We start from the raw sequence: 57503 nt of genomic DNA, 5'->3' as shown, positions 1-57503 counted from the left end.
CCCTTCGCCTTCGGCGTTGACCCATTTGAATGTATGGCTGCCAAAGCCGTGCATATGCCGGTAAGTGGCGGGAATGCCGCGGTCGGACATCAGGATTGTGACCTGGTGCAGGGATTCAGGGGATAATGACCAGAAATCCCAAACGGCGTCCGGGTTTTTCAAGTGTGTGACCGGATGGCGTTTTTGTGTATGAATGAAGTCAGGGAATTTGATCGCATCGCGGATAAAGAACACCGGTGTGTTGTTTCCGACAAGATCGTAGTTCCCCTCCTCTGTATAAAATTTAACAGCGAATCCGCGCGGATCGCGGACGGAATCCGCTGAACCATTTTCACCTGCGACAGTTGAAAAACGAACGAATAATGGTGTGCGCTTTCCTACGTCTGATAAAAATTTGGCTTTTGTATATGCTGAAACATCATTTGTCACTTCAAAATAACCGTGTGCACCGGCGCCTTTTGCATGAACAACCCGTTCAGGCACGCGCTCTCTGTTGAAGTGTGCGAGCTTTTCAAGCAGGTGGACGTCCTGTATTAGAGTCGGTCCCCGGGAACCAGCCGTCATTGAGTTTTGGTTGTCGCCAACCGGAGCTCCCCAGCTGGTTGTCAGGTTGTTTTGGTTTGTCGTCATTAAAGGATCACCTCGCGTTAAATTTCATTACAAAATAATGATAACACTTCTCAAGAAAAAAACAATATTTATTTATAATAATTATAAATAAAAATTTATTATCGATGATTACATAGTGTCATGATTCCGAATAACTTTCCCGAATTGGGATAAATTAAGGACGATTCCAAATAAAGGAGTGTATAAGATGGAGCACAGCTCAAATCAGCAAAAGTCCGATATGGAAACAGACGACACATTGACAAACCGCCAGGGGCATCCTGTAACAAACAATCAACATATCAGGACCGTCGGCAATAGAGGCCCTTCGACATTGGAGAACTATGATTTCTTAGAAAAGATCAGCCATTTTGACAGAGAAAGGGTTCCGGAGCGGGTCGTCCATGCGCGGGGAGCCGGTGCGCACGGATATTTTGAGGCTTACGGGACGGCAGGCGACGAACCGGTTTCAAAGTATACGAGAGCGAAGCTGTTTCAGGAAAAAGGCAAAAGAACTCCTGTATTTGTCCGTTTTTCCACGGTTACGCACGGGATGTCTTCACCGGAAACGCTGCGTGACCCGCGCGGATTTGCGGTCAAGTTTTACACTGAGGATGGCAACTGGGATCTTGTCGGCAACAACCTAAAGATCTTTTTTATCCGCGACGCCATCAAATTCCCTGACTTGATCCATGCGTTTAAGCCTGATCCTGTTACAAACCTTCAGGATGGCGAAAGAATCTTCGATTTTATCTCAAATACTCCGGAAGCGATGCATATGATCACCTTCTTGTTTTCACCATGGGGTATTCCTGCAAACTACCGGCAAATGCAGGGGTCCGGCGTGAACACATACAAGTGGGTGAACAAAGAAGGGGAAGCCGTCCTTGTGAAATACCACTGGGAGCCGAAACAAGGCATTAAAAATTTGACGCAAAATGAAGCGGAAGAGATTCAGGCGAAGAATTTCAATCATGCCACACAAGATTTGTATGAAGCGATTGAGCGCGGAGATTATCCGGAGTGGGAGCTGTTCGTGCAAATCATGAGCGATGATGATCATCCGGAGCTCGATTTTGATCCGCTGGATGACACCAAACTCTGGCCAGAGGATCAATTTCCATGGCTTCCTGTCGGCAAAATGGTGCTCAATCGAAACCCTGAAGATTATTTTACAGAAGTGGAGCAGGCTGCATTCGGGACGGGCGTGCTTGTGGACGGGCTCGATTTTTCCGATGATAAAATGCTGCAAGGGAGAACCTTTTCCTACTCAGACACGCAGCGCTACAGAGTCGGGCCCAACTATCTCCAGCTGCCGATCAATGCTCCGAAAAAAAGGGTGGCGACCAATCAGCGGGGAGGGCAGATGCAATACAAGGTCGATTTAGGCAAAAATCAAAGTCCGCACATCAACTATGAACCTTCAACCATCAACGGGCTGAAAGAAGCGAAACAGGACGGCAAGGAATACACCCCGCATGTTGAAGGAAATCTGGTCCGCGAATCGATCGACAGGCAGAATAATTTTAAACAGGCGGGAGAGACCTACAGGCAATTCGATGATCGGGAAAAAGACGAATTGATCACAAACCTGGTCAATACACTCGCTCCATGTGACAACAGAATTCAAACGAAAATGATCGATCTGTTCAAGCAATGTGATTCGGAATATGGAAGCAGGATCGAGGAAGGCTTGAAAAACGCCTCAAGTCAAAATACATCCAGCAGGGAACCGATCGGAGCGGAAGGTGCGGAAGACGCGCCGAAGCAGGCGGAGGAAAAAGGGCATAGTGAAGATCCTTATTAAAAAAGTGACCGTATGCACCCGCATACAAAGAGCAGGCATCATCACCGCCTGCTTTTTGTACGGGTAATAAACTGCCTGGAAACCAGCATCACTCCTGCCCCCCCTAATGACAAAGCGCCTGCAAACCAAAAGACCTCGCGCAGGCCGAACTGTTCGGCCACTTTGCCGGCCGCAATCGGGCCGAGAAAAAAACCGAGCGCATAAAAGGATTGATAAAAGCCCATGACAGACATCTTCAGCTTCGGGGTGCCGATCTGCACGACCTGGCTAACCAGAAGCGGAAAAATAAATCCTAATGTCAGTCCGGTCACAGCGTGTATCAGGCATACGGTGAAAAGCGTTTTTGCAAACGGCAGAAGGCCAAAAAAAACAGCCGTTATCACATAAGACACGAAGATAAGGCCATCCGCGCGCTTCGTATTGTAGAAGATGCACCATATAGATGCTCCCGCCTGAGGAATAAAAAACGCGCACATGATCCAGATCAGCTGTTCTTCATTGATTCCGATCGTCTCTGCATAGATGGGCGTGAATCCGAACACCGTCATAAACAAAACGGCGTGGGCTAAAAACGACAGAATTGCAATCGCTTTCAATCGCGGCAGTCTCCAAGTCTGTTTCACATAGTCTGACAGCCTCATCCCCTTAACCGGCTCCCGCGCCCCCTGATCTTTAATAAAAAACGAGAGAACCAGACCGATAAATGAAACGATGACCCCGATCCAAAACGGAAACATCCAGCCGAATAAATGGACGAGATATCCGCTGACAGCCATGCTGACAAACTGCGGCAAAACCGTCAAAAACTGCAGAATCCCCATCGCTTTCGCAGAACGGTCTTTTGTAAAATACTGCGCGTATAAAACGGTTGCCATCACCCACATGGCTGCGGTAATCCCTGCCATAAGCCGGGCGGTGATCACCATCAAAAACGAATCGAAAAACAAAAAGATCAAACTGCTCAAAAGGGACATGGCAAAGCCTGTGATAAACAGCTGTTTTCTCAGCGGGGCAAGGACATCCGACAGAATCCCGAACGGGAACCTTAACAAAATCTGTGTGATGCCGTAGCTTCCCAAAATAATCCCGATCGCTGAATAGGAGAAACCGATGTTCCCTAAATACAATCCAAAAACAGGGACATAAATATATGTAGCAAACCAGAAGCAAAAGACGGCTCCCCCAAAAATCACATGGTCTTTCTTTAAAATTTGACTTTCTTCATAAACAACTTTTTCCCGTAGTTCCATTCCCTTTATCTCACACCCCTTTAATCTCAAGTACACCATAAATAACGGGCCGAGAACAAGATCATTTTTTATCTTTTTACGATAGAATTGAACGGTTTGCTGGCGGAGATCGTCTTAGATACAGATACAGAAAAGGGGGTTTGGCATTTTAGTGGATCAAGCAGATGAAAAAGAACTGATTAAACAAGCAAAAAATGGGGAGGATGCCGCTTTTACAAAACTGTTTCAGCTCAATTACCCCTTTTTATATCAATATGTGCTGAAATTAACGCTTCATCCTGAGCTGACAGAGGATTTGGTTCAAGAAACAATGTTGAAAGCGTATCTCGGCCTTCAGCAATTTCAGGGAAACGCAAAATTTTCAACATGGCTGATTTCAATTGCTTCCCGGCTGTTTATCGACCATCAGCGCCGAAGAAAGAGCGAGAAGCGGAAAACGCGGGCTGCGGAAGAGGCAGCTTTGCGAAAAATGAAATGGGAATCTTCTTTGCACGGCCACGAATGGAGCGAATACTTGGAGCTGTTCGCTGCACTTGAGCCTGAGTTCAGAATGCCAATCCTATTAAGACATTACTACGGGTTTTCATACCCTGAAGTGGCAAAAATGCTGAAAATAAAAGAGGGTACTGTCAAATCCCGCGTGCATCATGGGTTAAAGAAAATTCGAAAGGAGTGGGAACGGTGAATGAGCAAGAGGAAAAAGAAATGGTAACACATTTGAAGAGGGAATTGAAAATGATTGACGATACCTTTGATCCTTCGGTTCCTCATCAATTTGAGCTGGATCAGCGTTTGGCCCAATTTAAAAAAGAGCGCAAACGGGCGCTCCAAAAGGAATTGCTTTGTTTTATCGGCGCAGCGTTGGTGATTTTATCGGTTTATTTGACGATCTTCATTCAAGTTCCAGCTGTTTTTATGATGTCGCAGGTAGTGGCGCTTGTATTGCTTCCGGCGCTCGCCGTGTTAGAAAAAAGGCGGCGGACGGCTGATGGGGAGGCTGAGTAGATGAACCTTGAAATGAATCAAGAAAAACTGCTGGTGCTCCTTTTGATCTCACCGCTGTTATTCGCACAGAGCATTTTTCTTTTTCTTGATGCGAAGAAAAAAGGCAGCAACGCGTGGTTTTGGGGAATATGGGGCCTGATTCAAACTCCGATGCCTTTATTATTCTATTATTTATTTGTTGTACGGCCGTTTCATAAGAAAAGGAGGACCCCTTAATGGCTGGAGCAGATATACCTTGGGCGTTGATCGCCCCTTTCATTGTGCTGTATTTGATTTTAATATTGTCCGCATTGGTCAGTTGCTTAAAGGAGGAAACAAATGGTCCGAAGTGGCTGTGGGTTTTGATCATCGCAGGGATCAGTTTTATCGGTCCTGTCTCTTACTTTGTCATCGGTAAAAAAACACACGGCAGGAGGCGTATTTGATGTTGTCCGTCAATCATTTAACGAAAATATATAAACAGCACAAAGCCGTCCAAAATATCAGCTTTGACCTCCGGCATCAGCAATGCACCGCACTGCTCGGACCTAACGGGGCGGGTAAAACAACGACATTGCAAATGCTGTCTGGTCTGTTGACGCCAACATCCGGGCGTATACAGTTTTTAGGCCGGGAATCGATAAACCGGTCGGAAATCGGATACCTGCCTCAGCATCCCGCTTTTTTCTCCTGGATGACGGCTCTGGAATATATGCTGTTTGCTGCAAGGCTTTCAGGGCTGAAACGACGTGAGGCATTGAAAAAGAGTCGAAACGCTTTGCGCTATGCCGGTCTGGAAAGGGATGAAGGCCGGAAAATCGGCGGTTTTTCGGGAGGAATGAAGCAAAGGCTCGGACTGGCACAAGCTCTAGTACACGAGCCAAAGCTATTGATCCTGGATGAACCTGTTGCAGCACTGGATCCGGCAGGACGGCGCGAAGTGCTCGACATGATGAAAGAGTTAAAAAAGAAGATGACGATTCTATTCTCAACTCATGTACTCCATGATGCAGAAGAGGTTTGCGATCAAATTATCATGCTGAAAGAAGGGGCTGTCAAATGGTCAGGCCCGCTTCACCAATTAAAGTATCAGCATCACACACCGTCCTGCATTTTGGCCGCTGAAGAAAGCCTTGAAGGATGGCTGGAACATTTGCCTTACGTCAGCAAGGTTGCATATGAAAAGCCTTCAAAGGCTGAAATTTTTTTAACCGAGCAATCCGATCACCGTCGCTTACTGGCAGAATGCTTGAATCGACATGTATCCATTCTTCGTTTTGAACAAAAAACACAGTCTTTGGAAGATATTTATATGAAGGTGATGGGGCTATGAATTCATTTTATATTTTATTCCAAAAAGAATGGAAGGAAAGTTGGAAGGGCGGAAAGATGCTTTGGATGCCTGCCGTTCTGATCCTTCTTGGCTTGATTCAGCCGATCAGCCTGTATTATATGCCCGAGATCATCGACATGGCCGGGAATCTTCCGAAGGGGGCTGTCATCGACATACCAAGGCCGAGTGGGGGGGAGGTTATGGCAAGCACCTTGTCCCAGTTTGGAACGGTTGGTACTGCGATTTTCGTTTTCAGTGTGATGGGCAGCATTGTCAATGAACGGAACGAGGGCTCCCTTTCATTAGTGATGACGAGGCCTGTCAGTCCGTTGTATTATATTGGCAGCAAATGGCTTCAACAGGGGTTGCTCGCATTGGCTTCATTTGCTGTGAGCTACGGTCTAGCCTTTTATTATACAAATCTTCTATTCAGTAAAGTTGAGATTGAACGTTTTCTATTCAGTTTATTCGTATACAGTATATGGATTCTATTTGTGATGACGATGACAATGTTTTTCAGCGCTTTGTTCCGTCGTGTCGGAGGGATTGCCGGTGCGAGCATCAGTGTGACGGCGGCACTTTCATTGGCGGGTTCGCTGTTTCCCCGCTTTACTAAATGGACGCCGGATAAAGCGCAAAACCAAGCCAGTTATTTTATCCTCCACGGTTCATGGGATGATGCTTTTTACTGGATGGTCTTTTCATCGTCAGCTATTGTGCTTCTTTTGTTTATGTCAACCGTATTTGTTTTTAAAAGATATGAAGCTTACTAATCTGCCGGGCTAGCCCGGTTTTTTTTATTGTCAGGATCATGAAAGTAGGTATACAATACACTGAAAGATCAGTTTTCCGCCTTCAATATGAAAGGAGTGATCCAATGAGTATACCAAACAGCCAGGCAGATATTGCACCTCGGGTGAAAGCGCAGCCGAACAGAGTGTGGATTGCTGTCATATTGGGCATTTTATCCGGAATCGGACCGGTTGTGATCGACTTGTATTTGCCGGGGCTTCCGCAGATGGCGGCTGATTTACATACGAATGCTTCCGTCGTTCAGCTGAGTTTAACATCGTGTTTATTGGGATTGGCGCTCGGGCAAATTGTCATCGGCCCTTTTAGTGATGTATTGGGCAGAAGAATACCGCTTATTGTTTCATTAGCCGTTTTTGCCGCGGCGTCATTTTTATGCGCCTTGACATCATCTGTGTGGGTGTTGATCGCCATGCGGTTTATTCAAGGTGCGGCGGGAGCGGGCGGCATCGTGATATCCCGAGCGATAGCCCGGGACTTATATTCGGGCACAGAATTGACGAAGTTTTTCTCGTTACTGATGTTGGTTAACGGGATTGCGCCTATCATTTCTCCGGTTGCGGGTGGACAGCTGATGAAATTTGCAACTTGGAACGGCGTCTTTTTGATCATCGGTCTCTTTGGCATGATCATGATTCTGTCCGTTATATTTGGAATTCGAGAGTCTCTTTCCCCGGAAAATCGGACGAAGGGCGGTTTCAAGGAGACGTTCGCATCATTTGGAAAACTGTTTGGTCAGCGTTCCTTTATGGGGTATGCTTTGGCGCAGGGGTTGATCGTTGCCGGGATGTTCGGCTATATATCTGCTTCTCCGTTTGTTTTGCAAGACATTTACGGGCTTTCGGCACAAGCTTTTAGCTTTTGTTTTGCACTAAACGGTTTAGGCATTATCATCGCTGCCCAAATCACGGGCCGGCTTGCGGAGCGGTTTGGAGAAGCTGCCATGTTGAGATGCGGGCTGGGCATATCTTTGACCGCCAGCCTTGTCCTGTTCATAACCGTCTTCTTTCAAGCAGCGCTGTTTTTCGTTTTAATTCCGCTGTTTGTGGTCGTTTCCTGTATCGGAATCGTGACGACGTCAAGCGGATCATTGGCCATGCAAAGCCAAGGAAAGTCAGCAGGGAGCGCATCAGCGCTTTTGGGACTTTTACCGTTTATTTTGGGAGCGGCGGCTGCGCCGCTTGTGGGCATCGCCGGAAGTCATACGGCTTTGCCGATGGCCGCTGTTATTTTAGTTTGCAATATCGGTGCATTGACCTGTTATAAAGTGCTGGTCGGAAAATAAAACAGCCTGCCGGCGAAACTGCCGGCAGGCTTAAATAGTGATGTTTAACGAGGGAAGATCTCCACTGTGGTTTCAGCGTGATGATAGTTTTTGCCGAATTTTTGCATCTCAGCGGTGATTGTGTGTGTACCTTCGTTAGGCAGCGTTTTCCGGACCATCACCAGCTTAAACTGTGAAGAGCTGAAAGCATAGACGGGCACTCTGACCGTCTGTCCGTCATTTAAAATTTGTGTATAGCTCAATGTTCTCCCGTTCAGAGAATCCCTTGTATTGGCATGAAAGCGGTAAGGGAAGTTAAATTCAACATAGCTGGCGCCGACGAACGAGTTTGGCCTGTAAGTGACTTCGATGTCAGAGGTTGTCCACTCTTTATTACTGTCAACCGTTTCGACATGAAGTGTCGGAGCGCTTCTGAAAAAGGAAGCGTTTGCTTTTTGTGCCGGAAGAATAAATGAAAACAGTGCTGCTGAGGATAATAGACCGACACACAATTTACCGATGAATTTTCGTTTAAACATAAACATTCTCCTCCCTAAAAACGAATAGAAAACAGTCGTTAAAAAGGAAATAATAAGATTTAAAACTACTATATTCCTTTTCCTGCTTATGTTAATCTATCATTCATTACCAATGAAGTAAATATTTTTTATAAAATATTCAAAAAAATATGAAAAGAGTGTGAAAGGGGGAGACCTGTTTATGTGCGGCCTTAAGGCAAAGGCTCATTCCCTCTGCCTTAAGGATGTCCGCTATTTAACGAGGAACAATCTCCAATGTTGTTTCGGCATGATTAATGTTTTTCCCGTTTTGCTTTAGTTCAGCGGTAATTCTGTGCGTGCCTGCGTTCGGAAGCGTTTTCCGCACCATCACAAGCTTAAATTCAGATGAGCTTAACGCATAGACTGGCACTCTGACCGTCTGCCCATCATCTAAAATTTGTGTGTAATCAAGTGTTTTACCATTTAGTGTATCCCTTGTGCTGGCGTGAAAGCGGTAAGGGAAATGAAACTCGACATAGCTTGAACCGACAAATGTATTCGGTTTATATGTGATTTCAATATCGGAAGTTGTCCATTCTTTATTGCTGTTAATGGTCTTGGCCTCAAGCACAGGCTGCTGAGTCGGATTATCCGGCTGCTGCGGGTTGTCCGGATTGCCTGGGTTGCCAGGTTTCTGCGGTTGATCCGGACAAGGCTTCCAAGGATGCGGCTTGTGCGGATGGCAAAAAATCGGGCATCTGTAGTGGCTGGTTTTCACTTCTTTTGCGCTTGCCTCAGAAGTAGGAAGAATAAATGAAATTAATGCCGCTGACGTTAATAGACCAACACTGATTTTACTAATGAATTTCCGTTTTCGCATCTGAATGTTCCTCCTAAATGGCAATGTAAGTGTTAGAGGACGTCCTAAAATATTCAAGAAAAGGTACAATTACGATCGCGATCTACTAAATTCCTTTTCTTGTTTACTTAATCTATCATCATTTACCATACAAGTAAATATTTTTAGTTAATTTTCTAAAAAAAATTTAAAATAATTGATAGTTTTCTGTCAATTGAGGGTGTTTTTCTATAAAAAAGAGTCGTATAAAGAACAAAATGGATTAAAATGTATATTTATTGTAGTGTAGAAAAAAGGGGGATGGAACATGCAAGACATTCAATTATTCTTGGCTGGGGACTCAACGGTATCAGACTATGGTGCTTCTGTTGCCCCGCGTGCCGGATGGGGTCAAAAAATTGGAGAGTATGTGAAGCCGGGCTTGTTGGTCCGGAACGAAGCGGCATCGGGGAGAAGTTCAAAAAGCTTTATTGAAGAAGGCAGGCTGGAGAAGATATTGAAGCAAATCAGAGGCGGCGACTATTTATTTGTCCAGTTTGGACACAACGATCAAAAACCGGATGAACGCCATACAGATCCCTTTGGAACATTCAAGGTCTATCTCGGCCGCTATGTCGATTCGGCAAGGCGGAAAAATGCCAATCCGGTGCTGATCACACCGGTAGCAAGGAGAGCGTTTGACAATCAAGGCTGTCTAACCGATACGCACGGCGACTATCCCGATGCGGTGAGAGAGCTTGCTTCAGAGCTTCAGACACCGCTTATTGACCTCGCCTTAAAAAGCGGCCGATTGCTGCAATCATTGGGGCCTGAAGCTTCGAAAAAACTGTTTTTGTGGCTTGAACCTGGGGAGCATCCCAATTATCCAGACGGTGTCAGTGACAACACACACTTCTCTGAATACGGCGCGGGAGAAATCGCGAAGCTTGTCGTTCAGGGCGCTCGGGAGGCTGGGCTTCCTTTATGAGGCCGTGTACCGCTTGAGAATAATTTTCAATTATTTTTCAAAATTTTTGCACTTCGCACCGAAAACTATGATACGATCTATTTCGTAAAGAGTTTAGATAAGGAGTGCACATCTATGATACGCCGCTTTTTTTCATACTATAAACCTCATAAACGGCTGTTTTTTATTGATTTCAGCAGTGCGATTATCGTCGCTCTTTTAGAGCTGGCGTTTCCTTTGGTTGTCCAATGGTTCATCGATACGCTGATCCCCGGGGGAGAATGGTTTGACATCGTCTGGGTCAGCATCGGACTGCTTGTGATCTATTTGCTTAGCACGGGTCTTCAGTATATTGTCAATTATCTCGGGCATAAACTGGGGATCAATATTGAAACGGACATGCGCCAGGATCTGTTTCAGCATGTGCAGCGCCAATCGTTCCGCTATTTTGATAACACGAAGACCGGGCATATTATCAGCCGCATTACAAACGATCTGTTTGACATCGGCGAGCTTGCCCATCACGGACCGGAAGATCTGTTTATCGCGGTCATGACCTTTGTGGGAGCGTTTTGGATCATGCTGACGATCAATGTAAAGCTCGCGCTCGTCGCGATTTTGTTTGTCCCGCTTTTGATCATATTGATCACTTATTCAAATATTAGAATGAACCGGGCCTGGAGAGAGATGTACAGTGAGATTGCCGATGTCAATGCAAGGGTTGAGGACAGCGTGTCAGGTGTTCGCGTCGTTCAATCGTTTACGAATGAACGTTTTGAGATTTCCCGTTTTTTAAAAAACAACCAAAAATTCCGCAAGGCCAAGCTGAAAGGCTATAAAACAATGGCGCTGACGACGGCGGGAACATTTTTGATGACCCGTCTGATGATTCTCGCGGTCCTTGTGTTCGGAGCATGGCTCAGCTTTTCCGGGAACATGTCATACGGCGAATTTGTCGGTTTTGTTTTGTATGTCAATGTTCTGTTTAAACCGATTGATAAAATCAGCGCGATTCTTGAGCTTTATCCGAAAGGGATGGCCGGTTTCAAGCGCTTTACGGAGCTGATCGATACCGAGCCGCAGATCGTTGACCGCGCGGATGCTGTTGATGTTCCCGCATTGGAAGGAAATATTGTATTCTGCAATGTGACGTTTGGCTATGAAGAGCACAAGCCTGTTCTGAATGGAATCGATCTTTCGATTACAGCGGGTGAGACGGTTGCTTTCGTCGGGCCGTCTGGAGCGGGCAAAACGACGATCAGCTCACTGATTCCCCGCTTTTACGATGTGGACGGCGGTGCGATTACGATTGACGGAATCGATGTCCGCGACATGACAAAGCGGTCGCTTCGTTCACAAATTGGGATTGTCCAGCAGGATGTCTTTTTATTTACAGGCACTCTCCGCGAAAACATCGCCTACGGAAAATTGGATGCAACTGATGAAGAAATCAAACGAGCCGCCAAAATGGCGCATTTGGAACAGCTGATAGCGTCGCTTCCGGACGGCTATGAAACACAGGTCGGTGAAAGAGGGCTGAAGCTGTCCGGCGGTCAAAAACAGAGGATCGCGATCGCGCGCATGTTTCTTAAAAACCCGCCGATTCTCATTTTGGATGAAGCCACATCCGCTCTTGATACAGAGACGGAGCAAATCATCCAAAACGCTTTGACAGAGCTTGCAAAAGACAGAACAACGCTCGTCATCGCCCACAGGCTCGCCACCATCCGCAATGCCGACCGGATTGTGGTCGTCACCGAAGACGGAATCGCGGAAGAAGGATCACACGATGAATTGGTTGAAAAAGGCGGGGTTTTCGCCAGCCTGCACCGCGTGCAATATCAATCTTAAAAGGAATGGGCAAGCCTAAAGCAAGGCTTGCTTTTTTCCGTTCAAATGAGCTTGAAATTGGAGAAAGCAGATGTTACACTCCAATTATGTAAATCCGATATCGGATTTCGATATTGGATATCGATAAAAGGAGGTGCTGTATTGGAAGATAAAGTGCTGCGAAAACTATTCCTTGGATTTATTCAAATACACATTTTGCATCATGCCGGTGAACAACCGATTTTCGGATTATGGATGTTGGAGGAATTAAAAGAACACGGATACAACATCAGTGCGGGCACATTATATCCGATTCTCCATTCGATGGAGTCCGATGGACTTCTCGTCAAAGAAGAACGAAATGTAGACGGGAAAATCAGAAAGTATTATTCCGCCACGGAAAAAGGCATGGGCGTGCTGAAAGAAGCCAGATTGAAAGCATATGAACTGTTTAAGGAAATTAAAGAATAGCCGAAAGGAGTTTAATTCAATGACAAAGCATCAAGCGGATCGAAGATTAAAGACGCTGATTGAAATTCTTTTCGTTTCAACAAGGCTTGGACTGACGTCTTTCGGCGGGCCGATTGCCCACTTGGGATATTTCCACGCAGAGTATGTCCGCAAAAGAAGATGGCTGGACGAAAAAAACTACGCCGATCTGGTCGCATTATGCCAGTTTTTGCCCGGTCCGGCCAGCAGTCAGGTCGGGATCGGCATCGGCGTCATGCGCGCCGGTGTGCTCGGGGGAATCTTGGCGTTTATCGGATTTACGCTCCCGTCTGTCATCGCATTGGTGATCTTTGCCTTGCTCCTTCAGGGACTTGACATCGGGACAGCCGGCTGGATTCACGGCTTGAAAATCGTTGCCGTTGCCGTGGTCGCACAAGCGATCCTCGGCATGGCGCAAAAACTGACGCCTGATTTAAAGCGAAAGGCGATTGCGTTATTCGCGCTTGTCGCCACACTGCTTTGGCAGACGGCTTTTACCCAGGTTGGCGTCATCATACTGGCCGCTTTTGCAGGCTATCTTTTCTACAAAGAGCAAAGCGAAACGGCCGCTTCCGTCATGGAATTTCCGGTGTCCCGCCGGTTTGCCGCCGTTTGTCTAAGCTTATTTTTCGGACTTCTCGTCCTTCTCCCGGTTTTAAGGGACATGACATCCATAGGCTGGGTCGCGATGTTTGACAGTTTTTACAGATCGGGTTCTCTCGTATTCGGCGGCGGGCATGTCGTCCTGCCATTGTTGGAGCGTGAATTTGTTCCAACAGGATGGTTAAGCGAAGAAGCCTTTTTAGCCGGGTACGGTGCGGCTCAAGCGGTTCCGGGTCCATTGTTTACGTTTGCGTCATATCTCGGCGCTGTGATGAATGGCTGGCAGGGGGGACTGCTGGCAACGGCCGCGATCTTTTTACCGGCCTTCCTGCTCATTTTGGGAACGCTGCCTTTCTGGGATGCGCTGCGGCGAAATCCAAAAGTAAAAGGGGGATTAATGGGTGTGAACGCAGCTGTCGTAGGCATCTTGATCTCGGCGTTCTATCAGCCGATCTGGACGAGTTCGATCCTCACGCCGCTCGACTTTGCGTTAGCAGCCGTATTGTTCAGCCTGCTTGTTTATTGGAAGCTTCCGCCTTGGATCATTGTGGCGGCGGGGGCAGCCGGTGGGGCTTTCATGACATTGGTGTAAATGAAAAAGGCTGCCGATTGGCAGCCCCAGCTTGTAGAGAAACCCATGTTTTTCTACAAGCTTTTTGTTTTAAATAGGTTTTGATATGTTTTTCTTCTTACAAAGAAACAGAAAAAGGCCTCCCACACTCCTAGCCTAGCTTCGCTAGGTGTGTGGCAATCTTCTTCATATTCTGGCAGGTAGCTGTGAGGAGAACTTGTTCCGTCACATTCCGTTTTCCCCTCAACCGGCAGTAGCGAAGCCCATGCAGCTGTTTTGAATCTGCAAAGCTTCGCTCTATTTTTTCTTTTCTTTTTTTGTAGAGGTTTTTTCCTGAGGCAGTCAAACGATTTTCCCTGACCTTTTCTTTATGATCCTCCCATATGTGTCTTGAAACGACCTTCTGATGGTTTTTAGATCGTGTACAGCTCTCAAGCAGAGGACATGAAGCGCATTTTTCAGGATTTGATTTATAAAACCTGTAGCCTTTTCGATCGGTTGTGGAGTAAAAAAGTGTTTGTCCGTTTGGACAAATGTACTGATCTTTTTCATTGTCGTATTGAAACTTCCATTTAGGAAACAAACCTTTTTTAGGATGAAAGCGTCTGTGGGCAATGACGCCAAAAATATGGCGGTCGGAAAGCCCTTTACAGATTGGTGTTGTTAAATAGCCGGAATCCAGAGCGACGGCTTCAACTTGAAAACCAAATCGTCCGATTTGGTGATCTAAACGATCAAGATAAGGTGCAGAATCATGGACATTGCCAGGTGTTACATAGACATCGGTGATGATATTGTATTTCATATCCGTTGTTCGATGATCCAAATAGAAAAAACCTTCAGGTTTATTTTCACGGTAAAGATAGCCGCTTTCGGGATCGGTGGTACTGTGGCGAATTTCTTTTTTAGCTTTCACCTCCTCTTTGGCTTTTAAAGACTTTTTTCCGTGCGCCTCTCGATCTTCTTGCACGGCTTCATCCAAGTCCTTTATATAGTTTTGTGTATCCTGTTCAATTGTTTTCCTCGTATATTTATGCTTGTTGGCGTTGGCTTTGAGATGGGTTGAATCGGTAAAAAGGACACGCCCGCCAACCATTTCGTGATTGATGGCTTGAAGGACAATTTCATCAAAAATATCTTGGAAAATGGTTGTATCTTTGAAACGAGTGCGTCGGTTCCAACTGATCGTTGAATGATGAGGAACTGGATCATTGATATTTAATCCTAAAAACCATCTGTAGGCCATATTGTAGTAAATTTCTTTTTCGAGCTGTCTTTCTGAACGGATACCGTACAGGTATCCGATAAACATCATTTTGAATAAAATCAATGGATCGAGAGATGGCCGGCCATTATTCTCACTGTAGTAAGGCTTAACCTTTTCAATAATGAACGAGAAATCTATGTATTTGTCAATTTTGCGTAGCAGATGATCCTCTTCAACAAGTTGATCAAGCAATACGAATTCGGCTTCGTTTTGAGAAGAATTTCTGGTGTAGAACATTAGCAAAACACCTTCCTTTTAAGTCCTTTTCTTTATTATAAAATGAAGAAATGGATGATTTAAGGGAAAAATAAAAGACTGTCGAGATTTTCTCGACAGCCTGAGGCTGCCGATTGGCAGCCCTTTCGTTTGGATTAGCGGTTTTCTTTTCCGATCTCGGGCAGTATGGTCTTGGCGATGTTTTCGTCCATTTTTTCATAATCATAGTAATGTATGGCATCATACAGCTCTTCGCGCGTCTGCATATCCTTTAGTGCGCCTTTTTGCGTGCCTTTTTCGTAAATTTCCGTGAAGACCCGCTCATACGCCTTCGCGGCGGCCCTTAGTGAAGTGACCGGATAAATCACCATGCTGCATCCGAGCAGTTGAAATTCCTCCGCCGTGAAATAAGGGGTTTTTCCGAATTCCGTCATGTTGGCGAGCACAGGCGCCTTGATGGCAGAAGCCATTTCTTGAAACTCGGCCGCGCTTGTCAATGCTTCCGGAAAAATTGCGTCAGCTCCCGCCTCAGCATACAGATTGGCGCGTTTGACGGCGGCTTCGGTTCCTTCCACAGCCTTTGCATCCGTGCGCGCTACGACAACAAGTGATGGAGCGGTTTGTTTGATCGCTTTGATTTTTGCGATCATGTCCCTGGCCGGGAGCAGTGTTTTTCCGTTTAAGTGTCCGCATTTTTTCGGAAGCTGCTGATCCTCGATTTGAACGGCCGCGACTCTGTTCTCCGCCATTTCCGCGGCCGTTCGCGCCGCATTCAAAACACCGCCGTAGCCTGTGTCAATATCGACCAAAAGCGGGAGGTTCGCGGCTCTGACAAGTTCACGGGCTTTTTCCGCCATCTCCTCTGAGTGAATCATCCCGAGATCCGGCATTCCCCGGCTTGCCGTATAAGCGGCGCCCGAAAGATAGAGCGCTTGAAAGCCGATTTTTTTAGCGGTTATCGCCGCCATTCCGTCGTGGACACCGGGGATTTTCAAAATATCCGGCGCTTCCATGAGCCGTCTGAAGCTCTCGGCGAGTTCTTTCTGGCTCGCTTGTTTTGAAACAATCCACATGTTAAAACCTCCTAGATAACAAACAGTTCCATAAAGTCTGGGACAGATGTCTTTTTTAATGTTTGCGGATCATTGAGCAAAGCATTGATTCGTTCCGCTTGTCCGGCGGGAAAACGGGTTTTTAAATTGTTCGTAAATTTTTCTTTTAACAGCGGGATGCCTTCACTGCGGCGGCGCCGATGGCCGATCGGGTACTCGATCGCCACTTTTTCCGATTGTGAGCCGTCTTGATAAAAAATTTGCACGGCATTTGCGATAGATCGTTTTTCCGGGTCGAGATAATCGAGAGAGTATTGTTTGTTTTCAACCGTCTTCATTTTTTCGCGGAGCCGGTCGATCTCTGGATTTTGCGCTGTTTCGTCCTCATAATGATCAGCTGTAATGTCGCCGTAGATCAGCCCGATGGCTGTTATATACTGAAGGCAATGGTCACGGTCTGCGGGATTGTGCAACTCTCCCGTTTTGTCGATGATTCTGATGGCCGATTCGTGAGTCGTGATGACCACTTCATCAATTTCATCAAGTCGATCCTTTGCCTCGCTGTGAAGCCTAATCGCCGCTTCTGCCGCCGTTTGCGCGTGGAATTCGGCAGGATAGGCAATTTTAAAGAGAACATTTTCAATGACGTAGGAATCGAGCGGCCTGGCAAGCGTCAATTCTTTTCCGCCGAATAAGACGTCCTGAAATCCCCACATTGGCGCGGACAACGCGGTTTTGTAGCCCATTTCGCCCTTGAGGGTCATGAGTGCGAGCCTCACGCCCCGGCTGGTCGCATCCCCGGCGGCCCATGATTTCCGCGAGCCGGTGTTCGGTGCATGCCGATATGTCCGCAGACTTGAGTTATCAACCCAGGCTTGTGAAACGGCGTTGATGACATCCTGTTTTGTGCCGCCCAAAAGCGAGCATGCCACAGCTGCCGAAGCGACTTTGACAAATAAGACATGGTCAAGTCCATTTCTGTTCAGGCTGTTGTTCAGAGCGAGAACGCCTTGAATCTCATGGGCCTTCACAATCGCTGTCAGCACGTCGGCGATGGTGAGCGGTTCTTTGCCGGCAGCGAGCCGCTGTCTGCTGACGAAATCGGCGCAGGCCAAAATGGCGCCTAAATTATCTGAAGGATGGCCCCATTCGGCAGCAAGCCATGTGTCATTATAATCGAGCCAGCGGATCATGCAGCCGATGTTGAATGCACCCTGCACGGGGTCGAGTTCGAATTGCGTACCCGGCACGCGTGTTCCGTTTGGGACGACGGTGCCCGGTACGATCGGACCGAGTTGTTTTGTACATTCGGGAAACTTCAGCGCCAGCAAACCGCAGCCGAGTGTATCCATTAAGACATAACGCGCCGTCTCAAGCGCCTCTTCACTGGAAATGGCGGTATTGACCGTGTAATCTGCAATTTCTTCAAGCAGCTGATCATATCCTTGAGTCGCTGTCATTTGCGTTTTCATGTAACAATCCCTTCTTTCTTGGCGAATTCTAAGATTATGGATGAAGATCGCGCGGTCCCTTATAGTGAACACGCGGACGGAACAAGCGGTTTTCCGCATGCTGTTCAATGACATGGGCGCTTAAGCCGACTGAGCGGGCCGCAAAGAAAATCGGTGTGTAGAGATCGATCGGAATGCCGAGCAGATAATAGACGGGAGCCGCGTAGTAATCAAGATTCGGATAGAGCCCCTTTTCTTCGCGCATCAGCTTTTCGCCCTCATCACACATTTCAAATAAGTCCTGTCTTCCGGTCTTGTGAGACAGCGTAAAGAGCGCTTTTTTCAAAAGGGCGGCGCGCGGGTCCATTTTTCTCATGTATACGCGGTGTCCAAAGCCCATGATTTTTTCTTTGTTGGCTAATTTGTGCTGTATCAGCTTCACAAAGCCCGATTTTGTTTCTCCTTCGAGCAGCATATGCATGACCGCTTCATTGGCCCCGCCGTGCAAATGACCTTTGAGTGAGGCGGCGGCACCTGTGAATGCTCCGTATATGTCTGAGTTTGTCGAGGCGATGACTCTGGCGGTGAAAGTGGAGTTCGGCATTTCATGCTCGCTGTAGAGCATCAATGTTTGATCAAAGACAGCCGTCTCCTGTTCGTTCGGCGTTTTTCCCGTCAACATGTATAAAAAGTTCTGGCTGTAGGACAAGTCTTTGTCAGGTAGAATGGTTTCTTGTTGATGAAGGATATGGTAGCTGTTTGCGACGATATTCGGCACCTGTGCGATCAGGCGCAGCGCTTTCGCCGTATTGGCTGATTTTGACCGGTCATTTAATTCCGGATCGTATCCCGATAAAGCCGAAATCCCGGTTCTGAGTGCATCCATCGGGTGAGTAGACTGCGGCAGCGATGACAGAATGCTATAGATTCCTTTCGGAAGTTCATAAACATTCTTTAAAGCGCTTTCAATTCCTTTCAGTTCCATCGGATCAGGCAGCTTATGCTGCAGGAGGAGATAGACGAGGTCGAGGTATGTTTTTTGTTCTGCAAGTTCGATGAGATCATAGCCTTTAATGACGATTTCTTCAGCTTCGGTATCCAGAAAGGATATGTTGGTCTCCCCGGCAATGACGCCTTCTAATCCAGGTTTAAATACACCTTGTTTGCCCATTTTTCCACCCCATATTCGTTTTTTTGTTCAAAAACGCGATGTGAAATTGGCGTCGGCTTTTCGGAGGGCTAGTCTAAACGTTCGAGCGTTTCTTCAATGGAACGTAAGCTTCGTCTGATATGAGATCGCATGGCTGCTTCTGCCAAACAGCCGTTTTTTTCTTTCACGGCTTTGAAAATCTCCAAGTGTTCATTGAAGGATATGGACGGTTTGTAGTCGGGGTTTTTGTACCCGCTGATTCTCCGGTACCGTTCAATCCTGCTTTCAAGCTGTTCAAGAAAACGTTTTGCGGTTGCATTTTTGCTGATGGCCTGCAAAATGGAATGAAATTCAGATCCGTATTTGACCGTATCGGCTTTGCGATCTTTCGCGGCGGCCATCTTCATCAATTCGATTCTGTCTTCAAGCTGGTGAAGGCGCTCGGTTTTCACAAGCTGTGCGGCTTCGGCGGTGAGGAGCCCTTCAAGTGCTTCGCGGACCTTAAATACTTCCTTCGCTTCTTCAAGTGAGATTGGACAAACACGAAGCCTGCCGTTTGGCTGTTTGGTGACCAATCCTTCAAGCTCCAGCCGGTAAAGAGCCTGGCGCAGCGGAGTGCGGCTGATTTCTAAATCTTTTGCAAGACTGTCCTCGGCGAGCTGTTCTGAGGGCGGATAGTCGAGTTCGATGATTTTGCTTCTTAATTCATTATAAGCGTAATCACTTGCAGACTGCCTTTTGACTGGATTTGAAGAGTGCATGAAAAACGTTTTCGCCTCCTTTTTCAGAATATAAATATAATTGTATACAATAATACAGATATGTCAATGTCAACCATGTTATGAGCGCTAAAACCAAAAACAAACATCAAATGGTGATGTTTGTTTTTTCATTTCAATATTCATATAAATGAGGCCGATCATCGATCCACTGTTTGAGTTCGGCGAGCATTTGTTCATAGCCGACAGGCTGATAAGGTACATCCTCCCGTGTCATGACAAGGCTTTTATCAGACCGGGTGCGGTATTCGGGTGTAACCGTGATTCCTTTGGAAAAGGTTTGATTGATGAGGACGAGCAGCTCGTATTTGGAGATGAACCGGTTCCCCGTCAAGTGGATCAAGCCGTTTACATTTGAAGTGAGAAGCTGTTCGATCGCCTTTGCCAATTCGAGGGTCGTCAGCCCGTTCCAGAACACGTTTTTATACCCGTGGACGCTGTTCTTTTGCTTCATAAACCAATGGAACAAACCGATGCCGTCCTTAAGCTCGGGCCCGATAATGGAAGTTCTGACCGTCAGGTTTTGACCGTCTGTCACTTCGCCCAAACTTTTCGTCTGCGCATAGATAGAGCTTCCATCCTTCGCATCCGTTTCCGTGTATTTTCCTTTTGCACCTGAAAAGACACAGTCGGTGCTGATGTGAATCAAACGATAGTCATAGATGCTGCTCATCTCGGATAATAGATGCGGCAGAACGCTATTGATATGAATCGCTTCAACAAGCCGCTGGCGAGCGGCATCATTTAAGATGCCCACTGCATTGATCACGGCATCAGGTTTTACCTTTTGCAGCAGCTTTTTTAATTCATCCGTGTTTGCCGCATCGAGAAAAAAGCAATTTAAATCATTGGGCAGTGTTTGCCGCTGTGTCCAAAACACTTCATAGTGTTCTTTGGCAGAGAAATATTCTTTCAATACATGGCCTGCCATTCCATTTCCCCCTAAAATCAGCAGCCTCACTGTAGAAACCCTCCTTTTCTCAACATGTCAGCGATTTCCGGTTTGGTCATGAGCAGGTCATTGGATTGGAATTTCTGAAAATCGGCTTTCGTGAACTTCCGGTAGCGGCGAATCAGCTTTTCTGAAGGGTGTGAAGGCAATATCACATAATATTGAGCATCATATAGATAAGTAAACGGTGCTTCATGATTTGAGACGAGCACCTCATGGAGCTTCTCTCCCGGGCGGATTCCGATTTCTTTGATTCCGATAGGGCTTGAAGCCAATTCTTCGATCAGAACTTCGGCAAGGTCCAAAATATTGCAGGCTTTCATTTTCATGACGAAGATTTCTCCTCCAATCGCTTCTTTGGAAGCTTTGAGCAGCAAATCAATCGCTTCGCCGACGGTGAGGAAAAATCTCGTCATTTCTTTTGATGTCAATGTCAGGTCCTGCCCTTTCATAATCAGGCTTTTAAAAAGCGGAACGACGCTTCCGTTTGTTCCCAGCACGTTTCCGCCTCTGATGCATACAAAATCTGTATCCTCACTATAATCATTGGCCCGGATCATCAATCTTTCGCCAAGCGACTTCGTCATTCCGTAAAAGTTGACCGGATCCGCCGCTTTATCTGTCGAAACATCAATGACTTTTTTGACTTTGTTGGCGATGGCGGCGCGAATGACATTCTGGGTCCCGATGACGTTCGTTTTCAGTGCTTCTTCAGGCTGATCCTCGCAGATTGGAACGTGTTTTAGTGCGGCGAGATGGAAGATATAATCAACATCTTTAGAGGCCTCTTCCAAAGCGGGATAGTCCCTGACATCACCGATCAAAAATTTTATTGAAGGGTGGTGGTCAAATTCCCGCTGCATGCTGATCTGCGTGAATTCATTTCTTGAGAAAATCCTGATCTCTTTCGGCTGATACGGCAGCAATTTTTTCGTGAGCTCCGTTCCCCAGGAACCGGTGCCTCCGGTAAGCAATATTCGGGTGTTTTTAAACATACGTATCCTCCTAAAAACCGATCTATTGATAGACTGTTAAAACTAGCATATAAATGTATATGATTTTTAGAAAAATTTGTGTGATAGAACCGCCTGATTGAAGACAATTCAGCATATTTTTAGAGAAATCATCCCGCTTTTTGAGAAGGGAGCTTCAACCTTTGAAACAGCACAATTTTTCATGAAATGAATATACATATATAGATTTTCGGGGCATGGGCGCAGCCCGGCGCCGGTATGGCTGTTCCATCTATCTTTAGTTCTAAAAAGGAGTAAGATAATGAAGATCATGACGATTATCGGAACCAGACCGGAGATCATCCGCTTAAGTTTGATCATTCGCAAGCTTGATCAGCTTGCAGACCAGCATATATTGGTGCACACCGGTCAAAACTATGATGAAAAACTGAGCGAAATCTTTTTTGAACAGTTGAATGTGCGGCTGCCGGATCATCACATTAAGCTGTCACATCATTCGATCGGCGCACAAATTGGCGAGATTTTTGCAGAGGTCGAGAAGCTGATCGTCAAGCTTAAGCCCGATAAATTGCTTGTGCTCGGCGATACGAACAGTGCGCTGTGCGCGTTCCTCGGCGAACGGTACGGAATTCCCGTGTATCATATGGAGGCCGGCAACCGCTGTTATGACAACTCGGTTCCGGAGGAGATCAATCGGAGGGTGATCGATTCGATCGCATCTTTTAATTTGCCCTATACAAACATCGCCAAAGAAAATTTGGAAAGGGAAGGCATGCATCCTCAAAGAATCTGGGTTTCCGGAAATCCGATTTATGAAGTGATGAACCATTTCGCAGAAGAAATTGCGCAGCGGAATGTGCTCGACGACTTGAAGGTGGAGAGCGGTGCCTTTCTATTGGTCACTGCGCACAGGGCGGAAAATGTGGATGTGAAAGAAAGGCTGCAACATATCGTCACTGCCCTTGAGACGCTGGCGAAATCCCATAAGATGCCGGTTATATGCAGTGTTCACCCAAGGACACGCGACCGTTTGCAGAAGTTTGGCATACAAAGTGACGATGCTTTGCTGACATTTTGTGAGCCGTTTGGCTTTTTTGATTTCATCCGCCTTCAGCGGCATGCAAAATGTGTGATCACAGACAGCGGGACGGTGCAGGAGGAAAGCTGCATTCTCGGAGTTCCTTCCGTAACGATCAGAAACAGCACAGAAAGGCCCGAGACGGTCATGTGCGGGAGCAATGTTGTCTCAGGACTTGAAGCAGAGCGCATCGTCAGCGCCGCAGAATTGATGATGAAAGCCGATACCGATTGGAAGCTGCCTGAGGGGTACGCAGATCCAAAAGTTTCGGACAAAGTTGCTCACTTTATCTTAGGCGGTCTGAGGCATGTTTGACATATAGAGCCCCCATATGAAAGCCTTCCGTTTCTAGTAAAAGACCTGCAAAAGGTGTTAAAATGGATCACAATCAAAGGAGGCTTTTTCAAATGAATCAAGCACAGGAGCATGAGCCGCTGCCGCTCGATTTCTACAAAAAACCTACGATTGAACTGGCGCAGTCTCTATTAGGATGTCTTCTCGTGAAAGAGACTGAGGAGGGGCTGGCCTCAGGATATATTGTCGAAACCGAAGCATATAGAGGTCCTGAAGACAGGGCGGCCCACAGCTATGGAAACCGCCGGACAAAACGGACAGAAGTCATGTTCGGAAAAGCCGGTGTGGTATATACGTACACCATGCATACCCACACCTTGATCAACGTTGTGAGCGCAAGCGTTGATGAGCCGGAAGCTGTCCTCATCAGGGCGATTGAACCGCATGAAGGGCTTTTGCTGATGGAGAAAAGAAGGAGCGGAAAAAAACCACGCGATTGGACGAATGGTCCCGGGAAGCTGACAAAGGCGCTTTCGATAACGATGGATGATTACGGCAAGCTGCTGACGGAGCCGCCGCTTTATATTGCGAAAGGGTATACCCCAAAAGAGATTTCATGCGGCCCGCGCATCGGAATCGAGAACTCGGGGGAAGCGCGGGAATACCCTTGGCGCTTTTGGGTGAAAGGGAACCGCTATGTTTCCAGGTAGGCCATGTTTTGACTCCCGTGTTCCCAGGGTAATGGTGAAGGAAAACGGGAGGGAGCAAAGCGATGAAAAAAATGATGAAATATCTCGTCAAATGGGCGCCTGTCGTCTATCCGATCGCAAGAAAAATCATCAAAAACCGAAGCGGGAAAAAACGTCCGACAGCCGGTTGAACCGGCTGTTTTTCTATGGAATGGGTAAATTGACTTGAAAACGCAATCATAATAGAATTTACTTAAACTATGAGAGAATTTTCACATATTGATTGAATAGATGTAGAACGGCGGAACACAGCCTGCCTGTCAGGTTCTCGATTCAAGCGACTTAAAAGGGGGCCATTTTATGCTCAATGCTCGGCTAAAGCTCATTCTCGGCGAATTGATGACAGCGGAAACACCTTTAACAAGCGCTTATTTGGCAAATCAGTTAAACGTTACCTCCAGAACGGTCAGATCAGATATGAAAGAATTAGACCACCTTCTCCTCAAAAACGGAGCCGCCGTTCAATCGATCAGAGGAGCCGGCTATCGGCTCTCCGTTCAAAACGAACGCCTCTTCCGCCAGCTTTTGCAAAACACCTTTCAAGATGAGCTTTCAAAACCTGTGTTTCCGAATGAACGCATTCTCTATTTATTAAAAAGGCTGCTATTAACCGATGATTATCTGAAACTGGAAGACTTGGCGGACGAGATGTATATCAGCAAGTCGACGGTTCAAAACGATATGAGAGATGTAAGAAAAAGGCTGAAACCTTACGGCATTGAGCTGGAGATCAAACCGAATTACGGCTTTAAGCTGAAAGGGGATGAAATGAAGCTGCGCTATTGTATAGCTGAGCACATTTTTCCTAAACGGGAAACGGATGTTGATATTATGAACGCTAGAATATCCATTCTTCCGAAAGAGGAATTGGGCCTTATCCGCCAGACCATTCTAGAAAAAATAAGCGAAGACCAAATCTCTCTTTCCGATATCGGCTTAAACAACCTCCTGATCCATATTGCCATCGCCTGCAGGCGGATCCGCAAGGGCAGGCATGTCTCTCTTTATTCCAAAGATATTCAAGAAATTATGAATCACAAAGAATATGAAGTGGCGCGCGCGATTGTTCGCACACTTGAACAAAAGCTGAACGTGACATTTCCGGAAAAAGAGACGGCTTATATCGCCATTCATTTGCTTGGAGCCAAAAGGACGGCGATGGCAGCTCTCAACTGCGATAAAATAGAAAGCTTCATCGATGAAAAAACCGACCGGCTGACACGATTGATCATGGAGACGATTGAAGACAAGTTCACGCTTGGCATCAAACACGACAAAGAGTTAAAAATCGGCCTCAGCCTCCACTTAAAACCTGCCTTGAATCGCTGCAGATATGGGATGAATATCAGAAATCCGATGCTTGATGCGATTAAGGCCAACTATCCTCTCGCATTTGAAGCCGGCATCCAGGCCGGTGAGGTGATCAAAAAAGAAACGGGGTTTGACATTCAGGAAAGTGAAGTCGGCTATCTCGCTTTACATATCGGCGCCGCAATGGAAAGGAGAAAGATGAATATCCCTTCAAAGCGCTGTATGATTGTCTGCGCTTCAGGAGCAGGCAGTGCCATGCTTCTGCAGGACAGACTGCGGGCAAAATTCGGCTCGAAGCTTGACATCCTTGGTACGGTTGACTACTACAAGCTCAACCAAATGCCGCTAAACACCCTCGACTTTGTGATCAGCACGATTCCTCTGCCTGAAGAGCTCCCCATTCCGGTTATCAAAGTAAATGCGATCCTGGGGGGAACCGATCTGGCGAAAGTTGAACAAATCCTTACGGCAGATCAGGAACTCGCCGCAAAATATACGAGGGAACAGCTCGTGTTCTTGCAAGAAAGCTTTCAATCAAGAGAGGACGTTCTACGTTTTTTATGCGAAAAAGTAACACAGCTGGGGCTTGCAGACGAAGGGCTTGAAGGTTCCGTTTTTGAAAGGGAGGCCGTTGCGCCAACCTGTTTTGGCAATCTTGTGGCCATCCCTCATCCGATGGCGCCGCAAACAGCTGTGACATTTTGGGCGGTATGCACGCTGCAAAAACCGATCGATTGGGAGGATAAAAAGGTTCAGCTGATTTGCCTGCTCTGTGTTGAAAAGGATAATACATCAAATCTGCAAGGCATGTACAAGTTGCTGGGCAATGTTTTGGATGATCGGTCCATTGTCAGCGAGCTTTTAAAATGCAGATCATATCAGGAGTTTATGTCCGTTTTCCGAAAAAACAGCCCAAACCCGCCGGCGTTTGGATAAAAATGTTCCCTTGTCTTTTTTCCTCAGAGAAGAGGAAAATCATTAAGTTAATATGAAAGCGGTTTCATATTATGATGGAACTGTACAAGAAAACGAGAACTTATATGTAAAAGGGGGCCATATCAAAATGAATATCTTATTAGCGTGTGCTGCAGGGATGTCAACGAGTCTGCTCGTGACAAAAATGGAAAAAAGCGCAGAGGAACAAGGAAAAGATTATACCATTTGGGCTGTTTCCGGAGGGGAAGTCCAAAATCATATTGATAAAGCGGATGTTTTGCTGCTGGGCCCGCAGGTCCGCTATATGCTTCCGCAGCTGAAAAAATTAGGAGATTCCAAAGGAGTGCCTGTCGATGTCATCAACACGGTCCATTACGGAACTTGTAATGGAGCGGAAGTCCTAAAATCCGCAGAACAGCTTGCCGGTTCTTAAGGGAGGCGGGCGTGTGAATAAGATGAATGCCTTTTTAGAAGAGAAGGTTATGCCGGTTGCCGGCAGGATTGCCGCTCAGCGCCACTTGCAGGCTCTCAGGGACGGAATCATTCTCACCATGCCGCTCATCATCATCGGCTCGCTGTTTCTGATTTTAGCCAACTTGCCAATCCCCGGATATCCGGAATTCATGTCGGGAATCTTCGGAGACAAATGGGCTGAGAAATTAAGCTATCCGGTAGGCGTCAGCTTTGATATTATGGCGCTTATCGCGACATTTGGAATCGCATACCGCCTTGCCGAAAAATACGATATCGACGCTTTGTCATCAGGAGCGATAGCCGTGGCTGCATTCCTGCTTGCTACGCCTTATCAGATTCCTTTTACACCTGAAGGTTCCACTGAAGAGATTTTGGTGTCGGGCGGCATTCCGATTTCGCTGATGGGAAGCAAAGGCCTGTTTATCGGCATGCTCATCGCCATGCTGTCGACGGAAATTTACCGCTGGGTTGTGCAAAAAGACATTGTCGTTAAAATGCCTGACGGTGTGCCGCCGGCGGTCAGCAAATCATTCATCGCGCTGATTCCGGGATTCGCGGTGATTGGCCTGATCTGGATTGCCCGCCTCATTATTGAATTGACGCCGTTTGAAAGCCTCCATAATGTGGTCAATGTCATTTTGGGCACACCGCTTTCCATTCTTGGGGGAAGCCTTGGCGGGAGCCTTGTGGCGGAAACCGTCAAAATGCTGCTGTGGTCATGCGGACTGCACGGAGCAAATATTGTCGGCGGGGTTATGTCCCCGATCTGGTACAGCGCAATGGATGAGAACCGCCTTGCTTTCCAGGCTGGCGAAGCACTGCCGCACATTTTCACAACCCAGTTTTTCGAAATTTGGATCAATATCGGCGGAAGCGGTGCCACCCTGGCGCTGGTCATCACGATGTGTCTCAGGGCGCGGAGCAAGCAAATGAAGCAGCTTGGGAAACTGGCGATCGGGCCGGCTGTTTTTAACATCAATGAACCGATTATTTTCGGAATGCCGATCGTCATGAACCCGATGCTTTTAGTTCCATTCATCATATCACCGCTTTTAATGATTACGGCAACCTATATCGGAATGAGCACCGGTCTTGTCGCAAAACCGGCCGGCATCGCGGTTCCGTGGACGATGCCGCCGGGCTTCTCGGGGTATTTGGCGACGGGCGGGAAGTTTTCCGGGGCCGTCATGCAGCTGATCAACCTGACCATCTCATTCCTCGTATATTATCCGTTTTTTAGAATGTGGGATAAACAAAAATTCAAAGAGGAAAGCGAACTGGATAAGGGGACGTCTGCAAACGATAACCAGCAGGTCAGCGTATAGAAAAGAGGTGACTTAGATGTCCGCGGAATTGGAGCAAACAATTTTTCAAATTATCCTTCATGGCGGAAACGGCCGAAGCTGCTCTATGGAAGCCATTGCCGAGGCGAAGAAAGGCGATTTTTCGAAAGCGAAAGAAAAGATTCGTGCAGCTGACGAGGAATTGATTCAAGCACATCACTTTCAGACTGCGCTGATTCAAAATGAAGCGAAGGGAACAAAAACAGAGCTGTCATTATTAATGATTCATGCCCAAGATCATTTAATGAATGCGATGACCATGAAAGATTTGGCATCGGAAATCGTCGAGCTGTATGAAAAAATCAATCTTCACGGAGGTGTCAATTGATGAAGAAAGGCTTGAAAATCGTAACAATTGGCGGGGGATCAAGCTATACACCGGAGCTTGTGGAAGGACTGATCAAAAGACACGCTGAACTGCCGGTGAGCGAGCTGTGGCTCGTCGACATACCGGAAGGGCAAGAAAAGCTGAATATCGTCGGCACACTGGCAAAGCGCATGGTGGAAAAGGCCGGTGTTCCGATAGAGATCCATCTGACGCTTGACCGGAGGGCAGCCTTGAAAGACGCTGACTTCGTCACCACTCAATTCCGCGTCGGCTTGCTTGAAGCGAGGGCGAAAGATGAAAGAATTCCGTTAAAGTACGGTGTCATCGGCCAGGAGACAAATGGTCCGGGCGGTCTTTTTAAAGGACTTCGCACCATTCCGGTCATACTGGAAATCGCAAAGGATATAGAAGAACTGTGCCCTGATGCATGGCTTGTCAATTTTACCAACCCGGCGGGCATGGTGACGGAAGCGCTTCTCCGCTATTCAAATCTGAAAAAAGTCGTCGGCCTTTGCAATGTGCCGATCGGTATGAAAATGGGGGTTGCCAAAGCGCTTGAGGTCGATGAAAGCCGCGTCGACATTCAATTTGCCGGTTTGAATCATATGGTGTTTGGCCTTGATGTCTTCCTTGACGGGATCAGTGTCAAAGACAAAGTGATCGAAGCGATGGCTGATCCGGCAAATGCGATGACCATGAAAAACATTTCCGGAGAGTCGTGGGAGCCTGACTTTATCCGCGGACTCGGCCTGATTCCGTGCGGATACCACCGCTACTATTATAAAACAAAAGAAATGCTTGAACACGAGCTTGAGGCTTCTCAAACGGAAGGAACCCGTGCAGAAGTCGTGCAGCAAGTCGAAAAAGAATTGTTCGAACTATACAAAGATCCGGATTTGGCCATCAAGCCGCCGCAGCTTGAAAAACGGGGAGGCGCATACTACAGTGATGCGGCCTGCAATCTGATCAGTTCGATCCACAATGACAAGCATGATATCCAGCCGGTCAATACGATGAACAATGGGGCGATTGCAAGCATTCCGGATGATTCCGCGGTGGAAGTCAACTGTGTCATAACGAAAAACGGGCCGAAACCGATCGCGGTTGGAGATTTGCCTGTCACCGTCAGAGGCCTCGTCCAGCAAATTAAATCATTTGAACGTGTCGCGGCCGAAGCGGCGGTAACAGGCGACCACAATACGGCGCTGGTGGCGATGACGATCAACCCGCTTGTACCATCTGACAAAGTCGCAAAACAACTCCTGGATGAAATGCTCGAAGCGCACCGGGCTCATCTTCCACAGTTTTTTAGATCAGTAGAAGCGTAAAACGATCATCAAGGCTCCGGCTATTCCCGCCGGAGCCTTCAGCCGTGAAGATACCAGAACGAAGTCTAGAGGAGGAAGGCCGGACCTCGGTAACATGGCATTCCGCGGAACGAGCCCGGCTTTCAGCGCACAGCGGTGCAGAACTGGAGTCTTATATGTTGGCGGTCGCCTCTTTTTCTTTTTTCAGATCTGATCGCTGCGCTTTGCCAAGCTGGGTAAACAGCAGGATGCCGATACCGGCGAGGACCTCTATAAAACCGCCGATTGCAATAACGTGTCCCGCGCTGAGTGCGTGTGCGGCATAGCCGCAGGCGATTGCACCCAAAGGGAGCGAAAGGTTTGTGATCGTATGTATAATGGCAAACACCTGCGGTTGATCATCCCCTTCGACAGATGTTTGAATGATCGTGAATTCCGGAACATTGATCGAGCTGATGGCTGCCCCAAATGCAAAAGCGGCGAGGAATACGAGCGGCAAAAATGTATTTAATCCCGTCATCAAATAGGCTGCACCTTCAAAAATGCCGGCCGCTATAAAAAGCAGACCATATTTGTTGATTTTGACTTTTGCGAGGATAAAGCCCAATAAAAACGCCCCTCCGGCCGTCGTCGCCTTCAATAGAGAATGGATGAACGGCGTGCCGTTTAAATCTTCGGCAACATAGACAGCCGACAGCGCCTCCCATGGAGATGCGGCCAGGTTCATGAATATGCAGTAAATGGCCAGCGGAAACAAAATTTTATGGTTTCTCACAAGTACGAACCCTCTTTTTAATCTTGCAACATATGTACCTCGTTGACCACTATCCGCGGAATTCGATGCTTTCTGTACGATTTTATACTTAATGCAAAGAACAAAGATGCCCGATATGATATAAAAGGCAAATGCCATGAACAGTGTCGTTGCGGGGCCGATAAATGTCAGAAGCACTCCGCACAGCGTCACAGCGCCGAGCCTTACGATTTCAGATGAGGATTGAAGGATCGCATTCGCTTTTTGAATCAGGTTTTCGTTTACGATTTGCGGAATCAGCGTAATGGAAGCCGGATTGTATGTGGCGCCTGTTGCTGAATGGATAATCATGAGTCCTAAAACAAACCACATCGGTGAAAAACCGTTAAAGTAACATATAGGCACAGTCACGACGACGGCAGCCCTCGTCAAATCCGAGAAATACATCCAGAATTTCAGAGCGCTTCTCTTCACCAAAGGTCCTGTCACCGGCGCTAAAAAGGCCTCGGGAAGAAAAGTGACGGCAATCAGCAGAGAGGTGCCGATAGCCCCTTTTCCATCAAAAATCAAAAACCATAAAATGGAATTGAAGGCGAAGCAGTCGCCCGAAATTTTGATCAGCCTGGAGAAGAAAAGGAATGTAAAGTTCTTTTTCCAGACGGACACGGGTTCAGTGGTCTTTTCCATTATTCAAGTCCTTTCTATATTTACGTGCTGAACATGGGGATGAGATCTTTTTTATAGATAATTTTAGCACAAAAGAAATAAAATGGTATATATTTAGTTGGCTGAAGGAAAGGGTGATGAAGAAGAGGATTGATGGACTGGAGGATATGCGGAAATCATCAGGCAAGGATTTCAGCCCCTTCTTTAAAAGGGGCTGAAAAACCGTTTTAACAGGACTGATGGACTGAATCGACTTCAACCGTCCAGCCGAACGTGTCTTGCAGTGCGCCTTTTTGAATGCCTGTGATCGTCTCGTAGAGCTTTTTGGCGATCTCTCCGGTTTTGCCGTTGTTAATCACAAGGCTTTCGTCTTTCCAGATCAGCTCGCCGACCGGGGAGATGACAGCCGCCGTTCCGGTGCCGAAGGCTTCTTCAAGCAGACCGTCTTTGTGGGCCTCGATCAGTTCGTCAACCGAAATTCTCTTTTCAGTCACGGAAAGCCCCCACTCTTTTAAAAGGTGAAGCACAGAATTTCTCGTAATGCCTTCCAGGATGCTGCCGTTTAGAGCAGGCGTGACGATTTCACCGTTGATTTTGAAAAAGATGTTCATGCTTCCCACTTCTTCAATGTATTTCTTTTCGACACCGTCAAGCCATAATACTTGTGAAAATCCTTTGCTTTCGGCGACTTCCTGAGCCTTCAGGCTTGCGGCGTAGTTTCCTGCCGTTTTGGCGTTTCCCGTACCGCCCGCAACAGCCCGGACAAATTCGTTTTCGACAGCGATTTTCACGGGATGAATGCCTTCTTTATAATAAGAGCCGACCGGCGATAAGATGATCATCATCTTATAGGTCTTGGACGGGGCGACCCCGAGGTATGGCTCAGTTGAAATGATGAACGGACGAATGTAAAGGGACGTTCCCTCCGCTTTCGGAATCCATTCCTTATCAATCTGAAGCAGCTTTTTCAGCCCTTCGAGTACCGTATCCGGATCGACCCGCGGAATGCAAAGGCGGTCGTTCGATTGATTCAGACGCTCAACGTTTTTCTCCGGCCTGAATAAAAGAACTTTTCCTTCATTTGATAAATAAGCCTTTAACCCCTCAAAAACAGATTGGCCGTAGTGGTAAACCATGGCGGCCGGATCCATTTCGACCGGCTGGTAAGGCACGATTCTCGGATCATGCCAGCCGCTTTCAACCGAATAATCCATGATAAACATATGGTCGGTGAAACTGCGGCCGAATTCGAGCTGATCGTCTGCGGGCTTTTGTTTCTTTGCTGTGCTGAGCTGTACGCTGATCGTTTGTTTTGTCATATTCATTCTCCCTGCCGTTTCTAGTCTTTTTCCAAAAAATATTTATCTTCTATTTTAAACCTTCTATTGATAATCGCAATAGATTTCAGAGAAATTTGTAAAATAGAATTTTTGGAAACTTTAAAAAATATTTTTTCGCAGTTTGCAAAACAAAAAAGGATTCCCGCTTGGGGGAATCCTTCTTACGATTTCTTATGATAAAACGCTTCGATTTCTTTATCTACATAAACCCAGCCTTTCCAGCCGAGGTGAAGGGTATCCTTCAGAAAATAAGGATCGTATTCATGGTTCGTTAAATCAGCGACTTGAAAGCCTTCTGCTTCGATTTGTTTTTTGATTTTCGCATAATAGTCCGTCCGTCCTTTTTTAGGAAATCCGGTGTAGTCGTAAAATTGGCCGTGCACCGGAACGGAGATGAACAGAGGATCTGCGCCGGATTCCTTCAGGACATCCAGCATCATTTGAAAATCGCCGAATTCCACCGATTTTGCATAGTTCATTTTTTTATTGTGGCCTTTCAGCTTGGCCAGCTTCGGCTTCATTTTTTTATAGACGCCATTTGTAATCTTAAACTTATTGTTACGGGATTCTTTTTTGCCAAGCTTTTCAGCCATATGCATTAATTCATCCCATGACTTGTTTTTGACGCTTTCTGAAATGGTGCGTTTTGGTCCCTCTCCTTCAACCATGGAATAATAGATATCCTTTTTTTCCAGAATGCTTTTGTAGCCTTTTGCAGCCGGTGTAAGCAGAGCCAGTGTCCCGCTGTCCTGATTGAGCTCAGCTCGGAAAAGAGCTGAAAGGAGGGCGTCGTTTTTGACCGCATTAAATTTCAGCATCCGCTTCATGATTTTCTTTTTCAGCCCTTGGTCGATGTCTTGGTTGAAATAGAGATCGTATGCCTGCAAGGCCGAGAAGTTCGGGGCAAAATGGGATTCATCAGACCCTTTTTTCTGAAACCATTGCGGGGAAATGATGAATACCAATTTCTTTCCCTTAAGATTTTTCGCATGGGCCGCAAAATTGATGGTGTGAATCAGGGATTGAGATCCGCCTTTACCGACGAGATAAGGCGTGAACCCCTGGTCGTTCACTTTGAAATAATTGGACGGATGAAATGGATCCAGCCGGGACAGCTCCGATGATCCGTAGATCGGCAGGTATTCCGGGTCTTCAAGCATTTTATCCTGAAGATATGTCCCCTGAAACATCATCGGATTCAATTCCGTGGCCGAAGTTGCGACCCGGTCTTTAGGAACGAACGCAGTCAGCCATGAAGCTGGAACCATGATCATCGTGAAAAAAAGTAAAAATGCCAAAATGATTGGCCCGAATAAAAAACGCTTTTTCATTATCTCAACTCATTCAGCTGCTTTATAATTTGATTTGGCGTGTTCCATGCGTCGCGGTCAAACTCGGTAATCGGAACAGTGATGTTAAAGCGGTTCTCGAACGCCAACAGCAGTTCTACAGTACCAAACGAATCAAGGATTCCTTCTTCAAAAATATCGATATCCGGATTTTCCATGACGATATCGTCCTGACATACCTCTGCTAAAACTGAAAGTACTTCCTGATTGAAATCCATATTTAAAAACTCCTTTTAGTGAAATAGTTTTCCTGAGAAAATCAAAAATCCAAAGCAGACGAAGTGGAAGGTCACCACAATGGAGACGGCTGTCGTCCACTTATTGTTCGGCCACCATTTATGCTTCTTATTCCATTTCTCAAAGAAATTGAAGCCGACCATGAGCAGTGCGTGATAGATTCCGTATATAATGTACTGAGGTGCGAGGCCGTGCCAGACACCCATCAGAAGAAACAGCAGCACATAGCCGATATTTGAAACCGCCATGCGGTTTTTGATCCATTTCTTCTTTGTCATCCAAAAGACAAAGCGCATGAACACGTAGTCTCTGAACCAAAATGAAAGCGACATGTGCCAGCGGTTCCAGAAGTCTTTAATATTGCGGCTGATAAACGGCATATTAAAGTTTTCCGGAGACTTGATCCCCATGATATAGCTGACGCCGACGGCAAAAGCCGTGTAGCCGGCGAAATCGAAGAACAAGTACAGGCTGTAGGCATACATGTATGCAAGCCCATGGGAAATGCTGCCGTGTGTGATAAACGGCAGTTTTAAAATGATATACGTGTTAATGCAATAGCCGATAATAAATTTGTATAAAAAGCCGAGAAAAATTTTGTTGATTCCCTTATACAGCAGCTCTTCATATTGCTCTTTCGTCCAGACGGTCTGCTCGTCTTTTTCAAAACGGCGGTACCTGTCAATCGGACCGGATGAAATGGTCGGAAAAAAGAGAATAAAGTACAGCAGCCTGCCGAGGGGAACCTGCTTTTTAATTAAGCCGTCCCGGGTTTCAATGATGAGCTGAACCCCTTTAAACGTCAGATATGAGATTCCAAGAAAGCTTGCCCAGTTGTCAACGGCAAAGAACGGCAGCAGCTTTGACAGCGCCAAAGGCAGAATCGACGCTGCCACCGCCAAACAAAAGACGACGCCGCTGTTGGCTTTTTGACGGTAAAAAATATAGGCTTTGATCAGCACCGTCTGCCAAAGCGTAAACAGGCACAGGGTGATGAGCCCGTGCAGGCTGTTGGAAAAAATGAGCGCCAGCACGACAACGGAAACGGCCATATTGTAAAAACGGAAACTTATTCCGTTTAAGCCGAGGATGATCGTTGGTGCCAGCAGTATACCTAATATGATGAAGAAGAGAAATGAACCATACGGCGTCATACGGTTACCTCTTCTTTTAATCGTTTTCGGTCGATCTTACCGTTTGCTGTCATCGGAATCTCATTTTGATACATGAATTTTCTCGGAATCATATAGGCCGGCAGCTTGCTGCCAAGGTCTTTCTTAATGGCGCTCGTCAGCTGGTATTCCTTTTCAAAATCGTGTTCTTTAGGCACGATCATGGCGATCAGATACTCGATTTTCTCTTCTCTGTAGAATGGAATCACAACAGCCGACTGTACATAACGGGACTGATTGATTTGATATTCAATCTCCTCAAGCTCGATGCGATAGCCGTGCAGTTTGATTTGAAAATCAAGCCTTCCGAGGAAAAACAGCTGGCCGTTTTCGATGTAACCCGCATCCCCTGTGCGATAAGCCGGAGTTCCGTTGTAGGAGAAAAACACTTTTTCCGTCAGCGCCTTTTCGCCGAGATAGCCTTTGCTGACGCTTGCCCCGGTAATGATGATTTCTCCTTTTTCTCCGTCTTGAACGGCTTCTCCGTCTTCATTGATGATGACGATCTCAGTGTCCGGCTTTGCCGAACCGACGGGGAGGGAGGAATACCGGTCTAACACATCGTCTGTCACTTCAATCGAGGTCACGGCGACGGTTGCCTCTGTCGGACCATATGTGTTGAACACGCGCGCTTTTGGAAATCTTTCTTTCAATTGCCTTGCCACAGAAGCGGGAAGCGTTTCTCCGCAAAACATAAACACGGAGAGGCCCGGCAGCAGATCCTCTGAAAACGACGGATCCATTAAACACATCTGGGCAAACGAAGGTGTTGAAGTCCAGACATTGACATTCGATTGTTCCAGCGCTTCAAATAAAAGCTTCGGACGGTTAATCATATCTTTCGTGACGGTCCAAAGAGTGCTTCCGGTCTTCAGGCATGGATAAAGGTCCATGACCGACAAGTCAAAGGAGAACGGCGCCTGATTTAAAAACACTTGACCGTTTTCAACCGGAAAATCGTTTGTGATCCAGTCTGTAAAGCTCTGGAGATTATCGGCGGAAATTTGCACGCCTTTTGGATTTCCCGTACTTCCGGACGTGTAGATAATATAAAAGGTCTCCCCGTCCTTTACCCAATCGGCGGAATTTGTCTTAGATTCATCCCCCGGGTCAAGAGCGCCCGGTTCGATCACAGTGATCGCAGCATCTCCTGTATCGACATCAGCGCCTGAGTTGTTGAGCAAAAGCTCGGCCTTTGAGCTGCTGATGATTTTCAAAATCCGTTCTCTCGGAATGGAAACATCAACCGGGATATACGGATGTCCGGCTTTCACACAAGCGAGGAAGGAAACCGCCATAATCGGCTTCATATGACCGTAAACGATGATCGGAGAAGCATCTGTCAGCGCTTCTTTTTGCAGCTGAAGGGCAAGGCGCTCAGATTGCGACCACAGCTCTCCGTAAGTCAGCTTTTCCTCTTCATTCACAAAAGCAAGTGTATCGGGTTGTGTTTGTGCGTATTTTTGAATCGTTTCTATCAGTTTCATTGTTTTTTTCTCCATTAAAAGTCATTATAAATATATGAACCTGTATTTGCTGTATGGAATCCATAAATCAAAAACAACAGCAGCAGAATGAGAAAGTAATAGGAAGTGTTGAGCAGCCACTTCGTCGTTGTTTTTTCATACAACACTTTAAGCTTATTTAACATTGTTCTGTTCCTTTCCGTATTGAGAATTGCCTTAACAACAGTATAAGACGAATATGTTGTATAAAAGTTTCATTTGTGGAAAAGTTTTTGGAGGGACACCGCGCCAAAAAGGCCGGGAAGCCCATCAGCCTATTATAAACATTTTCCGCGGAATATCAATCTCTTGTGGAAAAAAATTCATTTATAAACGTTTGAATAGGTCAAGATCAAGCAATTTCTAGTAAATGCTGAACAATTTATGACTTTTAAAAGAAGAATAATTTTTAAAAATTGTAAATTGATATGATCGCCGCTTTTTGATCGTTCATCCTCATTCGAAACCTTACGTAAGATGTGCCCGTCTATTTTTCTGAAGAGAACGAAATCCTGGTATAAGGAGAAATCATAATGGATATTGCAATAGATAAAATGACAAGTATGCCCGCAGATCAAATCGAAGACTTAAGAAGTCTGATGGAAGACTGGAAAAACGAGCTTCTGGTTTATAAATTCGCTTTGGACCAAATGGATACAAAATTTTCGATTATCAGCCAGGAATACAATTTGATTCACGGCCATAATCCGATTGAACATACGAAATCAAGGGTGAAAAGCTTTGAAAGCTTAATCAACAAGCTGGTGAGAAAGGGATGCGATATTACGACAAGCGCGGCTAAGGAACATATTCACGATATCGCAGGCCTGAGAATCATTTGTTCATTTTTGTCTGACATATACAACATGGTCGAAGTGCTGAAGGAGCATGAAGACATCAAAATTTTGAAAGTGAAGGACTATATCAAGAATCCGAAGCCGAACGGTTACCGGAGTCTCCACTTGATTGTTGAAGTTCCGGTGTATTTGACCAATCGCGTGGAACATGCCAAGGTGGAAATTCAAATCCGTACGATTGCCATGGATTTCTGGGCGAGTCTTGAGCATAAAATCTACTACAAGTTAAATAACGATGTCCCGAACCAGCTGACGGATGAACTGAAGGAAGCCGCGGACATTGCTCATTATTTGGATGAAAAAATGTTTAATATTAGATCAAAAGTGGATCAGTAATACAGCCGGAACGGGGCGGGCTCCGTCCGGCTTATTTTAAATACCAGCGGCCCTCAAATTCATTCTGCTTTGACATTTCCCCGCGCCTGTTCCACAATGACAATCCTGCCGAACAAGGATGGCTCGCGCGTGGTATCCGATACGAATGACATACAGGACATTTTCTAACCAATGCGTATCGAAAAAGGAGATCAAGAAAAAGATAATAGCCATGAGGAGGTCGTCGTCATATGAGCGAACTGCATATTGATTACAATAAAACCGCCTTTGTGCCCGAAATTCCTGGAGGAGATGGCGTTGTGAAACAGGCGTCCAATCGCGCTGAATTCAGTGTGTGCCATTTTACTGTGACGAAGCATCAATGGCACACTTCTTTCGGTGCGGATTTGGATCTCGAGCTTCGGCGCCGCGTTGTCGCGACAAATATCGGTGTTGAAAGCACGGCAAGGGAAGCCTGCCAGCATGGATATCAGCGGACTTTGATTTCAGATGTGATGACAACTTTCAGCGAGGAAGAGCTTCGGACGACGGAAGCGTTTAGATCACAGTTCTGATGAAAATATCTAAAAAAAGCAGGGCCTTGTTTTTAACAACCGTCGCATCCGGAACCATGCTGAATCCGCTGAACTCTTCCATGATCTCACTTGCGCTGCACAGCATTCAAAAAGAATTCCAGCTGTCGTTTTCAACCGTGTCATGGCTGATTTCATCGTTTTATTTGGCGAGTGCGGTTGCTCAGCCTGTGACGGGGAAGCTGGGGGATTTAATCGGCCGGAAAAAGATGTTTTTGTCCGGGCTGATTCTTGTGGCGATCTCAGCCATCGGCGCGCCGCTGGCTCCGGCATTTTTAGTTTTACTTGTGATGCGTTTATTTCAATCGATTGGCAGCAGTGCGATTTATCCGTCCGGAGTGGGGCTGATCAGGAGCCATATCCATGATCGCCAGGCCTCCGCGCTCGCTGTTCTTTCCATCTTTGCTTCCGCGATGACGGCTTTGGGCCCGACAGTGGGAGGGTTTTTAATCGTCTGGGGCGGGTGGCCGGCGATTTTCACCGTCAATTTCCCCTTTATCCTGTTCAGCTTTGTGTTTGGGATGTACATGTTTCCAAAGGATGAGAAAAAACCGGGTTTAAATGCCAGGACCGTCATCAAACAGCTTGATTTGACGGGAATCCTTTTATTTGCCGGCGGAATCGTCCTGTTGTTGTCTTTTTTGCTTTCTTTAAGCACCGCCCCCCATTATGCCGCAGGGATTGGCGGATTTGTTCTGCTGTTCATCTTCGTATGGTGGGAGCTGCGGACGGATCATCCGTTTATTGATATGCGGCTGTTTATATCCCACAGGACACTGTCATCGGTGTATGTCCAGTTTATCATGTTGAACATTTTTAATTACTGTCTGTTCTTCGGGCTTCCGAGTTATTTTCAGGATGAGATGGGGCTTTCCGTTCGCACAAGCGGACTGCTGATGCTGTTTATGTCAGGAATGAGCATCATCGTGTCTCCGCTTGCGGGAAGATGGATCGACCGCTCCGGGGAGACACAGCCTGTATTGATGGGGACTTGTTTGATGGTCATCGGCGCGGTTCTGATGACGCTCTTTTTCGTGGAGGCGCCGATGGTTTGGAAAGGCTTGATGCTTTCTTTATTGGGAATCAGCTACGGCCTCGGCAATGTAGCATTGCAGGCCGCCATGATCAGGACAAGCCCGGAAGATCTGGCCGGTACGACATCCGGGCTGTTTCAAACGTGCCGCTACTTGGGATCGATCTTATCATCGGTTGTTCTCGGATTGCTGTTCGGTCAAGAAATAACGTCCGGCCATTTTCAGGAGTTAGGGATGATCATGATCATCGTCGCCATCGGCAGCCTGATCTTGAGCTTCCGGTTTATCAAGCTGGTCAAGGGTTGAAAAAATGGAGCCGCATCTTGCGCTCCATTTTTTTGCTGATTGATCGGGAAAACGGTGTTGACTTGCATCTATTTATCATCTCGAACGTATCGCTTGACCAACCAGACGTTCTTATAGAAAATCAATGCTTGCGCTTTTTGGTCACAACTATTATCATCACGATGATAAAGATCAGGAAACATATCCATCATCTTCTAATAAATTTTTGAGAATATCATAAATAAAATGCTGACTGTTGCAATAATAAGCGCACCAAGGATTGCAATCATGGTCTGCGCACTCAAGTTTATCAAGTTATTTGCTAGTAAGATAAAAAAAATAAACAGATATCCCATCAAAATAAAATAATGATAAAACATGGCTTTTTGTTTGATTAATTTATGGCGCTCATCATTTTTCTTAAATTGAGGATATAAATAACCTAATGTGAAAAACATGATAAATAAAGAAAAAGGCATAAAAGCCGTTTCGAAACCGAGTCTTCCATAAACCACACTACTAAAAAACTGATAGAGACTTAAAATCAACATCAAAAAACTCAATATGAAATAACCTAACCGTGAACTCATGATTTCCTCCATAAACATCTATATTTCGGCTGCTGTAGCTTCAAATTAGCTATTAGAGAACCGTTACATTCACCCGCTATTCTAGCGTAACGTAAAATGAGCTTTACGTAAAGGGAACTTTACAAAATAAGGCTCAAGGACCCAGACACCCTAGTGTCTGTGGAAAAGCCTCTCATCTTCTATGCGTAACCAGGACAAGCCTGTCTGGCTGGTGCCGCTATCCTCGGGTGGCGGAAATAAAAAATGGAACAGATCAATCCGATCTGCTCCATCCATAGATCAAAGAACTAATTTTCTTTTTTGACCAGGTCATAAATGGCCGTTCCGGCGATTTGCCCGGCTGTTTTCAGTCTGTCCTTGCTGATGTGTTCAATCGTGTCGAAAGGTGTGTGGTACCAGGGCTCCAATGCGCCGGTTCCCGGCTCTCGCCAAATATAATTGGCCGAGTCGATGCCCGCTTCATGGAATGGGACATGGTCGGATGAGCCGCCTTGGTTTAAATATAAAACATCTTTTCCAAGCTTCGCCTGAGCGGCGCGGCTTGATTGCCAGACGAGATTGGCCGAACCGTCAGGCGTGTTGATATAAAGCTGTGAGGCGTTTTCCCAGTTTGTTGCGACCATGTCGAGGTTGAAGTTGGCGGCGCTCCGTTCGATTTCCCGCTTTGACAGGTGCCCGACATAATAGCGCGATCCGACAAGCCCGATTTCTTCGGCTCCAAATGTAATAAAGCGGATTTCCTTATCAGCAGGCACATGTTTCATCAGCCGTGCGAGCTCCAGCACGGCTGATGTTCCCGACGCATTATCATTGGCTCCAGGCGCATCAGGCACACTGTCGTAATGTGAAGTCACATAGACGATCTCCGGGTTTTTCACTCCTTTTGGTTTGCGGACGCCGATGACGTTTTGCGAGGTTTGATTTGTAAAAGCCTTCAGCTGAAGTGTCGCTTCGCGTTCTGTGAGGAGCTTCTCACCGTCTTCCTTTTTGATACCGACAACCGGAATGTCGATTTGATTTCCGCTCAGGTTTGGCGTCAGCGGAACGAGGCTGTCGATGTTGTTATAAATAATAACCCCGGCCGCACCTGCATCAGCGGCGTTTTTTGCTTTCTCATAAAAAGTCAATTCTCCCCTTAAAATAACGGCAATTTTCCCTTTGGCATCCGCCGTGAAGTCACCCGGAAGACCGAGTCCCGCCTCATAGAGGGGAGCGGTCAAACCCTCGGACGCTGTCGGTGCGGAACCGGCTGCCGGCCGCGCCGCGACCTTATTTCCATTGACGGTAAGGGTTCCTTCTAATCTATCCGGAATGCTGAATGTTTGTTTGCTTACTTTCAGGCCTGATTTTTTCATCTGTTTCGCGATATATTGAGCGCTCTTTTTTTCTTGGTCGGTGCCTGTCACACGGGGCCCGATTGTTTCGCTTAAATGATGGATGGTTTGGTAAGCGCGGTTTTCATTAAACTTCTTGGCGATCTGGTCCTTATCTTTCGCACTAACGGCTTTCGGTGCCGCTTGAACCGCCTTTCCTATATCGCCGGCTGCCGGAACGGAAATTCCGCCAAGCAAAATAGCTGCAGCAGCTCCGAAAATCATCAGTTTTTTCTTCATCATCAAGCCCTCCCCAATGTTTTTGTTTGCCTTCTTGAGAAGATATTCGCACCGGGGAAAGCAAATCCTGCCACCGCAGGATAAATGAGGCGATAGACTGGTAGTTTCAAGATTGAGAAAAACAAGGTTGACTCAGGCCTCTCTTTCTGTTTAGAATACGTCCGATTAATCAGAATCCTGATTTTGAATCACATATGTGAATGATGGAGGTTGTCATGTCCGTAAAATCCGCCGTACGTGTGGTGCGTATATTTGAATTGCTGTCAGTTCATCCGGAAGGGCTGACGGTAAAGGAAATCAGCAGAGAATTATCGATGCCGCAAAGCAGTACCTTTCACTTGGCCACGACTCTTTTGGATGAAGGGTATCTTCAGCAGGATGATGTAAAGCGGTACAAGCTTGGGGCGAAACTGATTCAAATTGGAACCGCTGCCATGGAATCGATCGATATTTCGTCCCAGGGTGTTCCTTTTTTAAAGCAGCTGATGGATGGGGTGCAGGAAACGGTATTTATGGCCGTTTTGTCTGATGATCAGCTTGTCTACATCGCCAAAATCGACAATAACAGGTCGATCAGAACAACTGCACAGCCAGGGTCGCGGAAACCGCTTTATTGCACCGGGCTCGGCAAGGCATTTTTGGCTTTTATGCTGGAAGAACAGAAGAATCGGCTTCTTGACCGCATCGAGTTCATCCGTTTTACAAGGAATACCATCACCAACAGAACTTCGTTGGAACATCAGCTGCAGCGGTTTTTCAAACAAGGGTATGCCGTTGATGATGAAGAGAATGAAGAAGGCTTGTTTTGCCTGGCGGCGCCGGTATACGGGCCTGAGGGAGAAATGAAGGCAGCGATCAGCACAGCGGGACCAAAGGATCGCATGCTCGAAAGAAAGGCTGTCATTGCCGAGCAGCTGCTCTATACCGCCGCGAAAATTACAGAAAGCATTGGCGGAAAGAAGCCCGTGCACAAAGGGGGATGATTCTGATGGATGTGATAAGCATAGGAGAGACAATGGTGCTGTTTACACCCAATGAAGACGGCCCTCTCAGATATGCGAGAAATTATACGACAAGGATGGCAGGTGCAGAAACAAACACACTGATCGGACTAGCAAAGCTTGGAATGGACACCGGCTGGATAACAAGGCTCGGAAAAGACGAGTTCGGAGCGATGATTCTCTCTTCGGTCAGGGGAGAAGGAGTCGATGTCAGTCAAGTGATGTTTGATGAAGAAGCGCCGACAGGGTTGTTTTTTAAGGAGAGAAAAAGCGCGGCTAAAGTCAATGTCTTTTATTACCGGAACGCTTCAGCAGCAAGCTTTTTGCAAAAGAGCGATATCGATGAGACATACATTGAGAAAGCCGGTTTTTTATACATCACGGGCATTACTCCGGCTTTAAGTGAAAGCGCTTCAGATGCTGTTTTTTACGCCGTGGAACTGGCCAAAAAGCACAATAAAACCGTTGTGTTTGATCCGAACTTGCGACAAAAGCTTTGGGACGGAGAGAGGGCGAGGCAGACCATGCTTGATCTGATCAAACAGTCTGATATCGTTCTTCCGGGCTTGGGCGAGGGCCGCTTTTTATTCGGAACCGATGATGAGCAAAAAATGGCCGAAGCCATTCACAGGCTTGGAGCTGAAACGGCGGTCATCAAGCTTGGCGCAAAGGGCGCCTATTACTCAAGAAGCAAAGAAAGCGGGTATGCGGCAGGCTTCGACATTCAAAAGGCCGTAGATCCGGTGGGGGCGGGAGACGGTTTTGCAGCCGGTGTGTTGTCCGGGTTGATTGAAGAGCTTCCGCTTTGTGACGCAGTCCGGCGGGGCTGTGCGATAGGCGCCATGGTAGTGGAGGTGAACGGTGATATCGAAGGCCTGCCTGACCGTGACGCACTGTTTGCCTTTATGAAGCGGTCTGAAGAAGACGATGTCAGCCGATAAAACGTGGTAACGAAAGGGTGGGAGATATGCGTGTATTATCACAAATCGAAGACGAAAAAATCATTGCGATCATCCGCGGCTACAATCCGGAGGAGGCGGTAGGCATCGCCGGAGCCTTAAAAGCGGGCGGGATCAGGCTTGTGGAGATGACATTGAATTCCCCTCAAGCGATCAAAGCAATTGAAACTGTTTCAGAACGCTTTGGAGATGACATGCTCGTCGGTGCGGGAACCGTTCTTGATCCTGAATCGGCAAGGGCGGCGCTTTTGGCTGGAGCCCGGTTTATCCTGTCACCCGTTGTCGATGAAGAGACGATCAAGATGACCAAACGGTATGGAGCGGTGAGCATTCCGGGCGCTTTTACCCCGACGGAAATTTTGGCGGCTTATGAAAACGGCGGAGACATCATTAAAGTGTTTCCGGGAACGCTGGGGCCGGGTTATATCAAGGATATTCACGGGCCGCTTCCACAGGTTCCGCTGCTGCCGACAGGAGGAGTCGGGTTGGACAATATCGGCGATTATTTGGATGCCGGGGCAATCGGAGCGGGAATCGGCGGGTCGCTTGTTCCTGCGAATGAAGAGGTCAATGACGTGTTTTTAGAAAAACTGGCCAAAAAAGCGAAGCGCTTTGTTGAGGCCGTAAAACGGCAAAAAGGGGATGAACAGACATGAAAATAACAGGGTTCGAATGTTTTCAAATACCGCCGCGCTGGCTGTTTTTGAAAATTGAAACGGATGAAGGCATCAGCGGCTGGGGAGAGCCTGTGATTGAGGGCAAAGCTGCGACGGTAAAAGCAGCCGTAGGCGAATTAATGGAATATTTAATCGGCAAAGACCCGATGAACATTGAAGACCACTGGAATGTGATGTACAGAGGCGGGTTTTATCGAGGCGGACCGATTTTGATGAGCGCGATTGCAGGCATCGATCAGGCGCTTTGGGATATCAAGGGCAAGTTTTACAATGCGCCCGTGCACCAGCTGCTCGGAGGGAAGAGCAGGGAATCGATCAAAGTCTATTCATGGATTGGCGGAGACCGCCCTCAAGACGTCGGCCTCGCCGCAAAACAGGTGGTCGACAAAGGTTTTACAGCCGTCAAAATGAATGGCACAGAGGAGCTGCAATACATCGATTCGCATGAAAAAATCGATCAGGTGATCGAAAGGATCGCGGCTGTCAGAGAGGCGGTCGGACCTTATATCGGCATCGGCATCGATTTTCACGGCAGGGTGCATAAGCCGATGGCGAAAATGCTGGCAAAGGAGCTTGAGTCTTTTCGGCCGATGTTTATCGAAGAGCCCGTCTTGCCGGAAAACAACGAAGCGCTCCGCGATATCGCAAACCTCGTCTCGATTCCGATTGCAACCGGTGAACGGATGTTTTCAAAGTGGCAGTTTAAAAACCTTCTGACTGACGGTTTTGTGGATATCATTCAACCTGATTTGTCACACGCCGGCGGAATTACCGAATGTAAAAAAATCCTGTCGATGGCGGAAGCATTTGATGTCGCGGCTGCCCCTCATTGTCCGCTGGGCCCGATCGCCCTGGCGGCATGCCTCCAGGTTGATGCAACATGCCACAATGCGTTTATTCAGGAACAGAGCTTAGGGATTCATTACAACAAAGGCACGGATTTGCTCGATTATATTGTCGATCAAGAGGTGTTTTTCTATAAAGACGGCTATGTCCGGATTCCAGACGGCCCCGGCCTTGGCGTTGAAATCAATGAGAGACACGTCAGAAAAATGGCTGAAATCGGACACAGCTGGCGCAACCCCGTCTGGCGGCACAGAGACGGAAGCGTGGCAGAATGGTAAAAAATGATACCGTTTTCATATGTTCGTGAAACAAATGATTGAGAAGGAGAGGGGCCAATCATGAAAGCAGCAAATATGAAAGAGAAGCCGACAAAGGTTCGTGTGCAGGTATTATTGTTTATTTTCGTTTGTGTTGTGATCAATTATATGGATCGAAGCAATATCTCTGTGGCAGCCTCTGCGATCGGTGATGATTTGAATTTGTCCGCGGTTCAGCTGGGATTGATCTTTTCGGCATTCGGCTGGGCATATTGTGCGCTGCAAATTCCGGGCGGCGGGCTTGTCGACCGTTTTGGCCCGCGGCTTGTTTACAGCCTTAGTTTGATCACTTGGTCGCTTGCGACATTGCTGCAGGGCTTTGTCCGGGGGTTTGGTTCGTTATTCGGCCTGCGACTCGCGACAGGTGCGTTTGAGGCGCCCGCGTTTCCAACGAATAACCGGGTGGTCACTTCATGGTTTCCCGATCAGGAAAGAGCTTCCGCGATTGCTTTTTATACATCGGGGCAATTTGCCGGTCTTGCGTTTTTGACGCCGGCGCTCAGTGCGATTCAGCATGTCGTCGGCTGGCGCGGCTTGTTTATTGTCACGGGGGCGGTCGGTATCATTTGGGGTGTGGTATGGTACATCTTTTATCGAGATCCAGAGCGGCACCCTAAGGTAAACAAGGCTGAACTGGACCACATTGAAAAAGGCGGCGGGCTTGTCCGTCGGAGTCAGTCTGCCAAGGAGGAAAAAACGGCGTTGACCTGGGAGCATTTCAAACAAGTGACAAGCCGGCGGAAGCTGTGGGGGATTTATATCGGCCAGTTCGCCGTTAACTCGACGCTGTGGTTTTTCCTGACATGGTTTCCGACATACCTTGTGAAATACAGGGGGCTTGGCTTCCTGCAATCCGGTTTTCTTGCATCGCTTCCTTTTTTGGCGGCATTTATAGGAGTTCTGTTGTCCGGTTTTCTGTCCGATTTCCTGATCAAAAGAGGTGTGTCCGCCGGAGTTGCCCGTAAAACACCGATCATCACGGGGTTGTTTCTGTCCGTTTCGATCATCGGCGCCAATTATGTCAATCAAACATCCTTGGTCATTTTATTTATGACGCTTGCCTTTTTTGGGAATGGACTGGCCTCGATCACTTGGGTGCTGGTGTCGTCTCTGGCGCCCAAGCATCTGATCGGGCTGACGGGCGGAGTATTTAATTTTGTCGGCAGCCTCGCGTCGGTTATCGTTCCGATTGTGATCGGTTTCCTGGCTGATGGCGGCAGCTTTGCGCCCGCGCTTGTCTTTATCGGCATTCTTGCCTTTTGCGGCGCCCTGTCCTACATCTTTCTGGTTGGAAAAGTCGAGCGCATCGAAATCAAAGGGGATGCTGTTGAAAACCGTGATCTTTCAATATAACGTTCTTGTAAGGGTGGCCGGATTTTCGGCCACCTTTTTTAAGTTTTTGATGAATAATAATCGAGGCATGTCGCAAACTAACCATTAAAATATTTTGATGAAACAGGTGTTTGAGGATGGAGGCATATTTTCAAAAAGATTATCGGCTCGGGTCTTTTGAGCTTTTTTCAACTTCACATATTCTGACTTTACTGGTGATTGCGGCGCTTGGCGTTTGTCTGTTCGTATTTCGGAAGACGCTGCAAAAGCCCGAAATCAACCGGTTGATTCGCTATGGCTTTGTGACGGTTCTCGTGATTTCAGAAATCAGTTACCACTCCTGGTTCATTTTTGTGAGATCATGGACGCCTCGCTATTGTTTGCCGCTTCATTTAAGCGATCTTTCAGTTTATCTCATCATCATTCTGTTAATAACGAAAAACCTCAATTTGTTTAAATTTCTTTATTTTGCCGGTTTGGGCAGCGCTTTGCAGGCCATACTGACGCCTGACTTAGGAAGGTACGGATTTCCCCATTTCCGCTTTTTTGAATTTTTTATTTCCCACGGAATCGTCGTTCTCGCCTGCCTCCTGATGATAGCAGCCGAAAAGTATAAGCCGACGGTCCGCTCTCTCTGGGTCACGTTTCTTCTTGTCAATGTTTATGGCGCTCTCATTTTTTTGATCAACCGTTTGCTGAACTCGAACTATATGTACATGATGAAGAAGCCCGGCGGCGGAGCATCGCTGTTAGATGTGCTCGGGCCATGGCCATGGTATCTTTTATCAGCTGAAGCGGTCACGATTGTCTTCTTCTATCTTCTCTATTTGCCGTTTTGGATCGCCGGGAAGGTGAGAGAAAAAAAAGATCCTGCATGATCCTCAAGGTGAGGATATAATGCGCCTTTTCCATGGCTGATATTAGCGATAACCTTTTCTATAAATAAACGTCCATATAGGGGTGGCCGTATCCCATTGGCCAAGTGAGACAAAATCGAAAGCATCAACTAATGATCATTCTAAAATTTGATCAATTTGAAACAAAATTCCATTCATATCGAAAATGAGTGATTGCGCCATAAGTGTCTCCTTTTTTACCTGCCGACTTTATCTTCTAATTACGGCTATAGAATCGTTCACAGCATGATCAGGAATATGAAGCAAAAAAGCAGATCTCGTAAAAGATCTGCTTTCTATTACATACTGATTTGTTTCTTTTGTTCATAATCGATTTCTGGCTGTATTTCCTTCGTGAGTTGATGTCCTTCTATGTCTACATTCGGAATCATCTTGTCCAGCCATTTTGGCAAATACCAGGCTGCATTCCCCATCAGCTTCATCAGACTTGGAATCAGTGTCATTCGTACAATAAATGCATCAAAGAGCACACCAAAGGAAAGAGCCAACCCGTTGGCTTTAATAGAAGCTTCACCAGCAAAGATAAATCCTGCAAAAACGAATATCATGATCAGGCCGGCTGCGGTGACAACAGGACCGCTGTGTTTTAATCCAGCTTGAATCGCTTGTACTGGATTCTTTGTTCTCACATATTCTTCGCGCATTCTGCTTACAAGGAATACTTGATAATCCATCGCTAATCCGAACAGAATCCCAATGGATAAAATCGGCAGGAAGGCGAGTATCGGTCCTTTTTCAGGTATTTGGAACAAGTCGATGAGATTTCCGTCTTGTAAGACAAATACACAGACTCCAAGAGTGGCTGTCATCGTCAAAATGAAACCTGCAACCGCGACAAGAGGCACAAGCAACGAACGGAATACGATTGTCAGCAATACAAACGCAAAACCAACAATGAGTACAGCAAACACCGGTATCGCATCATTAAGGCGATCTGAAATATCAATATTCACTGCGGTCGATCCAGTGACGAGCAAATCTATCCCATTTTTATCTGATAAGCTGCGTACATCTTTTACCAAATCCTTCGTTGCTGCATCATTTGGACCTGTTTCAGGAACGACCGTAATGATGGCAAAGTTCCCTTTTTTATTAGGCATTGCAGGAGTGACACTCGCTACATGGTCTAGTTCCTTTATTTCTTTCACTGCGTCTGCGAAGGCTTCCGCTTTATTTTCTGTCACACTTCTGGCATCCGCTACGATTGTTAATTGACCATTAAATCCTTCTCCAAAACCGTCGGCAAGCAAGTCATAAGCCCGGCGATCTGGATTATCCTTCGCTTTCATCCCTGCATCAGGCAAGCCCAGCTCCAAATGCATAGATGGGATACTAATAACGAGCAAAATAAGAATGCTGCATACACTTAGCATGATAGGATTTTTTGTGACAAAGCGTCCCCAGCCATTTGTTTCAGCGCTTTGTTTTTCTTTGTTCTTGTTTGCTTTCGGAACCATCCGTTTCCCCGCTATCGACAAGACGGCAGGCACAAGCGTGATGGAAGCGAGAACAGCCATCAGTACACTAAGCCCTGCTGTCAGCCCCATTGCAGACATAAAAGGAATGTTAACGACAGTCAATCCGCAAAGTGCGACGATAACAGTAAGTCCGGCAAAAACGACTGCACTCCCAGCTGTTCCTGCAGCTCTCGCAATGGATTCATTTTTTTGTATACCTTCGCCTAAAAACTGGCGGTGCTTCGTAAAAATAAATAAAGCATAATCAATCCCAACTGTAAGGCCGATCATTCCGGCCAATGAAAGACTGACGGAAGCAATATCGAATACTTGTGTCCCAATCAAAACGAGTCCAATACTTACACCTAATCCAATCAGTGCTGTTAAAATCGGCAAACCTGCTATTAATAAAGAGCCAAACGTAATGGCCAAAACGACAAAGGCCAAAATAATGCCGACAATTTCAGAGATACCGCCTATCTCCATCTCAGCTCCCGGTACATCTCCGCTTAGCTCCGTTTGCAATCCCTCGTCATCAGCCACTTTCAAACTGTCTTTTAAGTGTTTGATAGAGTCATCTTTTATATCATCTGCTGATGTTTTATACTTGATATCAGCATAGGCAACTGTGCCATCTTTCGCGATTGTTCCTGTCACAAAAGGACTTGCAATCGAGTCAACAGAACCATCTTTATCGATTTCCTTTAACGTATTTTCGATTGCTTTTTTGGCTGACTCTGCAGTCAGTTTCTCTCCATCTTCAGCACCGAAAATCACCCGTATGCTCCCTTTATCAGGGCCGTGAGGAAATTCTTTTTGAATGACATCCATCGCTTTTTCCGAAGGTGTGTCAGGTATGGACATATCCTCAGAAAAACTTGGTTTTAATGTGGTTGCAAGGCCTATCGATGCAACTAACACAACGATCCACGCGCATATAACTTTTAAGCGATTGCGAGCAACCCATCCTCCTAATTTATATAACATTTTTGACATGATAATCTCCTTTCAACACATTGCTTGATCATATTCCTTCTCATTGTAGTGGACAATGAAATAAAAAAAACGTACATTCGGACATGTACGTTTGGGCAAATTTCAAATTTGATATTATTAGTCTAATGTCAGAATACCTCTTTGCATGGCAATCGTCACTGCTTCAGTTCTTGAATTCGCGCCTAATTTATTGTAAATGGACGTTAGTCTAGACTTTACTGTTCGCTCAGAGACACCCAAATCAAAGGCAATCGCTTTGCTTTTAAGCCCTTTGGCAATGGCTTTTAGAACAATGACTTCCTTTTCTGTCAGCTGCGTATCACTGTGCTGCTTCTTCATCCGCTCTAATTGGATTTCTTGCAGACGTTTTAAGATATCAGGCTGCAATAGCACGTTTCCTCTTATTGCTGCATCCATCGTATGAAAAAGGGTTTCTGAACTTGTATCCTTCAATAGATATCCTTTCGCCCCTAATTCAATTCCTTCGATCATTAAGTGATCTTCATTATACGTAGTCAAAATAATGATGGGGATGTCGTGTTTTTCTTTTATTAGTTTAATGGCTTCTAACCCGCTCATCTCTGGCATATACAAATCCATGAGAATAATATCCGGTTTTAATTCATCTGCAAGGCGGACTGCCGCTTTGCCATTTTCTGCCTCTCCTATGATGATGTAGTGATCATTCGTTTCAATTAAAAGCTTCAGACCTTCCCTCACGACAAGATGGTCATCAACGATTAAAACCTTATTCATTTTGCATCTCTCCCTGAATTGGTACAGTAATCTCAATTTGTGTTCCTATAGATTTTTTACTCTTTATATTGAATTGGCCTTTCATTGCTCTGACGCGTTCTTCTATGCCGAGAAGCCCATAATGTCCTCTCTTTTTCTTGCCCTTTTCAACATCAAATCCTTTGCCATTGTCCTTGACAGTTAAATGGAGCCTCTGCTTATCATCGTCCCAAATGGATACCGAGATTGTTTCTGCTTCAGCATGCTTTGCTGCATTCGCTATGCATTCTCCAATGATGTAATAACAGTTTTCAGCTGTTCGAACGTCCGGCACTTGATCTAATCTGTAGTCTAAAAAACAAGCCATGCCTGTCGACTCTTGAAAATGATCCATTAATGAGGTAATTCTTTCTTTTAAAAAACCGATTTCTTCTGATTTGCTGCGCAGATCGTCAATCGCTGAACGTGCATCAGCTAATGTGCTTTTCACTCTATTCATAGATTGTTGAACGATTTCTTTTGCTCTCTCTGTGTTGTCTTTGGCGAGATGAACATGAATAGCGTCCAGCTGCATATTTAAACTGACCAGCCCTTGAGCAAGCGTATCGTGTAAGTCCCGGGCCATACGCTGTCTCTCGTTTTGCAGCGTCAGCTGTTCTACCTGCTGATGAGCCAGCTCCAGCCTTTCAAGAGTCAGCTGCGCTTTTATCTTTTCATCGACTTGGGAAAAAAATGTAGCGGCATATGTGATAGTCACGATCATAATAGGTACTGCTATGACAAGAAAATGCAAATATTCACCTTTGTGAATCTGATATACTACATTGATTGACAGCAGAAGCAATAAATAAAGGATGAGGAACGTCTTTCTTCTGTCTGCCATTCCTATAATCTGTCCAATCAAAAATGCATAAAGGCCAATGATGATCAGCACTAAGAAGCCAGGCATGATATTAGCAAGTGTAAAAGTGATCAGACCTTGTACTATGAAGTACAGAATCACCCTTTTCTTAACCCAGCGATATGAGTGCCAATGCAGCAAAACAAAGATGGCGGTCAATACTGTAAACACATTAAGCAATAAAATGGACCAGCTCCCATTCAGAAATTGCAGCACGATAGAGGCTACATAGATCATGAGAATAAAAGCCAGGCCTGGCACTCTGAGCGCAAGCATATTTAATGCCCGCCTATCATGTGAGTAGTACTTTTCTTTGAAAGGATTCCTTATCAGCAAACCTCATCCACTTCCTTTAACAGTTTAACCGAAAAGAGACTAATGAAAATCGATCCCATTTCATTGAACGTGCAACATACATTTATCCAATCATTTTATAGGAAGAAAAGGAACACAACAATACCAAGGTGCATTGAACCATTAGATGTTCCCAACATATGATCATTGCCCAAACGTACATATACATTCTGCCTTTATGTACGTATTATCTTTCCAAATTTACATTTAAAATAATGAGGAACTCACTATTCATTGAAGGAATGATCAACATTGAAATCGATTGATCTCATCATTTTATCATTAAAAAGAAAAGGAATCAGAACTGAGAAAGTGTTAAAAAATCAGTGCCCTGATCGATTAAGCAATGCGAACGAAAAAACAGACAAGCATCGAAACAAAAATAGTCAATCCAAGAACACGTGTAAAGAAAAAGAGGAATGAATATGTATTGGTTTTTAGGTGCTTTATTATATTTTCTCATCGGTACTTGTATATTCATTGGAGTCATTAGAGACAGTCACTCAGGCTCATGGATACTCCTTGCGTTAGCAGCCCCGCTCATTATTGTTGGCTATCCTTACTTTTATTTAAAGCAGCTTCTTGTCAAAAGATAGCCAAAATAGACGCCATACAATCTGAGGATCTTGCATGATCCTTTTTTTTTCGGCCTATCGACGGTGTTTATTTTTTGAAGAAAGGGAATAGAACAAAAAAAGAAAAGGAGATGGAAGACATATGAAAAGCGACCGAACCATGCATATTATTTCTTGTACAGACAATAACTACGCACAGCATTTAAGCGTGTTGTTCGCATCATTGCTGACGAATATGGATCAGAGGCGCGATGTGAAACTGTATGTCATCGACGGAGGGATTGAACCGGAGAATAAAAAGCGGCTGGAAGAGACGACCCTCCGATTCGGGGCTCCTATTACATTTCTTAATGTGGAAAAAAGCCAGTATGACAAAGCGGTCGAAAGCAGCCATATTACAAAAGCGGCTTACTATCGAATTTCCATTCCCGATCTGATTGATGACGAATCCGTTAAACGAATGATCTATGTCGACTGCGACACCTTAGTGTTGGAGGATATATCGAAGTTGTGGGACAAGGACATATCACCTTATTTCGCAGCGGCCGTTGAAGATGCAGGCCAGCATGAACGGCTGAAAAAGATGAACATCAGTGATGAAGCAAAATACTTTAACTCGGGCATAATGATCATCGATATGGAAGCCTGGAGAAAAAACGACATTTCGAAAAAAGTCATCGAGTTTATCAATAACAACGATGAAGACATGTTTGTGTTTCATGACCAGGACGCGCTGAACGCGATTCTTTATGATCAGTGGCTCGAACTTCATCCGAGGTGGAACGCCCAAACACACATTATGTTAAAAGAAAAAACACCGGCTTCTCTCATCGATCAAAAGCGCTATATGGAAACAAGGGCAAATCCCGCAATCGTTCATTTCTGCGGCGGAAACAAGCCTTGGAATTCACAAACCTCACACCCGTACACCCGTCAATATTTTAAATATTTGCAGTCCACGGCCTTTAACCAGACGGACAAGTTGTCTAAAAACCATGTCAGCTAACATGCCAATCTTCTTTTTAAATCCCAGGATGAATCGATATAATGACAACAAACCCTGACGTATCCCCATATTCGCTTGTTTCCTTTCATCGGAAACAAGCATTTTTCTGGTCGGGAAAATTCCTGATGAATGGAGGAGAGCTTTTGCCTAAAGTGCTGTTGACGCTTAACGGACTGTTTTACCGCGCAGCGCCGCGGTTGAAAGAAAGGATCGAACAGCTCGGCGCCGAATTTACGTTTTTGGATTCAAATCGGTTGATGAGACAGGATTTACTGACTCATATCAAGGATGTCCATATTTATATCGCCGGCGTTGAAAAAGCGGACCGGGAGCTGATCGACGCCGCTCCGGGACTCCGGTATATCATGAAATTCGGCGCGGGAATCGACAATATTGATGTGGAATATGCAAACGAAAAAGGAATTCTCGTCACGAATGCACCCGGCCAAAATGCCTCGGCAGTCGCCGATTTGGCATTCGGTCTTCTGCTGTCTGGCGCCCGTTCGATCCCGCAGTCAAACGCCGCAGTCAAAGCCGGCTTATGGCAATCGGCGATGGGTTATGAGCTCGATGGAAAAACGCTGGGGCTTATCGGTTTTGGGGAAATCGGCAAAAAGGTTGCAAGGCGGGCTTCCGGGTTTAATATGAACGTTTTGGCGTACGGCACATACAAAGACTACAATGCAGCCAAACGGCTGAATGTACGGTTCGCCGAGCTTGACGATCTCCTGGCAAAATCGGACTTTGTATGTATCAGCACATCATTGAGACCTGCCACCTATCATTTGATCAATCAAGAAAAACTGGCAAAAATGAAGAAAACCGCGTACCTGATCAACATTGCCCGCGGAGAAGTGGTGGACGAAAGCGCGCTTATTCAAGCGCTTGAACAAAAACAGATCAGGGGCGCAGCATTGGACGTCTTTGAAACCGAACCGCCGGCTGCCCGGATCACCGGTCTCGGCAATGTCATTTGCACGGCGCATATCGGCGGCGCTACGTTTGAGAGCATCAGGCGTATCGAAGAGGTGACCTATCAAAACATCAAAAGGTTTATCGAAAAACAGCAGCCGGCTTTCCGCGTTCGATAAAGACCGGAAACGGCGATAAGCCGCGTCCCGGTTATGTTCTTTGAAAAAACTCAACCATTTCTCCTTCGGGGCCAAAAAGAAAAAAATAGCGGAAGCCGTTCGGCAATACGGTGATCTCATCTTCCATCAGCTTGATGCCGGCGCCTTTTACGCGAGCGAATTCAGCCTCGATATCATCGGTCGAGACGGCAAAATGATGAACTTTTCCTTCCTGGGGAAGGTTGTCGTTATATCCCTCGATCAGTTCAAGCTCTGTCTCGTCTCTGTTCTCAAAGCCTAAAAAAGCGAGTTTCATGACGCCGTTTGTGTGCGTCATTCTCCCTTTCAATGTCATACCGATCATATCTTGGTAAAAAGCGATCGATGCCTCAATGTCCTTCACCATCAGTCCTATGTGGTCGATTCTTGCCACCTTTAGGATACCTCCTTTTTTCTTATCATCATAGAAGAGTCTGAAATATCCGTCAATTTTTTCGGGAGGGAAATTCCGCTATCATGTATAGGAAGATGAACAAAGCGTTATGGTAGGATAGAACAAGACTTTAATAGAAGGACTGAACACAATGAAGACGCTAAAAATAAAACACAGCTACGCGGCGAAGATGAAAAAAGGCTATCCCTTGATTTCAAAAGATGCCGTCCTTTCGGAAGTCGGCCATTTGACAGAAGGAGAGCTGATTGAAATTTTCGATGAAAATGGAGCTTTCCTGGGGAAAGGCTATTACGGAGAACAAAACAAAGGGATCGGATGGGTGCTGACGCAAAATCGGAACGAGCCGGTCGATAAAAGCTTCTTTCTCGGCAGACTGGCAAAGGCTTTTCAGGAAAGAGAGCCGCTCTTTCAGGATCCGGAAACGACGGCCTTTCGTTTATTTAACGGTGAAGGAGACGGAATCGGCGGCTTCACGATCGATTACTATGATGGATATTATTTGCTTCAGTGGTACAGCAAGGGGATTTATACGTTTAAGGAAATGATCATCTCCGCACTTGACGAGCTTGTCGACTATAAAGCCGTCTATGAGAAAAAGCGGTTTGATGAAGCCGGGCAGTATCTCGAAGATGACGATTTTGTCAAAGGAACGCGAGGAGAATTTCCGATTATCGTGAAGGAAAACGGCATCCATTTTGCCGTTTATCTCAATGACGGCGCCATGACGGGCGTGTTCCTTGACCAGCGTCATGTCCGCAAATCGATAAGGGACCGGTATGCCGAAGGGAAAACCGTGCTGAACACATTCTCATATACCGGTGCTTTTTCCGTCGCCGCAGCCCTCGGAGGCGCCGAAAAAACAACAAGTGTCGATGTGGCCAACCGGAGCTTAAACCGGACGATCGAGCAGTTCAGCGTCAACGGTCTGGATTTTGAAGCTCATGACATCAAAGTAATGGATGTGTTTCGCTACTTTCAATACGCCGCGAAAAAACAAATCAGTTTTGACCTGGTGATTCTTGACCCTCCATCTTTTGCAAGAACGAAAAAGCATACGTTCAGCGCGGCAAAGGATTATAAAAATCTGTTAAAAGAAACGATCCAAATTACAAAAAACCAAGGGGTTATTGTCGCTTCAACAAACAGTAGCGCATTCGGAATGAAAAAGTTCAAAAGCTTCATTGATTCGGCATGCAAAGAAACGGGGACGAGCTACACGATTCTGGAAGAACATTCCTTGCCTGAGGACTTTAAGACGTTGAAAAGCTATCCCGAAGGCAATTATTTAAAAGTTGTCTTTTTGCGGATTCGCCGCTGGTGAATGACATGAAATTTTCTCGGCGATCATCATGGGGGATTTGCTATGCCTTTTGCGATCGTCCCGGTGATTGGAGAATAGAATTCGGAAAAAATAAGACAAAAGCCCGCTCCGGCGGGCTTTTTTCATTGCGCTTACCACGAAATTTCAAAAGAATCGTGATAAAAAACGATACCTGTTGGCGGATGAATCATGTATATTGATAATACGAAAAACTGAATAGGGGGAAGTTATGGATTACGGAGTTTTGATATCGATAGGTATTTACATGGCTGGAATGCTGTTCATCGGATATTTTGCCTATCGGAGAACAGCAAATTTGAATGATTATATGCTCGGGGGGAGAAATCTCGGCCCCGCCGTCACCGCTTTAAGCGCAGGAGCGTCGGATATGAGCGGCTGGCTTTTGATGGGGCTTCCGGGAGCGATGTTTGTCAACGGGCTCAGCAGCGGCTGGATTGTCGTCGGCCTGGCGATCGGAGCCTATTTGAATTGGCTGTATGTAGCCCCGAGGCTGAGAACATATACGGAAGTGGCCGGCAACAGCATCACGATACCCGATTATTTTGAAAATCGTTTTAAAGATCGCTCAAGGATTTTAAGGGTGACCTCAGCTTTTGTGATTCTTATCTTTTTTACGTTTTATACATCTTCAGGAATGGTCGCGGGAGGAGAACTGTTTAAAACCGCCTTCCATCTCGATTACCGGATCGGCATCTGGCTGACGGCCGGCGTGGTTATCCTCTATACGCTTTTCGGCGG

At 46.3% G+C, this 57503-nt stretch carries 57 protein-coding genes and 1 pseudogene (2 of these 58 running past the window's edge); 34 read left to right on the top strand and 24 right to left on the bottom strand.

Features of this window, described 5'->3' with window-relative positions:
* A protein-coding gene (gene katA, locus P3X63_RS21310; RefSeq protein WP_026589249.1) for a catalase KatA crosses the window boundary here: on the bottom strand, nt 1–630 show its 5' end (the start). It extends 834 nt beyond the left edge of the window; the window shows 630 of its 1464 coding nt (coding positions 1–630); it begins with the start codon at nt 628–630; its stop codon lies beyond the left edge, outside the window.
* A 187-nt stretch (nt 631–817) separates the two neighbouring features.
* Here katA and P3X63_RS21305 point away from each other — a divergent pair, with 187 nt between their 5' ends.
* Nucleotides 818–2416 (top strand): catalase, encoded by a 1599-nt coding sequence (locus tag P3X63_RS21305; protein WP_026589248.1) that lies wholly within the window; start codon nt 818–820, stop codon nt 2414–2416.
* 41 nt (nt 2417–2457) lie between these two features.
* On the opposite strand, the gene P3X63_RS21300 is transcribed toward P3X63_RS21305, so the two are convergent.
* Entirely contained in the window at nt 2458–3666 is a 1209-nt protein-coding gene (locus tag P3X63_RS21300) for an MFS transporter (RefSeq protein WP_026589247.1), read from the bottom strand.
* 151 nt (nt 3667–3817) lie between these two features.
* On the opposite strand from P3X63_RS21300, the gene sigY reads away from it, so the two are divergent.
* The 7 genes from sigY (at nt 3818) to P3X63_RS21265 (ending at nt 8078) form a co-directional block, all read left to right on the top strand.
* The gene (sigY, locus tag P3X63_RS21295) at nt 3818–4351 is read left to right on the top strand and encodes an RNA polymerase sigma factor SigY (protein WP_277691953.1); all 534 of its coding nucleotides are present in this window, start codon (nt 3818–3820) and stop codon (nt 4349–4351) included.
* The gene (locus P3X63_RS21290) at nt 4348–4671 is read left to right on the top strand and encodes a YxlC family protein (RefSeq protein ID WP_026589245.1); all 324 of its coding nucleotides are present in this window, start codon (nt 4348–4350) and stop codon (nt 4669–4671) included. The genes sigY and P3X63_RS21290 overlap by 4 nt, the downstream gene beginning before the upstream one ends.
* A complete protein-coding gene (locus P3X63_RS21285; protein ID WP_026589244.1) occupies nt 4672–4887 on the top strand; it encodes a hypothetical protein in 216 nt (71 codons plus the stop codon).
* Nucleotides 4887–5096: a PLDc N-terminal domain-containing protein gene (locus P3X63_RS21280; protein WP_026589243.1), complete on the top strand. Its 210-nt coding sequence runs from the start codon at nt 4887–4889 to the stop codon at nt 5094–5096. Before P3X63_RS21285 ends, P3X63_RS21280 begins: the two co-directional genes overlap by 1 nt.
* Nucleotides 5096–5983 carry an ABC transporter ATP-binding protein gene (locus P3X63_RS21275; RefSeq protein ID WP_026589242.1) on the top strand — a complete coding sequence of 296 codons (888 nt, stop codon included), beginning with the start codon at nt 5096–5098 and terminating at the stop codon, nt 5981–5983. Before P3X63_RS21280 ends, P3X63_RS21275 begins: the two co-directional genes overlap by 1 nt.
* Nucleotides 5980–6756 carry an ABC transporter permease gene (locus tag P3X63_RS21270; RefSeq protein ID WP_026589241.1) on the top strand — a complete coding sequence of 259 codons (777 nt, stop codon included), beginning with the start codon at nt 5980–5982 and terminating at the stop codon, nt 6754–6756. Before P3X63_RS21275 ends, P3X63_RS21270 begins: the two co-directional genes overlap by 4 nt.
* 104 nt (nt 6757–6860) lie before the next feature.
* Nucleotides 6861–8078 carry a multidrug effflux MFS transporter gene (locus P3X63_RS21265; protein ID WP_026589240.1) on the top strand — a complete coding sequence of 406 codons (1218 nt, stop codon included), beginning with the start codon at nt 6861–6863 and terminating at the stop codon, nt 8076–8078.
* Nucleotides 8079–8122: 44 nt separating this feature from the next.
* Here the strand turns inward: P3X63_RS21265 and bslB (P3X63_RS21260) are convergent, their stop codons facing one another.
* Together bslB (P3X63_RS21260) and bslB (P3X63_RS21255) are read right to left on the bottom strand one after the other, a co-directional pair.
* Nucleotides 8123–8596 carry a biofilm surface layer hydrophobin BslB gene (gene bslB / locus P3X63_RS21260; protein ID WP_277691946.1) on the bottom strand — a complete coding sequence of 158 codons (474 nt, stop codon included), beginning with the start codon at nt 8594–8596 and terminating at the stop codon, nt 8123–8125.
* A 235-nt stretch (nt 8597–8831) separates the two neighbouring features.
* Complete coding sequence (gene bslB / locus P3X63_RS21255) at nt 8832–9437, bottom strand: biofilm surface layer hydrophobin BslB (RefSeq protein ID WP_026589238.1); 606 nt, start codon at nt 9435–9437, stop codon at nt 8832–8834.
* Between the two features lie 286 nt (nt 9438–9723).
* Here bslB (P3X63_RS21255) and P3X63_RS21250 point away from each other — a divergent pair, with 286 nt between their 5' ends.
* From P3X63_RS21250 to P3X63_RS21235, 4 genes are all read left to right on the top strand, one after another.
* On the top strand, nt 9724–10383 hold the full coding sequence (locus tag P3X63_RS21250) for a rhamnogalacturonan acetylesterase (protein WP_077735990.1): 660 nt from the start codon (nt 9724–9726) through the stop codon (nt 10381–10383).
* A gap of 114 nt (nt 10384–10497) precedes the next feature.
* Nucleotides 10498–12213, top strand: a complete 1716-nt coding sequence (locus tag P3X63_RS21245) for an ABC transporter ATP-binding protein (RefSeq protein WP_026589236.1) — start codon at nt 10498–10500, stop codon at nt 12211–12213.
* Nucleotides 12214–12354: 141 nt separating this feature from the next.
* Nucleotides 12355–12663: a PadR family transcriptional regulator gene (locus P3X63_RS21240; protein WP_026589235.1), complete on the top strand. Its 309-nt coding sequence runs from the start codon at nt 12355–12357 to the stop codon at nt 12661–12663.
* 19 nt (nt 12664–12682) lie between these two features.
* On the top strand, nt 12683–13876 hold the full coding sequence (locus P3X63_RS21235; RefSeq protein ID WP_026589234.1) for a chromate transporter: 1194 nt from the start codon (nt 12683–12685) through the stop codon (nt 13874–13876).
* 130 nt (nt 13877–14006) lie between these two features.
* Here P3X63_RS21235 and P3X63_RS21230 read toward each other — a convergent pair whose 3' ends face one another.
* The 7 genes from P3X63_RS21230 to P3X63_RS21200 form a co-directional block, all read right to left on the bottom strand.
* Nucleotides 14007–15359 carry an IS1182 family transposase gene (locus P3X63_RS21230; RefSeq protein ID WP_179115646.1) on the bottom strand — a complete coding sequence of 451 codons (1353 nt, stop codon included), beginning with the start codon at nt 15357–15359 and terminating at the stop codon, nt 14007–14009.
* A gap of 134 nt (nt 15360–15493) precedes the next feature.
* Nucleotides 15494–16411: a methylisocitrate lyase gene (prpB, locus tag P3X63_RS21225; RefSeq protein WP_026589233.1), complete on the bottom strand. Its 918-nt coding sequence runs from the start codon at nt 16409–16411 to the stop codon at nt 15494–15496.
* 11 nt (nt 16412–16422) lie between these two features.
* Nucleotides 16423–17862, bottom strand: coding sequence for a bifunctional 2-methylcitrate dehydratase/aconitate hydratase (locus tag P3X63_RS21220; RefSeq protein WP_026589232.1), 1440 nt, complete (start codon nt 17860–17862; stop codon nt 16423–16425).
* A 34-nt stretch (nt 17863–17896) separates the two neighbouring features.
* Nucleotides 17897–19012 (bottom strand): citrate synthase, encoded by a 1116-nt coding sequence (gene mmgD / locus P3X63_RS21215; RefSeq protein WP_026589231.1) that lies wholly within the window; start codon nt 19010–19012, stop codon nt 17897–17899.
* Between the two features lie 68 nt (nt 19013–19080).
* Nucleotides 19081–19752, bottom strand: coding sequence for a GntR family transcriptional regulator (locus P3X63_RS21210; protein ID WP_026589230.1), 672 nt, complete (start codon nt 19750–19752; stop codon nt 19081–19083).
* Between the two features lie 133 nt (nt 19753–19885).
* Nucleotides 19886–20731: an SDR family oxidoreductase gene (locus P3X63_RS21205; protein ID WP_077735993.1), complete on the bottom strand. Its 846-nt coding sequence runs from the start codon at nt 20729–20731 to the stop codon at nt 19886–19888.
* On the bottom strand, nt 20728–21717 hold the full coding sequence (locus P3X63_RS21200) for a polysaccharide biosynthesis protein (RefSeq protein WP_026589228.1): 990 nt from the start codon (nt 21715–21717) through the stop codon (nt 20728–20730). The genes P3X63_RS21205 and P3X63_RS21200 overlap by 4 nt, the downstream gene beginning before the upstream one ends.
* 280 nt (nt 21718–21997) lie before the next feature.
* Here P3X63_RS21200 and wecB point away from each other — a divergent pair, with 280 nt between their 5' ends.
* From wecB to P3X63_RS21160, 7 genes are all read left to right on the top strand, one after another.
* Nucleotides 21998–23089 carry a non-hydrolyzing UDP-N-acetylglucosamine 2-epimerase gene (gene wecB, locus P3X63_RS21195; protein WP_277691936.1) on the top strand — a complete coding sequence of 364 codons (1092 nt, stop codon included), beginning with the start codon at nt 21998–22000 and terminating at the stop codon, nt 23087–23089.
* Between the two features lie 92 nt (nt 23090–23181).
* Nucleotides 23182–23778 (top strand): DNA-3-methyladenine glycosylase, encoded by a 597-nt coding sequence (locus tag P3X63_RS21190; protein WP_026589226.1) that lies wholly within the window; start codon nt 23182–23184, stop codon nt 23776–23778.
* A gap of 339 nt (nt 23779–24117) precedes the next feature.
* Nucleotides 24118–26064: a BglG family transcription antiterminator gene (locus tag P3X63_RS21180; RefSeq protein WP_026589225.1), complete on the top strand. Its 1947-nt coding sequence runs from the start codon at nt 24118–24120 to the stop codon at nt 26062–26064.
* A 127-nt stretch (nt 26065–26191) separates the two neighbouring features.
* A complete protein-coding gene (gene licB / locus P3X63_RS21175; RefSeq protein WP_026589224.1) occupies nt 26192–26497 on the top strand; it encodes a PTS lichenan transporter subunit IIB in 306 nt (101 codons plus the stop codon).
* A 13-nt stretch (nt 26498–26510) separates the two neighbouring features.
* A complete protein-coding gene (gene celB, locus P3X63_RS21170; protein WP_077735996.1) occupies nt 26511–27863 on the top strand; it encodes a PTS cellobiose transporter subunit IIC in 1353 nt (450 codons plus the stop codon).
* A 16-nt stretch (nt 27864–27879) separates the two neighbouring features.
* Entirely contained in the window at nt 27880–28209 is a 330-nt protein-coding gene (locus P3X63_RS21165) for a PTS lactose/cellobiose transporter subunit IIA (protein WP_026589222.1), read from the top strand.
* The gene (locus tag P3X63_RS21160) at nt 28209–29537 is read left to right on the top strand and encodes a 6-phospho-beta-glucosidase (protein WP_026589221.1); all 1329 of its coding nucleotides are present in this window, start codon (nt 28209–28211) and stop codon (nt 29535–29537) included. Before P3X63_RS21165 ends, P3X63_RS21160 begins: the two co-directional genes overlap by 1 nt.
* Nucleotides 29538–29688: 151 nt before the next feature.
* Here the strand turns inward: P3X63_RS21160 and P3X63_RS21155 are convergent, their stop codons facing one another.
* From P3X63_RS21155 to P3X63_RS21125, 7 genes are all read right to left on the bottom strand, one after another.
* Nucleotides 29689–30957 (bottom strand): MFS transporter, encoded by a 1269-nt coding sequence (locus P3X63_RS21155; RefSeq protein ID WP_277691929.1) that lies wholly within the window; start codon nt 30955–30957, stop codon nt 29689–29691.
* Nucleotides 30958–31163: 206 nt separating this feature from the next.
* Nucleotides 31164–32255 (bottom strand): branched-chain amino acid aminotransferase, encoded by a 1092-nt coding sequence (locus P3X63_RS21150; protein WP_277691928.1) that lies wholly within the window; start codon nt 32253–32255, stop codon nt 31164–31166.
* Between the two features lie 182 nt (nt 32256–32437).
* Entirely contained in the window at nt 32438–33607 is a 1170-nt protein-coding gene (dltD, locus tag P3X63_RS21145) for a D-alanyl-lipoteichoic acid biosynthesis protein DltD (protein ID WP_026589218.1), read from the bottom strand.
* On the bottom strand, nt 33607–33843 hold the full coding sequence (dltC, locus tag P3X63_RS21140) for a D-alanine--poly(phosphoribitol) ligase subunit 2 (RefSeq protein ID WP_026589217.1): 237 nt from the start codon (nt 33841–33843) through the stop codon (nt 33607–33609). Before dltC ends, dltD begins: the two co-directional genes overlap by 1 nt.
* Nucleotides 33844–33858: 15 nt before the next feature.
* On the bottom strand, nt 33859–35016 hold the full coding sequence (dltB, locus tag P3X63_RS21135) for a D-alanyl-lipoteichoic acid biosynthesis protein DltB (RefSeq protein WP_277691924.1): 1158 nt from the start codon (nt 35014–35016) through the stop codon (nt 33859–33861).
* Nucleotides 35013–36521 carry a D-alanine--poly(phosphoribitol) ligase subunit DltA gene (gene dltA / locus P3X63_RS21130; RefSeq protein ID WP_277691922.1) on the bottom strand — a complete coding sequence of 503 codons (1509 nt, stop codon included), beginning with the start codon at nt 36519–36521 and terminating at the stop codon, nt 35013–35015. Before dltA ends, dltB begins: the two co-directional genes overlap by 4 nt.
* Nucleotides 36522–36535: 14 nt before the next feature.
* Nucleotides 36536–36685 (bottom strand): teichoic acid D-Ala incorporation-associated protein DltX, encoded by a 150-nt coding sequence (locus tag P3X63_RS21125; protein ID WP_026589214.1) that lies wholly within the window; start codon nt 36683–36685, stop codon nt 36536–36538.
* A 417-nt stretch (nt 36686–37102) separates the two neighbouring features.
* Here P3X63_RS21125 and ywaC point away from each other — a divergent pair, with 417 nt between their 5' ends.
* The 3 genes and pseudogenes from ywaC (at nt 37103) to P3X63_RS21110 (ending at nt 39644) form a co-directional block, all read left to right on the top strand.
* The gene (ywaC, locus tag P3X63_RS21120; protein WP_179115692.1) at nt 37103–37732 is read left to right on the top strand and encodes a GTP pyrophosphokinase YwaC; all 630 of its coding nucleotides are present in this window, start codon (nt 37103–37105) and stop codon (nt 37730–37732) included.
* A gap of 266 nt (nt 37733–37998) precedes the next feature.
* Nucleotides 37999–38286, top strand: a pseudogene (locus tag P3X63_RS23000) (isochorismatase family protein); the annotation flags it as partial.
* Nucleotides 38286–39644, top strand: coding sequence for an MFS transporter (locus tag P3X63_RS21110; RefSeq protein WP_026589211.1), 1359 nt, complete (start codon nt 38286–38288; stop codon nt 39642–39644). The pseudogene P3X63_RS23000 and the gene P3X63_RS21110, both read left to right, overlap by 1 nt.
* A gap of 194 nt (nt 39645–39838) precedes the next feature.
* Here P3X63_RS21110 and P3X63_RS21105 read toward each other — a convergent pair whose 3' ends face one another.
* Both P3X63_RS21105 and P3X63_RS21100 read right to left on the bottom strand, forming a co-directional pair.
* Nucleotides 39839–40213: a permease gene (locus P3X63_RS21105; protein ID WP_256860276.1), complete on the bottom strand. Its 375-nt coding sequence runs from the start codon at nt 40211–40213 to the stop codon at nt 39839–39841.
* 287 nt (nt 40214–40500) lie between these two features.
* Nucleotides 40501–41826: a M28 family peptidase gene (locus tag P3X63_RS21100; protein WP_277692956.1), complete on the bottom strand. Its 1326-nt coding sequence runs from the start codon at nt 41824–41826 to the stop codon at nt 40501–40503.
* Nucleotides 41827–42041: 215 nt separating this feature from the next.
* Here P3X63_RS21100 and P3X63_RS21095 point away from each other — a divergent pair, with 215 nt between their 5' ends.
* The 6 genes from P3X63_RS21095 (at nt 42042) to P3X63_RS21070 (ending at nt 47836) form a co-directional block, all read left to right on the top strand.
* Nucleotides 42042–42809, top strand: a complete 768-nt coding sequence (locus tag P3X63_RS21095) for an IclR family transcriptional regulator (RefSeq protein WP_277691918.1) — start codon at nt 42042–42044, stop codon at nt 42807–42809.
* Between the two features lie 5 nt (nt 42810–42814).
* Complete coding sequence (locus P3X63_RS21090) at nt 42815–43768, top strand: sugar kinase (protein WP_277691915.1); 954 nt, start codon at nt 42815–42817, stop codon at nt 43766–43768.
* Between the two features lie 26 nt (nt 43769–43794).
* Nucleotides 43795–44442 carry a bifunctional 4-hydroxy-2-oxoglutarate aldolase/2-dehydro-3-deoxy-phosphogluconate aldolase gene (locus tag P3X63_RS21085; protein WP_026589206.1) on the top strand — a complete coding sequence of 216 codons (648 nt, stop codon included), beginning with the start codon at nt 43795–43797 and terminating at the stop codon, nt 44440–44442.
* The gene (dgoD, locus tag P3X63_RS21080; RefSeq protein ID WP_026589205.1) at nt 44439–45587 is read left to right on the top strand and encodes a galactonate dehydratase; all 1149 of its coding nucleotides are present in this window, start codon (nt 44439–44441) and stop codon (nt 45585–45587) included. The genes P3X63_RS21085 and dgoD overlap by 4 nt, the downstream gene beginning before the upstream one ends.
* A gap of 60 nt (nt 45588–45647) precedes the next feature.
* On the top strand, nt 45648–46979 hold the full coding sequence (locus P3X63_RS21075) for an MFS transporter (RefSeq protein WP_026589204.1): 1332 nt from the start codon (nt 45648–45650) through the stop codon (nt 46977–46979).
* A 116-nt stretch (nt 46980–47095) separates the two neighbouring features.
* Nucleotides 47096–47836 (top strand): YwaF family protein, encoded by a 741-nt coding sequence (locus P3X63_RS21070; RefSeq protein WP_277691912.1) that lies wholly within the window; start codon nt 47096–47098, stop codon nt 47834–47836.
* A gap of 317 nt (nt 47837–48153) precedes the next feature.
* Here P3X63_RS21070 and P3X63_RS21065 read toward each other — a convergent pair whose 3' ends face one another.
* The 3 genes from P3X63_RS21065 to ydfH all read right to left on the bottom strand — a co-directional run bounded on the left by P3X63_RS21065 (nt 48154) and on the right by ydfH (nt 52300).
* On the bottom strand, nt 48154–50328 hold the full coding sequence (locus P3X63_RS21065; RefSeq protein WP_277691909.1) for an MMPL family transporter: 2175 nt from the start codon (nt 50326–50328) through the stop codon (nt 48154–48156).
* 117 nt (nt 50329–50445) lie between these two features.
* Nucleotides 50446–51084, bottom strand: coding sequence for a two-component system response regulator YdfI (gene ydfI, locus P3X63_RS21060; protein WP_077736002.1), 639 nt, complete (start codon nt 51082–51084; stop codon nt 50446–50448).
* On the bottom strand, nt 51077–52300 hold the full coding sequence (ydfH, locus tag P3X63_RS21055) for a two-component system sensor histidine kinase YdfH (protein WP_277691904.1): 1224 nt from the start codon (nt 52298–52300) through the stop codon (nt 51077–51079). Before ydfH ends, ydfI begins: the two co-directional genes overlap by 8 nt.
* Before the next feature lie 270 nt (nt 52301–52570).
* On the opposite strand from ydfH, the gene P3X63_RS21050 reads away from it, so the two are divergent.
* From P3X63_RS21050 to P3X63_RS21035, 4 genes are all read left to right on the top strand, one after another.
* Nucleotides 52571–52741: a hypothetical protein gene (locus tag P3X63_RS21050; protein WP_142246068.1), complete on the top strand. Its 171-nt coding sequence runs from the start codon at nt 52571–52573 to the stop codon at nt 52739–52741.
* The gene (locus tag P3X63_RS21045; RefSeq protein ID WP_142246069.1) at nt 52738–52914 is read left to right on the top strand and encodes a hypothetical protein; all 177 of its coding nucleotides are present in this window, start codon (nt 52738–52740) and stop codon (nt 52912–52914) included. The genes P3X63_RS21050 and P3X63_RS21045 overlap by 4 nt, the downstream gene beginning before the upstream one ends.
* 121 nt (nt 52915–53035) lie before the next feature.
* A complete protein-coding gene (locus tag P3X63_RS21040; protein ID WP_277691902.1) occupies nt 53036–53899 on the top strand; it encodes a glycosyltransferase family 8 protein in 864 nt (287 codons plus the stop codon).
* A 41-nt stretch (nt 53900–53940) separates the two neighbouring features.
* Nucleotides 53941–54990, top strand: a complete 1050-nt coding sequence (locus P3X63_RS21035) for a phosphoglycerate dehydrogenase (RefSeq protein WP_277691901.1) — start codon at nt 53941–53943, stop codon at nt 54988–54990.
* A 31-nt stretch (nt 54991–55021) separates the two neighbouring features.
* Here P3X63_RS21035 and P3X63_RS21030 read toward each other — a convergent pair whose 3' ends face one another.
* Nucleotides 55022–55402 (bottom strand): VOC family protein, encoded by a 381-nt coding sequence (locus P3X63_RS21030; protein ID WP_026589196.1) that lies wholly within the window; start codon nt 55400–55402, stop codon nt 55022–55024.
* A gap of 151 nt (nt 55403–55553) precedes the next feature.
* On the opposite strand from P3X63_RS21030, the gene P3X63_RS21025 reads away from it, so the two are divergent.
* Together P3X63_RS21025 and putP are read left to right on the top strand one after the other, a co-directional pair.
* Nucleotides 55554–56744, top strand: coding sequence for a class I SAM-dependent rRNA methyltransferase (locus P3X63_RS21025; RefSeq protein WP_026589195.1), 1191 nt, complete (start codon nt 55554–55556; stop codon nt 56742–56744).
* A gap of 229 nt (nt 56745–56973) precedes the next feature.
* Nucleotides 56974–57503, top strand: the 5' portion of a protein-coding gene (putP, locus tag P3X63_RS21020) for a sodium/proline symporter PutP (RefSeq protein ID WP_277691900.1). 934 nt of this gene lie beyond the right edge of the window; the window shows 530 of its 1464 coding nt (coding positions 1–530); it begins with the start codon at nt 56974–56976; the stop codon falls past the right edge of the window.

This window comes from Bacillus sp. HSf4, assembly GCF_029537375.1.
Classification (GTDB): domain Bacteria; phylum Bacillota; class Bacilli; order Bacillales; family Bacillaceae; genus Bacillus; species Bacillus sonorensis_A.
Note: the sequence above shows the minus strand (reverse complement) of the source record. Positions and strands in the feature narration are given on the sequence as shown.

What these genes read in the sequence shown, in the direction of transcription:
- P3X63_RS21165 (WP_026589222.1), top strand. Translation starts at nt 27,880, where the DNA reads ATGTCCGCGGAATTGGAGCAAACAATTTTTCAAATTATCCTTCATGGC.
- P3X63_RS21305 (WP_026589248.1), top strand. Translation starts at nt 818, where the DNA reads ATGGAGCACAGCTCAAATCAGCAAAAGTCCGATATGGAAACAGACGAC.
- P3X63_RS21235 (WP_026589234.1), top strand. Translation starts at nt 12,683, where the DNA reads ATGACAAAGCATCAAGCGGATCGAAGATTAAAGACGCTGATTGAAATT.
- dgoD (WP_026589205.1), top strand. Translation starts at nt 44,439, where the DNA reads ATGAAAATAACAGGGTTCGAATGTTTTCAAATACCGCCGCGCTGGCTG.
- P3X63_RS21085 (WP_026589206.1), top strand. Translation starts at nt 43,795, where the DNA reads ATGCGTGTATTATCACAAATCGAAGACGAAAAAATCATTGCGATCATC.
- dltA (WP_277691922.1), bottom strand. Translation starts at nt 36,521, where the DNA reads ATGAAACTGATAGAAACGATTCAAAAATACGCACAAACACAACCCGAT.
- P3X63_RS21040 (WP_277691902.1), top strand. Translation starts at nt 53,036, where the DNA reads ATGAAAAGCGACCGAACCATGCATATTATTTCTTGTACAGACAATAAC.
- P3X63_RS21270 (WP_026589241.1), top strand. Translation starts at nt 5,980, where the DNA reads ATGAATTCATTTTATATTTTATTCCAAAAAGAATGGAAGGAAAGTTGG.
- bslB (WP_026589238.1), bottom strand. Translation starts at nt 9,437, where the DNA reads ATGCGAAAACGGAAATTCATTAGTAAAATCAGTGTTGGTCTATTAACG.
- ywaC (WP_179115692.1), top strand. Translation starts at nt 37,103, where the DNA reads ATGCCCGCAGATCAAATCGAAGACTTAAGAAGTCTGATGGAAGACTGG.
- P3X63_RS21045 (WP_142246069.1), top strand. Translation starts at nt 52,738, where the DNA reads ATGAATATGTATTGGTTTTTAGGTGCTTTATTATATTTTCTCATCGGT.
- P3X63_RS21300 (WP_026589247.1), bottom strand. Translation starts at nt 3,666, where the DNA reads ATGGAACTACGGGAAAAAGTTGTTTATGAAGAAAGTCAAATTTTAAAG.
- P3X63_RS21200 (WP_026589228.1), bottom strand. Translation starts at nt 21,717, where the DNA reads ATGTTTAAAAACACCCGAATATTGCTTACCGGAGGCACCGGTTCCTGG.
- P3X63_RS21150 (WP_277691928.1), bottom strand. Translation starts at nt 32,255, where the DNA reads ATGACAAAACAAACGATCAGCGTACAGCTCAGCACAGCAAAGAAACAA.
- bslB (WP_277691946.1), bottom strand. Translation starts at nt 8,596, where the DNA reads ATGTTTAAACGAAAATTCATCGGTAAATTGTGTGTCGGTCTATTATCC.
- P3X63_RS21190 (WP_026589226.1), top strand. Translation starts at nt 23,182, where the DNA reads ATGAATCAAGCACAGGAGCATGAGCCGCTGCCGCTCGATTTCTACAAA.
- P3X63_RS21065 (WP_277691909.1), bottom strand. Translation starts at nt 50,328, where the DNA reads ATGTCAAAAATGTTATATAAATTAGGAGGATGGGTTGCTCGCAATCGC.
- P3X63_RS21265 (WP_026589240.1), top strand. Translation starts at nt 6,861, where the DNA reads ATGAGTATACCAAACAGCCAGGCAGATATTGCACCTCGGGTGAAAGCG.
- P3X63_RS21105 (WP_256860276.1), bottom strand. Translation starts at nt 40,213, where the DNA reads ATGAGTTCACGGTTAGGTTATTTCATATTGAGTTTTTTGATGTTGATT.
- licB (WP_026589224.1), top strand. Translation starts at nt 26,192, where the DNA reads ATGAATATCTTATTAGCGTGTGCTGCAGGGATGTCAACGAGTCTGCTC.
- ydfI (WP_077736002.1), bottom strand. Translation starts at nt 51,084, where the DNA reads ATGAATAAGGTTTTAATCGTTGATGACCATCTTGTCGTGAGGGAAGGT.
- P3X63_RS21280 (WP_026589243.1), top strand. Translation starts at nt 4,887, where the DNA reads ATGGCTGGAGCAGATATACCTTGGGCGTTGATCGCCCCTTTCATTGTG.
- P3X63_RS21245 (WP_026589236.1), top strand. Translation starts at nt 10,498, where the DNA reads ATGATACGCCGCTTTTTTTCATACTATAAACCTCATAAACGGCTGTTT.
- P3X63_RS21160 (WP_026589221.1), top strand. Translation starts at nt 28,209, where the DNA reads ATGAAGAAAGGCTTGAAAATCGTAACAATTGGCGGGGGATCAAGCTAT.
- mmgD (WP_026589231.1), bottom strand. Translation starts at nt 19,012, where the DNA reads ATGGGCAAACAAGGTGTATTTAAACCTGGATTAGAAGGCGTCATTGCC.
- P3X63_RS21210 (WP_026589230.1), bottom strand. Translation starts at nt 19,752, where the DNA reads ATGCACTCTTCAAATCCAGTCAAAAGGCAGTCTGCAAGTGATTACGCT.
- dltC (WP_026589217.1), bottom strand. Translation starts at nt 33,843, where the DNA reads ATGGATTTCAATCAGGAAGTACTTTCAGTTTTAGCAGAGGTATGTCAG.
- P3X63_RS21285 (WP_026589244.1), top strand. Translation starts at nt 4,672, where the DNA reads ATGAACCTTGAAATGAATCAAGAAAAACTGCTGGTGCTCCTTTTGATC.
- dltB (WP_277691924.1), bottom strand. Translation starts at nt 35,016, where the DNA reads ATGACGCCGTATGGTTCATTTCTCTTCTTCATCATATTAGGTATACTG.
- P3X63_RS21110 (WP_026589211.1), top strand. Translation starts at nt 38,286, where the DNA reads ATGAAAATATCTAAAAAAAGCAGGGCCTTGTTTTTAACAACCGTCGCA.
- dltD (WP_026589218.1), bottom strand. Translation starts at nt 33,607, where the DNA reads ATGAAAAAGCGTTTTTTATTCGGGCCAATCATTTTGGCATTTTTACTT.
- P3X63_RS21250 (WP_077735990.1), top strand. Translation starts at nt 9,724, where the DNA reads ATGCAAGACATTCAATTATTCTTGGCTGGGGACTCAACGGTATCAGAC.
- P3X63_RS21125 (WP_026589214.1), bottom strand. Translation starts at nt 36,685, where the DNA reads ATGTTAAATAAGCTTAAAGTGTTGTATGAAAAAACAACGACGAAGTGG.
- P3X63_RS21155 (WP_277691929.1), bottom strand. Translation starts at nt 30,957, where the DNA reads ATGGAAAAGACCACTGAACCCGTGTCCGTCTGGAAAAAGAACTTTACA.
- wecB (WP_277691936.1), top strand. Translation starts at nt 21,998, where the DNA reads ATGAAGATCATGACGATTATCGGAACCAGACCGGAGATCATCCGCTTA.
- P3X63_RS21220 (WP_026589232.1), bottom strand. Translation starts at nt 17,862, where the DNA reads ATGAAAACGCAAATGACAGCGACTCAAGGATATGATCAGCTGCTTGAA.
- P3X63_RS21035 (WP_277691901.1), top strand. Translation starts at nt 53,941, where the DNA reads ATGACAACAAACCCTGACGTATCCCCATATTCGCTTGTTTCCTTTCAT.
- P3X63_RS21070 (WP_277691912.1), top strand. Translation starts at nt 47,096, where the DNA reads ATGGAGGCATATTTTCAAAAAGATTATCGGCTCGGGTCTTTTGAGCTT.
- P3X63_RS21095 (WP_277691918.1), top strand. Translation starts at nt 42,042, where the DNA reads ATGTCCGTAAAATCCGCCGTACGTGTGGTGCGTATATTTGAATTGCTG.
- P3X63_RS21230 (WP_179115646.1), bottom strand. Translation starts at nt 15,359, where the DNA reads ATGTTCTACACCAGAAATTCTTCTCAAAACGAAGCCGAATTCGTATTG.
- prpB (WP_026589233.1), bottom strand. Translation starts at nt 16,411, where the DNA reads ATGTGGATTGTTTCAAAACAAGCGAGCCAGAAAGAACTCGCCGAGAGC.
- P3X63_RS21090 (WP_277691915.1), top strand. Translation starts at nt 42,815, where the DNA reads ATGGATGTGATAAGCATAGGAGAGACAATGGTGCTGTTTACACCCAAT.
- P3X63_RS21025 (WP_026589195.1), top strand. Translation starts at nt 55,554, where the DNA reads ATGAAGACGCTAAAAATAAAACACAGCTACGCGGCGAAGATGAAAAAA.
- P3X63_RS21075 (WP_026589204.1), top strand. Translation starts at nt 45,648, where the DNA reads ATGAAAGCAGCAAATATGAAAGAGAAGCCGACAAAGGTTCGTGTGCAG.
- P3X63_RS21275 (WP_026589242.1), top strand. Translation starts at nt 5,096, where the DNA reads ATGTTGTCCGTCAATCATTTAACGAAAATATATAAACAGCACAAAGCC.
- P3X63_RS21100 (WP_277692956.1), bottom strand. Translation starts at nt 41,826, where the DNA reads ATGAAGAAAAAACTGATGATTTTCGGAGCTGCTGCAGCTATTTTGCTT.
- P3X63_RS21180 (WP_026589225.1), top strand. Translation starts at nt 24,118, where the DNA reads ATGCTCAATGCTCGGCTAAAGCTCATTCTCGGCGAATTGATGACAGCG.